The organism is Hydrogenophaga sp. OTU3427 (assembly GCF_038440225.1).
Taxonomy (GTDB): domain Bacteria; phylum Pseudomonadota; class Gammaproteobacteria; order Burkholderiales; family Burkholderiaceae_C; genus Hydrogenophaga.
This window is the reverse complement of the sequence record NZ_JASATI010000036.1, coordinates 1-49,599: the sequence shown is the minus strand read 5'-3', so window position 1 is coordinate 49,599 and position 49,599 is coordinate 1. Positions and strand designations below refer to the sequence as shown.

At 68.3% G+C, this 49,599-nt stretch carries 50 protein-coding genes; 15 read left to right on the top strand and 35 right to left on the bottom strand.

The window, feature by feature from the left end; translation table 11 throughout:
- From AAHB17_RS18320 to AAHB17_RS18295, 6 genes are all read right to left on the bottom strand, one after another.
- On the bottom strand, nt 1–299 hold a 299-nt coding region (locus AAHB17_RS18320; protein WP_342132194.1), incomplete at its 3' end, for a hypothetical protein.
- 32 nt (nt 300–331) lie between these two features.
- Nucleotides 332–1,477 carry a formate dehydrogenase subunit gamma gene (locus AAHB17_RS18315; protein WP_342132193.1) on the bottom strand — a complete coding sequence of 382 codons (1,146 nt, stop codon included), beginning with the start codon at nt 1,475–1,477 and terminating at the stop codon, nt 332–334.
- An 11-nt stretch (nt 1,478–1,488) separates the two neighbouring features.
- Entirely contained in the window at nt 1,489–1,728 is a 240-nt protein-coding gene (locus AAHB17_RS18310) for a hypothetical protein (RefSeq protein ID WP_342132192.1), read from the bottom strand.
- Complete coding sequence (gene fdh3B / locus AAHB17_RS18305) at nt 1,725–2,342, bottom strand: formate dehydrogenase FDH3 subunit beta (RefSeq protein ID WP_342132191.1); 618 nt, start codon at nt 2,340–2,342, stop codon at nt 1,725–1,727. The genes AAHB17_RS18310 and fdh3B overlap by 4 nt, the downstream gene beginning before the upstream one ends.
- An 18-nt stretch (nt 2,343–2,360) precedes the next feature.
- On the bottom strand, nt 2,361–5,321 hold the full coding sequence (locus tag AAHB17_RS18300; RefSeq protein ID WP_342132188.1) for a formate dehydrogenase subunit alpha: 2,961 nt from the start codon (nt 5,319–5,321) through the stop codon (nt 2,361–2,363).
- Nucleotides 5,322–5,346: 25 nt separating this feature from the next.
- Complete coding sequence (locus tag AAHB17_RS18295) at nt 5,347–5,565, bottom strand: formate dehydrogenase (RefSeq protein ID WP_342132187.1); 219 nt, start codon at nt 5,563–5,565, stop codon at nt 5,347–5,349.
- Nucleotides 5,566–5,986: 421 nt separating this feature from the next.
- Here AAHB17_RS18295 and AAHB17_RS18290 point away from each other — a divergent pair, with 421 nt between their 5' ends.
- Both AAHB17_RS18290 and AAHB17_RS18285 read left to right on the top strand, forming a co-directional pair.
- A complete protein-coding gene (locus AAHB17_RS18290; protein ID WP_342132186.1) occupies nt 5,987–7,366 on the top strand; it encodes a sigma-54-dependent transcriptional regulator in 1,380 nt (459 codons plus the stop codon).
- Between the two features lie 106 nt (nt 7,367–7,472).
- The gene (locus AAHB17_RS18285; RefSeq protein ID WP_342132184.1) at nt 7,473–9,527 is read left to right on the top strand and encodes a sensor histidine kinase; all 2,055 of its coding nucleotides are present in this window, start codon (nt 7,473–7,475) and stop codon (nt 9,525–9,527) included.
- Nucleotides 9,528–9,538: 11 nt separating this feature from the next.
- On the opposite strand, the gene AAHB17_RS18280 is transcribed toward AAHB17_RS18285, so the two are convergent.
- Genes AAHB17_RS18280 through apbC form a run of 6 tightly spaced genes read right to left on the bottom strand, consistent with a single transcriptional unit; the run spans nt 9,539 to nt 14,725 of the window.
- Nucleotides 9,539–9,772, bottom strand: coding sequence for a DUF2789 domain-containing protein (locus AAHB17_RS18280; RefSeq protein ID WP_342132183.1), 234 nt, complete (start codon nt 9,770–9,772; stop codon nt 9,539–9,541).
- Between the two features lie 15 nt (nt 9,773–9,787).
- Nucleotides 9,788–10,405 (bottom strand): TorD/DmsD family molecular chaperone, encoded by a 618-nt coding sequence (locus AAHB17_RS18275; protein ID WP_342132182.1) that lies wholly within the window; start codon nt 10,403–10,405, stop codon nt 9,788–9,790.
- Nucleotides 10,406–10,413: 8 nt separating this feature from the next.
- Nucleotides 10,414–12,531: a 4Fe-4S dicluster domain-containing protein gene (locus AAHB17_RS18270; RefSeq protein WP_342132181.1), complete on the bottom strand. Its 2,118-nt coding sequence runs from the start codon at nt 12,529–12,531 to the stop codon at nt 10,414–10,416.
- Nucleotides 12,528–13,055 carry a DUF3306 domain-containing protein gene (locus AAHB17_RS18265; RefSeq protein WP_342132179.1) on the bottom strand — a complete coding sequence of 176 codons (528 nt, stop codon included), beginning with the start codon at nt 13,053–13,055 and terminating at the stop codon, nt 12,528–12,530. The genes AAHB17_RS18270 and AAHB17_RS18265 overlap by 4 nt, the downstream gene beginning before the upstream one ends.
- On the bottom strand, nt 13,048–13,629 hold the full coding sequence (locus tag AAHB17_RS18260; RefSeq protein ID WP_342132178.1) for a DUF3305 domain-containing protein: 582 nt from the start codon (nt 13,627–13,629) through the stop codon (nt 13,048–13,050). The genes AAHB17_RS18265 and AAHB17_RS18260 overlap by 8 nt, the downstream gene beginning before the upstream one ends.
- A 4-nt stretch (nt 13,630–13,633) precedes the next feature.
- Nucleotides 13,634–14,725, bottom strand: a complete 1,092-nt coding sequence (gene apbC / locus AAHB17_RS18255; protein ID WP_342132177.1) for an iron-sulfur cluster carrier protein ApbC — start codon at nt 14,723–14,725, stop codon at nt 13,634–13,636.
- 162 nt (nt 14,726–14,887) lie between these two features.
- On the opposite strand from apbC, the gene metG reads away from it, so the two are divergent.
- Complete coding sequence (gene metG / locus AAHB17_RS18250; RefSeq protein ID WP_342132176.1) at nt 14,888–16,942, top strand: methionine--tRNA ligase; 2,055 nt, start codon at nt 14,888–14,890, stop codon at nt 16,940–16,942.
- Here metG and AAHB17_RS18245 read toward each other — a convergent pair.
- A complete protein-coding gene (locus AAHB17_RS18245) occupies nt 16,899–17,852 on the bottom strand; it encodes a DMT family transporter (protein WP_342132175.1) in 954 nt (317 codons plus the stop codon). The genes metG and AAHB17_RS18245 overlap by 44 nt on opposite strands.
- Nucleotides 17,853–17,946: 94 nt before the next feature.
- On the opposite strand from AAHB17_RS18245, the gene AAHB17_RS18240 reads away from it, so the two are divergent.
- Nucleotides 17,947–18,930, top strand: coding sequence for a LysR substrate-binding domain-containing protein (locus tag AAHB17_RS18240; protein WP_446719619.1), 984 nt, complete (start codon nt 17,947–17,949; stop codon nt 18,928–18,930).
- On the opposite strand, the gene bamE is transcribed toward AAHB17_RS18240, so the two are convergent.
- Nucleotides 18,848–19,360: an outer membrane protein assembly factor BamE domain-containing protein gene (gene bamE / locus AAHB17_RS18235; RefSeq protein ID WP_342132174.1), complete on the bottom strand. Its 513-nt coding sequence runs from the start codon at nt 19,358–19,360 to the stop codon at nt 18,848–18,850. The two genes, AAHB17_RS18240 and bamE, sit on opposite strands and share 83 nt — an antisense overlap.
- A 117-nt stretch (nt 19,361–19,477) precedes the next feature.
- Here bamE and AAHB17_RS18230 point away from each other — a divergent pair, with 117 nt between their 5' ends.
- The 4 genes from AAHB17_RS18230 (at nt 19,478) to nadB (ending at nt 23,880) form a co-directional block, all read left to right on the top strand.
- Complete coding sequence (locus tag AAHB17_RS18230; protein ID WP_342132172.1) at nt 19,478–21,139, top strand: SulP family inorganic anion transporter; 1,662 nt, start codon at nt 19,478–19,480, stop codon at nt 21,137–21,139.
- Nucleotides 21,140–21,175: 36 nt separating this feature from the next.
- A complete protein-coding gene (locus AAHB17_RS18225; protein WP_342132170.1) occupies nt 21,176–21,388 on the top strand; it encodes a DUF3460 family protein in 213 nt (70 codons plus the stop codon).
- 92 nt (nt 21,389–21,480) lie between these two features.
- On the top strand, nt 21,481–22,278 hold the full coding sequence (locus AAHB17_RS18220; RefSeq protein WP_342132197.1) for a segregation and condensation protein A: 798 nt from the start codon (nt 21,481–21,483) through the stop codon (nt 22,276–22,278).
- Nucleotides 22,279–22,290: 12 nt separating this feature from the next.
- Nucleotides 22,291–23,880: an L-aspartate oxidase gene (nadB, locus tag AAHB17_RS18215; protein ID WP_342132168.1), complete on the top strand. Its 1,590-nt coding sequence runs from the start codon at nt 22,291–22,293 to the stop codon at nt 23,878–23,880.
- Between the two features lie 117 nt (nt 23,881–23,997).
- Here the strand turns inward: nadB and nadA are convergent, their stop codons facing one another.
- Nucleotides 23,998–25,110: a quinolinate synthase NadA gene (gene nadA / locus AAHB17_RS18210; RefSeq protein ID WP_342132166.1), complete on the bottom strand. Its 1,113-nt coding sequence runs from the start codon at nt 25,108–25,110 to the stop codon at nt 23,998–24,000.
- A gap of 269 nt (nt 25,111–25,379) precedes the next feature.
- Between nadA and panB the strand changes: the two genes are divergently transcribed.
- Both panB and panC read left to right on the top strand, forming a co-directional pair.
- Nucleotides 25,380–26,252, top strand: a complete 873-nt coding sequence (gene panB, locus AAHB17_RS18205) for a 3-methyl-2-oxobutanoate hydroxymethyltransferase (protein ID WP_342132165.1) — start codon at nt 25,380–25,382, stop codon at nt 26,250–26,252.
- Nucleotides 26,253–26,259: 7 nt separating this feature from the next.
- Nucleotides 26,260–27,108, top strand: a complete 849-nt coding sequence (panC, locus tag AAHB17_RS18200) for a pantoate--beta-alanine ligase (protein ID WP_342132162.1) — start codon at nt 26,260–26,262, stop codon at nt 27,106–27,108.
- Nucleotides 27,109–27,240: 132 nt separating this feature from the next.
- On the opposite strand, the gene AAHB17_RS18195 is transcribed toward panC, so the two are convergent.
- The 4 genes from AAHB17_RS18195 to AAHB17_RS18180 form a co-directional block, all read right to left on the bottom strand.
- The gene (locus AAHB17_RS18195; protein WP_342132160.1) at nt 27,241–28,269 is read right to left on the bottom strand and encodes an NAD(P)H-dependent glycerol-3-phosphate dehydrogenase; all 1,029 of its coding nucleotides are present in this window, start codon (nt 28,267–28,269) and stop codon (nt 27,241–27,243) included.
- A gap of 11 nt (nt 28,270–28,280) precedes the next feature.
- Nucleotides 28,281–28,718: a protein-export chaperone SecB gene (secB, locus tag AAHB17_RS18190; protein WP_342132158.1), complete on the bottom strand. Its 438-nt coding sequence runs from the start codon at nt 28,716–28,718 to the stop codon at nt 28,281–28,283.
- Nucleotides 28,719–28,831: 113 nt separating this feature from the next.
- A complete protein-coding gene (gene grxC / locus AAHB17_RS18185; protein WP_342132156.1) occupies nt 28,832–29,089 on the bottom strand; it encodes a glutaredoxin 3 in 258 nt (85 codons plus the stop codon).
- A 41-nt stretch (nt 29,090–29,130) separates the two neighbouring features.
- Entirely contained in the window at nt 29,131–29,541 is a 411-nt protein-coding gene (locus AAHB17_RS18180; RefSeq protein WP_342132154.1) for a rhodanese-like domain-containing protein, read from the bottom strand.
- A 98-nt stretch (nt 29,542–29,639) separates the two neighbouring features.
- On the opposite strand from AAHB17_RS18180, the gene gpmA reads away from it, so the two are divergent.
- From gpmA to AAHB17_RS18165, 3 genes are all read left to right on the top strand, one after another.
- On the top strand, nt 29,640–30,383 hold the full coding sequence (gene gpmA, locus AAHB17_RS18175; RefSeq protein ID WP_342132152.1) for a 2,3-diphosphoglycerate-dependent phosphoglycerate mutase: 744 nt from the start codon (nt 29,640–29,642) through the stop codon (nt 30,381–30,383).
- Between the two features lie 79 nt (nt 30,384–30,462).
- Complete coding sequence (locus AAHB17_RS18170; protein ID WP_342132150.1) at nt 30,463–31,929, top strand: S41 family peptidase; 1,467 nt, start codon at nt 30,463–30,465, stop codon at nt 31,927–31,929.
- A 46-nt stretch (nt 31,930–31,975) separates the two neighbouring features.
- A complete protein-coding gene (locus AAHB17_RS18165; protein WP_342132148.1) occupies nt 31,976–32,731 on the top strand; it encodes a HesA/MoeB/ThiF family protein in 756 nt (251 codons plus the stop codon).
- Here the strand turns inward: AAHB17_RS18165 and AAHB17_RS18160 are convergent, their stop codons facing one another.
- Nucleotides 32,732–33,250, bottom strand: coding sequence for a thermonuclease family protein (locus tag AAHB17_RS18160; RefSeq protein WP_342132146.1), 519 nt, complete (start codon nt 33,248–33,250; stop codon nt 32,732–32,734).
- A 152-nt stretch (nt 33,251–33,402) separates the two neighbouring features.
- Between AAHB17_RS18160 and AAHB17_RS18155 the strand changes: the two genes are divergently transcribed.
- On the top strand, nt 33,403–33,981 hold the full coding sequence (locus AAHB17_RS18155; RefSeq protein ID WP_342132144.1) for an NnrU family protein: 579 nt from the start codon (nt 33,403–33,405) through the stop codon (nt 33,979–33,981).
- Between the two features lie 11 nt (nt 33,982–33,992).
- On the opposite strand, the gene AAHB17_RS18150 is transcribed toward AAHB17_RS18155, so the two are convergent.
- The 10 genes from AAHB17_RS18150 to nudB form a co-directional block, all read right to left on the bottom strand.
- On the bottom strand, nt 33,993–34,478 hold the full coding sequence (locus AAHB17_RS18150) for a 6,7-dimethyl-8-ribityllumazine synthase (RefSeq protein WP_342132142.1): 486 nt from the start codon (nt 34,476–34,478) through the stop codon (nt 33,993–33,995).
- 31 nt (nt 34,479–34,509) lie between these two features.
- Complete coding sequence (locus AAHB17_RS18145) at nt 34,510–35,334, bottom strand: DUF429 domain-containing protein (protein WP_342132140.1); 825 nt, start codon at nt 35,332–35,334, stop codon at nt 34,510–34,512.
- 54 nt (nt 35,335–35,388) lie between these two features.
- Nucleotides 35,389–36,270: an EamA family transporter gene (locus AAHB17_RS18140; RefSeq protein ID WP_342132138.1), complete on the bottom strand. Its 882-nt coding sequence runs from the start codon at nt 36,268–36,270 to the stop codon at nt 35,389–35,391.
- A 65-nt stretch (nt 36,271–36,335) separates the two neighbouring features.
- The gene (locus AAHB17_RS18135; RefSeq protein WP_342132136.1) at nt 36,336–36,761 is read right to left on the bottom strand and encodes a BLUF domain-containing protein; all 426 of its coding nucleotides are present in this window, start codon (nt 36,759–36,761) and stop codon (nt 36,336–36,338) included.
- 1 nt (nt 36,762) lies between these two features.
- Nucleotides 36,763–37,482, bottom strand: a complete 720-nt coding sequence (gene folE / locus AAHB17_RS18130; RefSeq protein WP_446719618.1) for a GTP cyclohydrolase I — start codon at nt 37,480–37,482, stop codon at nt 36,763–36,765.
- A gap of 68 nt (nt 37,483–37,550) precedes the next feature.
- Nucleotides 37,551–39,290, bottom strand: a complete 1,740-nt coding sequence (locus tag AAHB17_RS18125; protein WP_342132132.1) for an ATP-dependent DNA ligase — start codon at nt 39,288–39,290, stop codon at nt 37,551–37,553.
- Nucleotides 39,287–40,303 carry a ligase-associated DNA damage response exonuclease gene (locus AAHB17_RS18120; RefSeq protein WP_342132130.1) on the bottom strand — a complete coding sequence of 339 codons (1,017 nt, stop codon included), beginning with the start codon at nt 40,301–40,303 and terminating at the stop codon, nt 39,287–39,289. Before AAHB17_RS18120 ends, AAHB17_RS18125 begins: the two co-directional genes overlap by 4 nt.
- A 128-nt stretch (nt 40,304–40,431) precedes the next feature.
- Nucleotides 40,432–41,694 (bottom strand): cardiolipin synthase ClsB, encoded by a 1,263-nt coding sequence (gene clsB, locus AAHB17_RS18115; RefSeq protein ID WP_342132128.1) that lies wholly within the window; start codon nt 41,692–41,694, stop codon nt 40,432–40,434.
- Between the two features lie 7 nt (nt 41,695–41,701).
- On the bottom strand, nt 41,702–42,430 hold the full coding sequence (locus AAHB17_RS18110) for an endonuclease/exonuclease/phosphatase family protein (RefSeq protein ID WP_342132126.1): 729 nt from the start codon (nt 42,428–42,430) through the stop codon (nt 41,702–41,704).
- A gap of 24 nt (nt 42,431–42,454) precedes the next feature.
- The gene (gene nudB, locus AAHB17_RS18105; protein WP_342132124.1) at nt 42,455–42,928 is read right to left on the bottom strand and encodes a dihydroneopterin triphosphate diphosphatase; all 474 of its coding nucleotides are present in this window, start codon (nt 42,926–42,928) and stop codon (nt 42,455–42,457) included.
- Nucleotides 42,929–43,038: 110 nt separating this feature from the next.
- On the opposite strand from nudB, the gene AAHB17_RS18100 reads away from it, so the two are divergent.
- Nucleotides 43,039–44,199: a GGDEF domain-containing protein gene (locus tag AAHB17_RS18100; protein ID WP_342132122.1), complete on the top strand. Its 1,161-nt coding sequence runs from the start codon at nt 43,039–43,041 to the stop codon at nt 44,197–44,199.
- Between the two features lie 114 nt (nt 44,200–44,313).
- Here the strand turns inward: AAHB17_RS18100 and aspS are convergent, their stop codons facing one another.
- The 5 genes from aspS to AAHB17_RS18075 all read right to left on the bottom strand — a co-directional run bounded on the left by aspS (nt 44,314) and on the right by AAHB17_RS18075 (nt 49,426).
- Entirely contained in the window at nt 44,314–46,113 is a 1,800-nt protein-coding gene (gene aspS / locus AAHB17_RS18095) for an aspartate--tRNA ligase (RefSeq protein WP_342132121.1), read from the bottom strand.
- A gap of 53 nt (nt 46,114–46,166) precedes the next feature.
- Entirely contained in the window at nt 46,167–46,811 is a 645-nt protein-coding gene (locus AAHB17_RS18090) for a DUF502 domain-containing protein (protein WP_342132195.1), read from the bottom strand.
- A gap of 36 nt (nt 46,812–46,847) precedes the next feature.
- The gene (locus tag AAHB17_RS18085) at nt 46,848–47,165 is read right to left on the bottom strand and encodes an FmdB family zinc ribbon protein (protein WP_342132119.1); all 318 of its coding nucleotides are present in this window, start codon (nt 47,163–47,165) and stop codon (nt 46,848–46,850) included.
- Nucleotides 47,166–47,309: 144 nt separating this feature from the next.
- Nucleotides 47,310–48,863, bottom strand: coding sequence for a ubiquinone biosynthesis regulatory protein kinase UbiB (gene ubiB, locus AAHB17_RS18080; RefSeq protein ID WP_342132117.1), 1,554 nt, complete (start codon nt 48,861–48,863; stop codon nt 47,310–47,312).
- On the bottom strand, nt 48,860–49,426 hold the full coding sequence (locus AAHB17_RS18075; protein ID WP_342132115.1) for a hypothetical protein: 567 nt from the start codon (nt 49,424–49,426) through the stop codon (nt 48,860–48,862). Before AAHB17_RS18075 ends, ubiB begins: the two co-directional genes overlap by 4 nt.
- Nucleotides 49,427–49,599 lie beyond the last annotated feature (173 nt).

Genomic DNA, 49,599 nt, shown 5'->3' with positions numbered 1-49,599 from the left:
TGGGCGGGGGGGGCGGGGCCCCCGGGGGGCGCGCCCCCGACGGGGCCGGGGTCCACACAGGCCGGGGCCTTGTCGGACGGTTTGGTGGCCTTGGCGCCCGCCGTCTTGACGTAGTGTGCCACCGCCACGTCCATGGACTTGCAGAGCTTGTAGTTGTCCACCTTGGTGGCATGGGCCGCGCGGGCCTTGGCCTCTTCGGCCTTGGCCTTGGCTTCGTCGTTCAGGGGCGCCGGTGCAGGCAGCTTGGCCAGGGCCCCCAAGGACACCGCGAGCAGGCCCAGCATCAGAATGTTTTTCATGTGTGTCTCCGTATAACGCGCTGGCCTGGCGCTCAGGCCTTGACCGGCTGGGCTGTCGCGCCGGACGCCTGGGCGCTGCGCTGCGCCGGGATCTTGCCGGCCTGAATGTCGTCGTACCAGAGTTGATGGTGTTCCTTGGCCCAGGTCTCGTCCACGTAGCCGGTCTTCATGGCCTGGTAGGCGCCGCTCATGCCCACGGTGCCCATGTAGATGTGGCCCATGAACATGGCCATCATCACCACCGCGGCGGCGGCGTGGACCATGTGGGCGATCTGCATGTTGGCGCGCAGGTAGTCGAAGCCAGGCACCAGCTTGTCCAGCACCAGACCCGAAGCCACGACGATCAGGCCGAACAGGAACACACCGCCCCAGAACAAGACCTTCTCGCCCGCGTTGAAGCGGTACGAGGGCACCTCTTCGCCGCCGAACAGGCCACCACCCTTGAGCAGCCAGGTGATGTCGTCCTTGGAAGGCAGGTTGTCGCGCACGAAGGTCAGGATGACCACCACCAGGGACACCGCGAACAGCGGCCCGGTGAAGTTGTGCAGGTTCTTCAGTGCGTAGGTCAGCCAGCCGAACAGGTGGGTGCCGATGACGGGCAACAGGAAGAACTTGCCGAAGGCCATGACGATGCCGGACACCGCCAGGCACACGAAGGCGATGGCGTTGGTCCAGTGCGCCGCCCGCTCGAAGGCGGTGAAACGCTCGATCTGGCGGCCGGTCTCGGCGCCGTGCAGCTGCAACGTGCCCTTGCGCCAGTAGAACAAGCCGATGGCCAGCGCCACGATCAGCAGCAGCGAGCCGCCATAGGGGATGAGCCAGTGGTTGCGCACCTGGCGCCAGGCTTCACCGGCATTGGTCAGGCGCGAGCCGGGGTACTGCACAAAGGGCTGGATCAGCGTGCCGTACTCCGCATAGGGAAAATTGGTCACACCGGTGCTGCCCTGCCCCACGGCGCGCCACATGGGCGCGTTGTTGCCGGGTTGCACCTTGGCGCGTTCCCCGTTGGTCTGCTGGGCGTAGTTCGGGTCGGTCGCCGCATCGGGGGCCACCTGGAAGATGTTGGCGCTCTGCACGCCTGCCACGGCCGGCGCGGCCTGCTGGGCCCAGGCACCGGCCGAGGCCAAGCCCAGGGTCAGCGCGGCCAGCCAGCCCAACCATCTGCTTGTCCGGTTCATGCGGCGCTCCTTCAGTTGGCGGTGCGGCTGTAGTCGTTCTGGCCGTACTGGCTCCGGGACTTGAGCTGCTGTTCCCAGCTGCTCTTGTCGCCGGCCTTCCAGCCCTTGTTGGCGTACTGGCTGTTGCCCACGCCCGCATACGGCGGCTGGTCACTCTTGACGCCGCCCATGCCTTGCGGCTTCTCGCCACAGGCGCCCAGGGCCAGCAACGTGGCCAAACCCATGGCCAGGGTGATGTGGCGCGCGCTCATGACTTGGCTCCGTTGGTCTGTGCGCCTGGCTTGCTGCCGTAGGCCGTGCCCCAGCCCCAGACCTCGGCGCCCTTGCCACGCTGCAGCACGCGGGTGCGGAAGATGTCGGCCACCACATCGCCGTCGCCGGCCAGCAAGGCCTTGGTCGAGCACATCTCGGCACAGGCGGGCAGCTTGCCTTCGGCCAGGCGGTTGCGACCGTATTTCTCGAACTCGCTCTGGCTGCCATGTTCCTCGGGGCCACCGGCGCAGAAGGTGCACTTGTCCATCTTGCCGCGCACACCGAAGGTGCCTTGCGACGGGAACTGCGGCGCGCCGAACGGGCAGGCGTAGGAGCAGTAGCCGCAGCCGATGCAGACGTCCTTGTCGTGCAGCACCACACCTTCGTCGGTGCGGTAGAAGCAGTTCACCGGGCAGACCGCCATGCAGGGCGCGTCGGAACAGTGCATGCAGGCCACCGAGATGGACTTCTCACCGGGCACACCGTCGTTGAGCGTGACCACGCGACGGCGGTTCACGCCCCAGGGCACCTCGTGTTCGTTCTTGCAGGCGGTGACGCAGCCGTTGCATTCGATGCAGCGCTCGGCGTCACAGATGAATTTCATTCGTGCCATGTCTGTGTCTCCTTGCGCTTACGCTTTTTCAACGTTGCAGATCGTCGTCTTGGTTTCTTGCATCATCGTCACGATGTCGTAACCGTAGGTGGTGGCGGTGTTGATGGCCTCACCACGCACCACCGGCATGGCGCCGTCGGGGTAGTAGGCCTTCATGTCCTGGCCCTGCCAGCGGCCCGAGAAGTGGAAGGGCAGGAACACGGTGTCTGGGCCCACACGTTCGGTCACCAGGGCCTGCACGTTCAGGCGTGCGCCGGTGGGCGTGCTGACCCACACGCGTTCGCCGTTGCGGATGCCCCGTGCGACGGCGGCGGCCGGGTTCAGTTCAACGAACATCTCCTGCTGCAGTTCGGCCAGCCAGGGATTGGAGCGGGTTTCCTCGCCACCGCCCTCGTACTCGACCAGGCGGCCCGAGGTCATGATGAGCGGGAATTTCTCGTAGAGCTTGTTCTCCACGTTCTTCGCCTGCAGCGACTTGTAGAGGATGGGCAGACGCCAGCGGTTCTTCTGGTCGTCGTGGCTGGGGTACTTGGCCACCAGATCGGGGCGGGTGCCATAGATGGGCTCGCGGTGCTGCGGGATGGCATCGGGGAAGTTCCACACGACGGCACGTGCCTTGGCGTTGCCAAACGGATGGCAGCCGTGGTTCTTCATGAACACCCGGATCTGGCCGCCCGAGGGATCGGTCTTCCAGTTCTTGCCTTCGGCGGCCTTCTGCTCCGCCTCGGTGAGTTCGTCCCACCAGCCGAGTTTCTTGAGCAGCACGTGGTCCAGCTCCGGGTAGCCGGTGGTGATGTCGGCGCCCTTGGAATACGAACCGTCGGCGGCCAGCAGGCTGACGCCTTCGCGCTCGACGCCGAAGTTGGCGCGGAAGTTGCCGCCGCCGTCCATCACATGCCGGGAAGTGTCGTACAGGTTGGCCGTGCCCGGGTGCTTGAGTTCGGGCGTGCCGTAGCAGGGCCAGGGCAGGCCGAAGTAGTCGCCGGTCATGTCGTAGCCGGTTTCCTTGTCGACCACGGTGCCCTTGCATTTGAGCGTCTTGACGTCGAAGGCCTGCATGTTGCGCATGTGGGCCTTGAGACGCTCCGGGCTCTGGCCGGTGTAGCCGATGGTCCAGACGCACTTGTTGATCTCGCGCAGGATGTCTTCGGGCACGGGCTCGTCCATGCCCTTGACCTTCTGCATCTTGTAGTTCTTGACCAGCTCCTTGTCGAAGCCCAGCTTCTGCGCGAACTGGTACATGATCATGTGGTCGGTGCGGCTTTCCCACAGCGGCTCGATGACCTTCTCGCGCCACTGCAGCGACCGGTTGGACGCGGTGCACGAGCCGCTGGTCTCGAACTGCGTGGCCGCCGGCAGCAGGTAGACCGCGCGCTTGGGGTTGAGGTCCTCGGGCTTGCCCGGCATGGCCGCCATGGCGGCCGTGGCCGAGGGGTAGGGATCGACCACCACCAGCAGGTCCAGCTTGTCCATGGCCCGCTTCATCTCCAGACCGCGCGTCTGGGAGTTGGGCGCGTGGCCCCAGAAGAACACGCCGCGCAGGTTGCTGTTCTGGTCGATGGCCTCGTTGTTCTCCAACACACCGTCGATCCAGCGCGAGACCGTGAGGCCCGGCTTGGTCATGTTGCCTTCGGTGTAGCGGCCCTTGATCCAGTCGAAGTCCACGCCCCAGGTGGCGGCGAAATGTTTCCACGAGCCTTCGGCCAGGCCGTAGTAGCCGGGCAGCGAGTCGGGGTTGGGGCCCACGTCGGTGGCGCCCTGCACGTTGTCGTGGCCGCGGAAGATGTTGGTGCCGCCGCCGCTCTTGCCCACGTTGCCCAGGGCCAGCTGCAGGATGCACGAGGCGCGCACCATGGCGTTGCCGATGGTGTGCTGGGTCTGTCCCATGCACCAGACGATGGTGCCCGGGTTGTTGTCGTGCAGCATCTTGGCGACCTTGAACATCTGGTCTTCCTTGACGCCGCAGGCCTCTTCCACCTTGTCGGGCGACCACTTGGCCAGCACATCGGCCTTGACCGCGTCCATGCCGTAGACACGGTCGTTGATGTACTGCTTGTCTTCCCAGCCGTTCTTGAAGATGTGGTACAGCAGGCCGAAGAGGAAGGGGATGTCGGTGCCGGAGCGGATGCGCACGTACTCGTCGGCCTTGGCCGCGGTGCGGGTGAAGCGCGGGTCGACCACGATCATCTTGCAGCCGGTTTCCTTGGCGTGCAGCATGTGCAGCATGGAGACCGGGTGCGCCTCGGCGGCGTTGGAGCCGATGTACAGCGCGACCTTGCTGTTCTGCATGTCGTTGTACGAGTTGGTCATCGCACCGTAGCCCCAGGTGTTGGCCACACCGGCCACCGTGGTGCTGTGGCAGATGCGCGCCTGGTGGTCGCAGTTGTTGCTCCCCCAGAAGCTGACGAACTTGCGCAGCAGGTAGGCCTGTTCGTTGTTGTGCTTGGAGGAACCGACGAAGTAGACCGAGTCGGCGCCGCTGGCGTCGCGCAGTTCCTTCATGCGCGCGGTGATCTCGTCCAGGGCCTGGTCCCAGCTGATGCGCTGGTACTTGCCGTTGACCAGCTTCATGGGATGGCGCAGGCGGTATTCACCGTGGCCGTGTTCGCGCAACGCGGCGCCCTTCGCGCAGTGGGCGCCCAGGTTGATGGGCGAATCGAACACCGCCTCCTGGCGCACCCAGACACCGTTTTCCACCACCGCGTCGGTGGCGCAGCCGACCGAGCAGTGGGTACAGACGGTGCGTTTCACCTCGATCTTGCCGGTGCCGTCGATGGAGCCACCGGTGGCCGCCTGGGCCTTCTTCACCAGGGACAGCTGGGTGGCGGCCAGGCCCACGCCCAGGCCCAGGCCGGAGCGGCGCAGGAAAGCGCGGCGGTCCACCGTGGGCAGGGCGTGCTGCAGGCCACGGCGCAGGCTGTGCACGAAGGCGCTCGGGTATGCGCCCGCGCCGCCGGAAGATTTTTTGGTCAGCAACATGGTCTTGTTCTCCTTGCCCGCACCGTCAGACGCGGGTGGTCTTGTAGTACTGCTTGACGTGTTCGGTCAAGCTGTAGCCGCCGCCGCGTTCGGGCTTGGGCAAGGCGGGCGCGGCCTGCGCCTCGGGCTCGGGGATGGCGGGCAACAGGGTGGCCGTTGCGGCCACGGCACCCAGCGTGCCGGCACCGGCGAACAGGGAGCGGCGGTTGAGCGAACGGGGTTGGACCGGGTCGGGTTTTCGCATGCGTGTCTCCTGGGTGAGCGCGAACCACCACGCGCGACAACACGTGTGGCTTTTGTTCATAACACCCACGACTTTAGTCCGGCCGAGCCCACTGTGCACAAGGGTTCATACCCGGTACCCGCCCGCGCGGCACACCGGCCACTGTCGCGGCGAGCCGGTCGTGTTGGCGCGTCGCCCCAAAAGCAAAACCCGGGCCAGACCATCGCGACCTTGAACCTCCACGCTGGGCAGCCACCCTTTCACCGCACGGGCCGCTGGAGGGCGCTGGGCGGTTCGCATGTTCAGCGAACCGCCGCGCCAGCTTGTCGCTGCTGCCGCGACAATTTGTCGCAACCCCGGCCAAGGAGGGCGCCCGCCAGACTGTGGGGATTTCACCAATAGCCGAGTGTTTCACACGGATACATCCGTAGAATCCAGCGCCGTGGCAACCCCTCCCAACCCCCTCGGCGTCGACAAATCACCCGAAGGCTGGCCCAACTGGTCCATCCTGATCGTGGACGACGAGCAGGGCATGCGCAACTTCCTGGTCAAGACCCTGGTGCCGCGCTGCCACTTCGTGATGAGCGCTGGCAGCGCAGAAGAAGGCGCCGACCTGCTGCGCGAACAACACTTCGACCTGATCGTGCTGGACATCTCGCTGCCTGGCAAAAACGGGGTCGCCTGGCTCAAGGAATTGCGCGAACAAGGCTTCTCGGGCGAGGTCATCCTGATCACCGCCTTTGCCGACCTGGACACCGCCATCGAGGCGCTGCGCGCTGGCGCCTCGGACTTCATCCTCAAGCCCTTCCGCGTGCCGCAAATCCTCAACGCGGTCAAACACAGCCACGAGCGCGCCCGGCTGCTGCGCGAGAATTTCGTGCTCAAGCGCGACAAGCTGGCGCCCCGCAGCGGGCCCTCGTCGCTGGTGGGCGAGTCCACCGACATGCGCCACCTGCGCGACGCCATCGACCGCCTGGCGCTCGTCAACAGCACGGTCCTGCTGCAAGGCGAATCGGGCACCGGCAAGGAGCGCGTGGCCCGCGAACTGCACGCCCGCAGCCCACGGGCCAGCGGCCCTTTTGTCCCGCTCAACTGCGCCGCCGTCTCGCCCGAGCTGATCGAGAGCGAGCTGTTCGGCCACGCCAAGGGCGCCTTCACCGGCGCCACCCGCTCGCGCGATGGCCTGTTCTATTACGCCCAGGGCGGCACGTTGTTCTTCGACGAGGTGGCCGAGCTGCCGCTGTCCATCCAGGCCACGCTGCTGCGCGCCATCGAGGACCTGCGCATCCGCCCGGTGGGCAGCCAGCAGCTGGTGCCGGTGGACGTGCGCATCGTCGCCGCCACCAACCGCCGCCTGGCCGACGAGGTGGCCGCCGGCCGCTTCCGCGCCGACCTCTACTACCGCCTGCAGGTGGTCGACCTGAGCCTGCCACCGCTGCGCGCGCACAAACACGACATCCCCACCCTGGTGGCCCACTTCATGGGCGAGCTCTGCCCACTGCTGGGCCTGGAGCCCATCGCCATCAGCGAGGACGAGCTGCGTTTCCTGCAGCAGTACGACTGGCCGGGCAATGTGCGCGAGCTGCGCAACCTGATCGAACGCTCGCTGATCCTGGGCCAGCTCAACGTCTCGGCGCTCTACCCGCAGCTGCCCAGCGCCCCCGCCGCCGACGCGCCGGTGACCGACCTGCAGACGCTGGAAAAGCGCCACATCCTGAGCGTGCTGGAGTCGGTGCAGGGCGACAAAACCAAAGCCGCGCAGCTGCTCGGCGTCTCGCGCCGCACGCTGGAGCGCCGCGTCGCCGAGTGGCAAGGCGCATGACGCCCCCCCGTCGCTTGCCCGCTTCGCGTGGCCGCATCCCCCCTCAAGGGGGCAACACCAGCCGTCCGGCAGAGCCGGCCCGGCGGCGTTCGCTCGGGGCATTCAGGTGCTGAAGTGGCAGGACTCCTGGCGCTGGCTGGCCGCGTCCATCCGCCACAAGCTGCTGGCCATGGCCCTGCTGCCGCTGGCGGTGGTGTTTCCGCTGCTGGTGCTGGCGCTGATGCTGTGGAGCAACATCGCCTACGACCGCCTGCTGATCACCAAGGTGCGGGCCGACCTGGCGGTGGCCCAGGGCTATTTCGAACAGGTGCTGGGCGAGGTCGGATCGGGCACGCTGGGCGTGGCGGCCTCGCACGCGCTGGTGCGTGCGTTGCAGCGGCATCAGCCGCCCGAGGAGCTGCTGGCGCAGGAGCGCCACCGGCTGCGGCTGGACTTCCTGAGCTTCTACCCCAGCGGCACATCCACACTGCCCCCCGCCCTGGCCGCCACGGTGCCCAGCGGGCGGCTGCGGCCGGAACAGGCCCGCCTGGTGCTGCTGCCGGCCGACACCTTGCGCACCATCGCGCCGGCCCTCGGTGAACGCCTGCGCATCCCGCTGGTGCCCACGCGCAACGCCAGCCCCACCAGGCGCACCGTGGAAGACCGCGCCATGGTCGTCCTGTCCACCCTGCCGGTGCGCGATGGCGAGGGCCACCTGCTCGGCGTGCTCAGCGGCGGCCTGCTGCTGAACCAGAACCTGGACTTCATCGACCACATCAACCGCATCGTCTACCCCGAGGGCTCGCTGCCCTTCGGCAGCCAGGGCACGGCCACGCTGTTCCTGGACGACGTGCGCATCACCACCAACGTGCGCCTGTTCCAGGACCAGCGCGCCGTCGGCACGCGGGTGTCGCAGGCGGTGCGCGACGCGGTGCTGGGCCAGGGCCAGACCTGGCTGGACCGCGCCTTCGTGGTCAACGACTGGTACGTGAGCGCCTACCAGCCCCTGCTGGACGCCGACGAGCAGCGCATCGGCATGTTGTACGTGGGCTACCTGGAACAGCCCTTCCGCTGGGTCCGCTATGGCATGGTGGCCGTGATGGGCCTGATCTTCCTGGTGGTGATGGCGGCAGCGGCCGTGTTCTCGGTGCGCTGGGCGCGCAGCATCTTCAAACCGGTGGAGCAGATGAACCAGACCATGCGCCGGGTGGAGTCGGGCGAGTCCGGCGCGCGCGTGGGCGCGGTGGCCGCGCGCGATGAACTGGGGGCGCTGGCGGGCCACCTCGACGAGCTGCTGGACACCATAGACGACAAGACCCGCGCCCTGCAGGACTGGGCCGATGAACTGGACCACAAGGTGGCCGAGCGCACCCGCGAACTGGCGGCCAGCAACGCCTCGCTGCGCCAGGCGCAGCAGCAGTTGGTCAAGAGCGAGAAACTCGCGGCCATCGGCCAGCTCACCGCCAGCATCGCGCACGAGATCAACAACCCGATCGCGGTGATGCAGGGCAACCTGGACCTGATGCGCGAAACACTGGGGCCACATGCCGAGCCGGTGCGCGCCGAAATCCAGCTGCTGGACGAACAGGTGGAGCGCATGCGCCTCATCGTCACCCAGCTGCTGCAATACGCCCGGCCCACCGAATACGCCGGCTACGTGGATGCGCTGGACCCGCAGCGCACCATCGAGGCCTGCCTGGTGCTGGTGGCGCACCTGCTGCACCAGCGCCGCATCACGGTGTCGCGCGCCTTCGGCGCCACCCAGCGCGTGGGCTTCAATCCGCAGGAGCTGCAGCAGGTGGTGATCAACCTCATGATCAACGCCATCCAGGCCATGCCCGAGGGCGGCGAACTGCAACTGGGCACCAGCGACTGGCTGGACGAACGCGGCCAGCCGCAAGGCGCCGTGATCACCGTGCTGGACAGCGGCCCGGGCCTGAGCGAGGCCGTGCGCGAACGCCTGTTCAGCCCCTTCTTCACCACCAAGAACGACGGCAACGGCCTGGGACTGTGGATCAGCCTGGGCCTGGTGGAACGGTATGGTGGCAAGCTCGAAGCCGGCAACCGCACGGATGCCCGGGGCGCCGAATTCCGCATCCGCCTGCTGACCGAACCCGTGGCGCCGGCCGCCGCGCAGGCCCCCACCCACGACGGGCGCCCAGGCAGCCTACCGCCGCCGTGATCAACGGCCCCTCAGGCGCGCAGCGCGCCGTTGAGCTGGTCGATCACCTCGGCCCAGTCGGCATCGACCAGGATCTGCTCGCGCAGCAGCGTGGCCTGCGCCGGCGTCCAGAACGTCGCATCGGCCAGCAGCACACCATCGGGCAAGGGTGAGTGGCGGGCGAGGAAGGCGGCGATGCCGGGCGGATCGCACGCCAGGCCCAACTGGGCAAACAGGTCGCTGAAGCGGTGGTGAAAATCGTCCATTGTGTCCTCCGTGGCTCAAGCCATCATGTCGAAACCCTGGGTCTCCACGCTCATGAAGGCCCGCGTGAACACCGCCAGCGCGGCATAAAAACGCGCCTGGGGGTGGGTTTCGAGCGTGTCGCACAAGGCCATCACCCAGGGCTGCAGGTGGGCCGCAAAAAACGCCTGCTGGCGAGTCAGATTGGACACCGCCACATCGTCGCCCGCAATCAGGAAACGCATGACCTCGCAGAGGTAGGCGATGTGGTCCTCGGTCTCGGGCATGGCTTCGTCGCGCGTCAGGCCCAGCGCGGCCAGATCGCCGCGCAGTGCGGCCAGGGGCTTCTCGTTCAGGAAGCCGCTCAGGTGGTGCGAGCCGAACAGTTGCACCTCGGGCTTGCCCAGGCCACCGAACAGGGCCTCGTACTCGTCGGTGATGGCCTGTGCCGGCAGCTCGCGCGCCCGGGCCACGAGCTGGCGCCAGCTCTCCTCCAGAAAGGCGCCGCTGGCCGGGGCCTCGGTCACGGCCACCTTGAGCTGGGCCAGCAGCTCGGCCGAGGGCGGCGCGTAAAAGAGCGCGGCCAGCAGGCCATAGACCTCGGCGCGGGCGGTTTCCTCGTCCAGTGCGCTGCTCTGGGGAATGGGGTCGTTCATGGCGAGACTCACAGGTCGGTGATCCGGGATTCGTTGGTGGCCGTGTGCAGGTCGATCACGCGGCAGTCGCCACACATCTTGAGGCGCTCCAGCGCCGCGCCCTGGAACATGCTGTGGCCGGCCAGGCGGCCCAGCATGGCCTCCACGCCCTTGAGCGTGCCGAAGGGCTTGCCGCAGCGGATGCAGCCGTAGGGTTGGGCCTCGTTGAGCACACGCGGGGCCTTGCGGGCCTCGGTGGGCAGCAGGCGCGCCTGCAGCTGCAGCGCGCCTTCGGGACAGGTCTTCACACACAGGCCACACTGCACGCAGTTCTTCTCGGTGAAGCGCAGCTGCGGGCGGTCGGGGTTGTCCAACAGGGCGCTGGCCGGGCAGGCGCTGACACAGCTCAGGCACAAGGTGCACTTGTCGGCGTCCACCAGCACCTGGCCCAGCGGCGCACCGGCGGCGGGCAGGGCAATGGGCACTTCGCTGCGTTGCGGCGCGTGCGCCATCAGGTGGTCCAGCGCCAACTCCAGGGTGGCGCGTTTGTCGGCCTGCACCGCGAACGCGGCGGGCGCGGGCACGGTGGCCGCGGGGGCGGCGCGCAGCTCGGCGTCGAGCGTGGCCAGGTCGCGCGCGTCGCGGGCGTGCAGCAGTCGGAAGTGTTCACCGCTGTAGCCCAGGCCGTTGAGCAGGGTGTTGCCGAGGGCCATCTGCTCGCCCAGGGCACGCAGGTAATCGGGCGCTTCTTCGCCGGTGGCCAGCACCCACACCTGGCTGGCGCCCCAGGACTTGGCGGCCAGCCAGACCTCCAGGCCCAGGCTGGCGGTGTGCCAGCCGGACAGCGGCAGCACGCGCGCGGGCACGCCGTTGACGGTCTTGTCCAACGCGGCGGCACGGCCCAGGTCGTTGACCAGGGCGGCTCCGGCTTCCTGGCTGTGGATGAGCACCGCCGCGTTCTTGCCACCGGCCTTGGCGTAGGCCGTCACCAGGGTGCGCAGGCGGCGGCCCTGGTCGGGCGCCGACGGGTAGTGGTAGCTCAGCGCGCCCGTGGGGCAGACGGTGGTGCAGGCACCACAGCCCACACACAGGTAGGGGTTGACCTCGATCTGGTTGCGTTGGGTGTCGCTGTCCAGCCGCGATTCGATGGCCGACGCCGAGCAGATGTCGACACAGGCGTTGCAACCCAACTGCTCGTTGCGGCCGTGGGCGCAGAGCTTGGCCTTGTACTGGAAGAACTTGGGCTTGTCGAACTCGCCCACCAGCTCGCGCAGCTTGAGCAGCGCCGCCAGCTGGGCGCCCAGGTCGGTCTGGGCGGGCAGATGGAAATAGCCCTGGGGGGGCGCGTGCTGGGTGAAGGCCGGCGCCTCGCGCAGGTCCAGCACCAGATCGAAACGCTCACTGTGCTCCGTGGCGTCGCGCCCAAAGTGGATGGCGCCGGGGGCCTCGCACACCTTCACGCAGTCGCGGTGCGACTTGCAGGCATTGAGATCGATCTGGTAGTCCAGGCCAATCGCGCCTTCGGGGCAGGCGGCCACACAGGCGTTGCAGCGGGTGCAGAGGTCCAGATCGATGGGGTTGTCGGTGGCCCAGGACACATCGAAGGCGCCCAGCCAGCCCGTCACCCGTTGCAACCGCCCGGCGACGACCGGGTAGCGGCGCTCCTGCATACCGGCACCGCCGGTGGCGAACAGGCTCACCTGCAAGGTGCCGGTCAACTGGGCGGCCAGGCTTTCCGCGCGCTCCAGCGGGCCGATCACCAGCACCCGGCCCGCGCTTTTGTACGTGGCGGTGGGGACCGGCTCGGGTTCGGGCAGGCGGGCGGCGGCCAGCAGCGCGGCCATCTTGGCCGTGGCCTGCCGGGATTCGCGGCCCCAGCCGCCGGTCTCGCGGATGTTGACGAAGTGGATGGGGCGAACGTCCAGCGAGGGGCTGCCCTCGGTCTGTTCGGCCAGCTCGGCGAACAGGCGGCTTTCCTGGGTGCAGGCGATGACCAGGTCGTCGCCACTGCGGGCTGCCTGCTGGAAGGCCGGGGCCTCGCGCCGGCACAGGGTGCTGTGTTCGGTCAGTGTCTCGCCCAGGGCACGGCCCAGGGCGGGCACGTCCAGCGGCATGGTTCGGTTGCAGTTGCAGATCAGCGTGGTCATGCGGTGGGCTCTGGGGGTGACGGGCGCGCGGGCGCAACCTCGGTCGGCGGGATCGGCGCGGCGGGGAGCGCTTCTGGGGATGCTTCTGTGGACGGTTCAACAGGCGCCTCTTCGGGCGCATCGAACACCTTCATGAACTGGGCGCTCGTGAGCTTGCGGGCCAGCTCCAGCGGCAGCGGATCGGGCTTGGAATAGTCATCGATGTAGATGTCCAGACCGTCCATCACATTGAAATGGGGGTCGCTGAACAGGGTCTTCATGGCGGCGTTGCGCACCTGCGGGTCGACCGCGCGGGCCACGAAAGGCTTGAAGTCAGAGGCCGGGGTCAGCCGGGCCGCGTCTTCCAGCGTGGGCAGGGCCGGCTCGGGCGCGGCCACCGGTTGAGGCGGCGCGGGTGTGGCGACCACCACAGGCGCGGCGGCAGGCAGCGCCGCGGCCACCGGCGGCTCCGGCAGGGGCTCGCCATGTTTGGCCAGCACCTTGCGGCGCGACCAGCGGCCCAGAAAGCCCTGATCTTCAGCCATGCCCACCCCCACCACCGCGCTGTTTGGTGGTGCTGATGCTGGCCGGGTTGCCAAAGCGGTCGGTCAGCGGTCGGAAGCTCTCGGGGCGCTTGCGGCGTTTGGCCTCAGGTTGGTAGTGCTCGGCAACAAACGCGCGCAGCCATTCCACCATGGCCGCGGGCGCGGGCACCTGGTCGACGCGCTCCTGCGCATCCAGCCAGCGCCCGGCGTCGGTGTAGCTCAAGGTGACGATCTGCGGCGCCGGCAGAGCCTCTGGGGCGCCGCTTTCGTCGGGGCGCCACATCACCCAGACGGCCGGGCGTTCGGTGGAGAGGTTGAGGAACAGGCCTTCGGCGTCGTCGCGGAACAACTCCAGCGGCAGCCCGGGAAACACCCAGTGCTGCGCGCCCTCGGCGGACTGCGCCTGGGTGTCCTCGATGCGCTGGGCCTCGGTCACGTCGTCGGGCAGGCCCAGTTCGGCCTGTGCCACCACGTCGGCCAGCACCCAGCGCCAGGGCAGCCAGCGGGCCTGGGGGCCGGACACCGCTTCGCGCCGCATGACCACGGCCACGGTGAGGCGCGGGCGATCGGTCATGGCCTCAGGTGTCTTTCGACACCTTGATGGTGGGGAACTTGCTGGAAAAGTCCTTGGCCTTGGAGGCGATCTTGATCGCCACCTGGCGCGCCACGCTCTTGTAGAGACCGGCGATCTCGCCGTCGGGATCGGCGATCACGGTCGGTCGGCCGCTGTCGGCCTGCACGCGGATCTGCATGTTCAGCGGCAGCGCGCCCAGGTAGTCCATGCCGTATTCGGCGGCCATCTTCTTGCCGCCGTCGGCGCCGAAGATGTGCTCCACGTGGCCGCAGTTGCTGCAGACGTGGACCGCCATGTTCTCGACGACGCCGAGGATGGGCACACCCACCTTCTCGAACATCTTGATGCCCTTGCGGGCGTCGAGCAGGGCGATGTCCTGCGGCGTGGTGACGATGACGGCGCCGGTCATGGGCACACGCTGGCTCAGGGTGAGCTGGATGTCGCCGGTGCCGGGCGGCATGTCGACGATCAGGTAGTCCAGGTCCTTCCAGTTGGTCTGGCGCAGCAGCTGCTCCAGCGCCTGCGTGGCCATGGGGCCGCGCCAGATCATGGCCTCGTCCTTGTCGATCAGGAAACCGATGGAAATGACCTGCACGCCGTAGTTTTCCAGCGGCTCCATGGTCTGGCCGTCCACGCTCTCGGGTCGACCTTCAATGCCCATCATCATGGGCTGGCTCGGGCCGTAGATATCGGCGTCGAGGATGCCCACCGTCGCGCCTTCGGCCGCCAGGGCCAGGGCCAGGTTGACGGCCGTGGTGCTCTTGCCCACGCCACCCTTGCCCGAGGCCACGGCAATGATGTTTTTGACATTGGGCAGCAGCTGCACGCCGCGCTGCACCGCGTGGGTGGTGATCTTGGTGGCGACGTTGACCGACACGTTCTCGACCCCGGCCACACCCTTGGCCGCGGCGATCAGCGCCTTGCGAAAGCCCGGGATCTGGCTCTTGGCCGGATAGCCGAGTTCGACGTCAAAGGACACGTCGCCGTCCTGCACCTGCAGGTTCTTGATCGACTTGGACGAGACGAAATCCTTGCCGGTGTTGGGGTCCTGGACGGCTTCGAGGGCCTGCAGGATCTGCTGCGTTGTGATCGCCATGAAATACGTCTGTCTCTGGTTGTCGGAGCGCAGAGTCTAACCAAGCCCGCCCGACCCCGTTGCCTGTCCGGCTTTCGGCCATCCACGCCGTCGCGGCCGCCCCGACGCGGGCACCCACCTACAATTCAAGGCTTTCCGCGACCCCTGACCGAGCCCGAGACCATGACGCCCCGCCGCCTGTTCGTCACCACCGCCCTGCCCTACGCCAACGGGCATTTCCACATCGGCCACATCATGGAATACATCCAGGCCGACATCTGGGTGCGTTTCCAGCGCATGTTGGGGCACGAGGTGCACTTTGTCTGCGCCGACGACGCGCACGGTGCGCCCATCATGATCGCGGCCGAAAAGGCGGGCAAGACGCCGCAGCAGTTCGTGGCCGACATCGCGGCCGGCCGCAAGCCCTACCTGGACGGCTTCCACATCGCCTTCGACAACTGGCACAGCACCGACGGCCCCGAGAACCACGTGCTGGCGCAGGACATCTACCGCGCGCTCAAGGCCAATGGCCTGATCGAGACCCGTGTCATCGAGCAGTTCTTCGACCCGCAGAAGAACATGTTCCTGCCCGACCGCTTCATCAAGGGCGAATGCCCCAAGTGCGGCGCCAAGGACCAGTACGGCGACAACTGCGAGGTCTGCTCCGCCGTCTATTCCCCCACGGAACTGAAGAATCCCTACTCCGCGCTGTCGGGCGCCGAGCCGGTGCTCAAGAGCTCGGAACACTTCTTCTTCAAGCTGTCCGACCCGCGCTGCCTGGACTTCCTGAAAAGCTGGACCACGAGCGGCGCCGTGCAGCCCGAGGTGCTGAACAAGATCCGCGAGTGGATCGAACCCGGCGAGGACGGCAAGCCCCGCATGGGCGACTGGGACATCAGCCGGGACGCGCCCTACTTCGGCATCGAGATCCCCGACGCGCCGGGCAAGTACTTCTACGTCTGGCTGGATGCCCCGGTGGGCTACCTGGCCTCGCTGAAGAACCACTTCGACAAGACCGGCCGCGACTTCGACACCTTCCTGGCCGACCCGTCCGTGGAGCAGTTCCACTTCATCGGCAAGGACATCATCACCTTCCACACCCTGTTCTGGCCGGCCATGCTGCACTTCAGCGGCCGCAAGGTGCCCAACGCGGTGTATGTGCACGGCTTCCTGACCGTGAACAACGGCGAGAAGATGAGCAAGAGCCGCGGCACCGGCCTGGACCCGCTCAAGTACCTGGGCCTGGGCATGAACCCCGAGTGGTTGCGCTACTACCTGGCGGCCAAGCTCAACGGCCGCAACGAGGACATCGACTTCAACCCCGAGGACTTCATGGCCCGGGTCAACAGCGACCTGGTCGGCAAGTTCATCAACATCGCCTCGCGTGCCGCCGGCTTCCTGACCAAACGCTTCAACGGCCAGCTGGGCGCCGCCAGCGCCGACGGCCAGGCCCTGCTGGCGCGCCTGCAGGAACAGCGCATCGACATCGCCGCCCTGTTCGAGGCCCGCGACACCGCCCGCGCCCTGCGCGAAGTGATGCTGCTGGCCGACCGGGTGAACGAATACGTGGACGCCAACAAGCCCTGGGAACTGGCCAAACAGGACGGCCAGGACGCCCGCCTGCAGGACGTGTGCAGCACCTGCATCCAGGCCTTCCGCCTGCTGTCCATCTACCTCAAGCCGGTGCTGCCTTCACTGGCGGCCCAGGTCGAGGCCTTCCTGCAGGTGGCCCCGCTGGCCTTTGCCGACGCCGAACGCCTGCTGGACGCCGGCCACAGCATCGGCGCCTACCAGCACCTGATGCAGCGCGTGGATGTGAAGCAGCTGGATGCGCTGTTTGAGGCGCCGGCCGCGCCCGAGCCTGAGAAAACCATCCCGGGCGGCGAGCCGCTGGCCGAGACCATCTCCATCGACGACTTCGCCAAGGTCGACCTGCGCATCGCCCAGATCGTGAACTGCGAAGCGGTGGAGGGCTCGACCAAGCTGCTGCGCCTGACGCTGGACGTGGGCGAAGGCCGCACGCGCAACGTCTTCAGCGGCATCGCCAGCGCCTACCAGCCCGCCGACCTGATCGGCAAACTCACGGTGATGGTGGCCAACCTGGCGCCGCGCAAGATGAAGTTCGGTGTCAGCGAAGGCATGGTGCTGGCCGCCAGCCACGCCGACGAGCAGGCCGAGCCCGGCATCTACGTGCTCAACCCCTGGCCGGGCGCCCAGCCGGGCATGCGGGTGCACTGAGCGGCGGTGGCCGGGTCGCCCACCCTGCCGACGCCACCATCAACGCGCCGCCCAGCCAGCCCCAGGGCCCCAGCGTCTCGCCCATCACCAGCACACCCGCCAGGGCACCGAACAGCGGCTCGCTGCCCATCAGCAGCGCCACCCGGCTGGGGCTGGTGCGCGAGGCCGCGTGGTTCTGAACCCAGAACGCCAGCAGGGTGCACAGCAGCACCAGGAAAGCCATCGCGCCCCAGAACGCGGGCGCGGCCGGCAGCGCCCCCATCAGCCTGCCCTGCGTGCACCAGAGCACCGCGCCCAGTCCCAGGCTCATGCTGCCGGTCTGCAAGGCGGTCAAGGTCAGGGCCGGCAGGGCCTGGTGGCGGCCCAGGCGCCGCGTCAGGCAGACCATGAAACCCCGCAGGCCGGCGGCCAGCAGCATCAGGCCGTCTCCCTGCCACGACGCGCCTCCGGTCGCGCCGGCACGCGACAACAGCGCGGCGCCCAGCACCGACAGGCCGGCGGCGGTCAGCAGGCGGCGCGAGGGCGGCTGGCCCAGCAGCCACCACTCAAAGAAGGGCGTGACCACCACACACAGGCTGATCAGGAAGGCCGCGTTCGAGGCCGTGGTGAGCGACACGCCATAGGTCTCGCACAGGAAGATGGCCAGCAGGTTGGCGCCCAGCACCCCGCCCGCGGTCAGCGCGGCCCGCCCGTCGGCATGGCGCAGCGCGCCCAGGCTGGGCAGCAGCAGCACAAAGGTGAGGCCAAAGCGCAGCAGCAGGAACTCCAGCACCGGCAGGTGCTGGGTGGCGAGCTTGGCGGCGGTGTAGCTGCCGCCCCAGAGGGCGGCCACGGTCAGCAGCATCAGCTCGACCGGCGGTGTCCAGACGTGGCGGGCGGTGCTGGGCTGGACGGAGAGGGAGGGGGTCATGCGGGGCTTTCGGGCGCGGTGAAGAAGGGCCATGGATTCTTCGATGGCGGGCGCCCCGCGACTAGACTTGCCGGTGGAACAGGAGCTGTGCACCGTGGGAACGAATGACTTTTTGAGCGTGCTTCACGAGCTGGTCGCCTTTGTGCGGGTGGCGGAGTCGGGCAGTTTTTCGGCCGCCGCCGCTCAGCTGGGACAGACGCCTTCGGCGGTGAGCCGGCAGGTGTCGCGGCTGGAACAGGCGCTCGGTGTGCAGCTGCTGCGACGCAGCACCCGCCACCTGAGCCTGACCGAGGCCGGCGTGGAAGCCTTCGCCCGTGGCCACGAGATGGTGGCCGCCGCCCAGGCCACCCTGCAGGTGGCACAGGACCACATGCGCGAACCCAAGGGCCAGGTCCGCATCAGCGCCCCCAAGGCCTATGCCCGGCACGTGCTGCATCCCTGCCTGCTGCGTTTCCTGGAACAGCACCCCGCCGTGGATGTGCAGCTCATCGTGTCGGACCACCACGTCGACCCGCTGCGCGACAACGTGGACCTGGTGGTCCGCCTGACCAACGACCCGCCGCCAGGCCTGGTGGTGCGCACACTGAAACACGTCGAACAATGGCTGGTCGCCAGCCCCGCCTACCTGGCCGGGCGCGGCCCCGTCCAGCACCCGCGGGACCTGATGGCGCACAGCTGCCTGTACCTGGGTGAACAGGCGCGCGACAACCGCTGGCGGTTCACGCGCGGCGACGAGGCGGTGGAGGTGATCGCCAGCGGCCGCTACACGGCCAACCACAGCGAAATCCGGCTGGACGCCGCACGCGCCGGCCTGGGCGTGGGCTGCCTGCCGGATTTCATGGCCCGGGGCGCCCTGGACGCCGGCGAGGTGCGGCGGGTCCTGCCCGACTGGCGTTTCGATGCCCACTACCAGGGGGATGCCTGCCTGATGTTCGCGCCCTCACGCCACACCGTGCCCAAGGTGCGCGTGCTGATCGACCACCTGGTGGCGGCGCTCAGCGGCCCGCCTGGTCCAGCGCCGGATCGCGCACCGACACTGTCGACACCACACGCAGGTCGCGATCGAACACCACGGTGAACACCTTGCGGTCCTGTTCGGAGGCGCCGTCGCGGTAGCGCCAGTCGTAGTGGGTTTCGCGCTTGAGCTCGTAGGGCGTGATCTTCATCGGCTTGCCCAGGCGCTTGCGCACCTCTTCCATCATCATGCCGGGCGTGATCTGGGCGAAGTTCTGCGGCGTGAGCAATTGGCGCAGGGCCGACATCTTGCCGTCGGCGCCGATGGTGATCTGGTAGTTGACGTCGCCCGCGGGCTGGCGGTTGTACTCGTACACCTGTGCGCCATCGGGGCCGTCCCACACGGCTTCCGGCGGACCAAAACGCTCGCGCACGTCGGCCTCGGTGGACAGGCCTTCCTCGAGTTCGGCGATGCGCTGCTGGTCGCACGCGGACAACAGCAGCACCACGGCCGTGACAGCGGCCGCAAGGGTGGTTCGGATCGGTGTCTTCATGGCTTCCCTGCACAAGTCCTCTTTTGCCGCCCAGTGTAAGCCCCGGCCACACGGACAAGACACAGGGTACCCAATGGCCATAGGCCGACGCTGCATCAAAAGGTAACATGGACGCCCATGTCACTCCAAGGTCTGCCCCCACTCGCACCGTTCCGGCCGCGTCTGCTGGCCGACCTCAAGGGCTACAACCGCGAACGCTTCATCCGCGACCTGGGGGCCGGCGCCACGGTGGGCATCGTGGCCCTGCCCCTGGCCATGGCCTTTGCCATCGCCAGCGGCCTCAAGCCCGAGGCCGGCCTGTGGACGGCCATCATCGCCGGCTTCCTGATCTCGGCCCTGGGTGGCTCCTCGGTGCAGATCGGCGGGCCGGCGGGCGCCTTCATCGTCATCGTCTACGGCATCGTCGAGCGCTACGGCGTGGCCAACCTGCTGATCGCCACCGCCAGCGCCGGTGTGCTGCTGTTCCTGCTGGGCCTGTTCAGGCTGGGCACGCTGGTGCGTTATGTGCCGGTGAGCGTGGTGATCGGCTTCACCAACGGCATCGCGGTGCTGGTCGCACTGTCGCAGCTGCGCGACTGGCTGGGCCTGGACATCGCCAGGATGCCGGCCGATTTCTTCAGCCAGATCGCCGTCATCTCGCGCCACCTGCACAACATCAACGGCCACGCGCTGCTGCTGGGCGCGCTCTGCGTGGCAGGTCTGTTCGTGTGGCCACGGCTGTGGGCGGCCGATTCGCGCTTTCGCCGCCAGCTCGACCAGATCGACACCGTCAGCGCGCTGCGCGCCACCTCGCGCCTGCCGGCCCCGGTGGTGGCGCTGGTCTCGCTGTCGCTGCTGGCCTGGGGCTTTGGCCTGCCGGTGGCCACCATCGGCTCGCGTTTCGGCGGCATCCCGCAGGGCCTGCCGGTCTTCGAGCTGCCCGATTTTTCCTGGGAAACGGTGCGCCTGCTGGTCACGCCCACACTGACCATCGCGCTGCTGGGCGCCATCGAATCCCTGCTGTGCGCCCGCGTGGCCGACCAGATCGGCGACCGGCCCAAACACGACCCCAACCAGGAACTGATGGCCCAGGGCATCGCCAACACCATCGTGCCCTTCTTCGGCGGCATGCCGGCCACCGGCACCATCGCCCGCACGGTCACCAACATCCGCGCCGGCGCCACCTCGCCGGTGGCCGGCATGGTGCACGCCCTCACCCTGGCCGCCGTGGTGCTGATCGCCGGGCCGCTGGCCATGCACATCCCGCTGTCGGTGCTGGCCGGCGTGCTGCTGTTCGTGGCCTGGAACATGGGTGAATGGCGCGAGTTCGGCCGCCTGCGCCACTTCAGCAACCACTATCGGCTGATGATGCTGTCGACCTTTTTTGTCACCATCGTCTTCGACCTGACCGTGGCCGTGGAGCTGGGCCTGGTGCTGGCCTGCGTGCTGTTCGTGCGCCGCCAGAGCGCGCTGTTCCGCGCCGAGGAAGTGGGCCGCACGCCGCAGCAGATCACCTACAAACTCTACGGTTCGCTGTTTTTCGGCGCCGTGGCCAAGGTCGACCCCTTGCTGGCCGCCGCCGAAGGCGCCGCCCCCGGCCAGGGCGTGATGCTGGACGCCAGCCACCTGATCTCGCTGGACACCACCGGCCTGGACACGCTGGAGCAGCTGCACAAGGTGCTGGAGCGCAAGGGCAGCCCCCTGGGCATGGAGGGAGTCCAGGAGCAGCCGCGCTCGCTGATCGAGCGTTCGGGCTTTGCCCAGCGCCTGCACACCTTCAGCCCGGTTCAGGCCCGGTAAAATCCGGGGTTTTCGTCTGACCGAACGGTTCTGGCCATGTCCATCTTCGCCCGCCCCCACTACACCTCCGACGCGACCCAGTTCATCGACTCGCTCAAGGCCGCCAAGCCGGCACTGGAAGCCGAGCAGCGCGAAGGCCGCGCCCTGCTGTGGGACAAGCAGGTGGATCGCGACCTGCAGGCCCAGGCCCGGGCGGGCAACGTGGCGCAAAAGCCCTACGTCTACCAGACCAACGCCGACCCGCGCTGAGCGCCATGAGCCAAGGCGGTTCGCCCGGCGCGGACGTGGCGTCCCTGGACAGCCTGACCCAGGCCCTGGCCGGCGCCACCGCCGCCGCGGACATGCCGGAAGTGGTCGACCAGGTGGCGCTGGCGCGCCTGTACGGCGAGCCGCTGTTCAAGCTCCCGCAAGACCTCTACATCCCGCCCGATGCGCTGCAGGTCTTCCTGGAAGCCTTCGAGGGCCCGCTGGACCTGCTGCTCTACCTGATCCGCAAGCAGAACTTCAACATCCTCGACATCCCCATGGCGGCGCTCACGCGCCAGTACCTGGCCTACGTCGACGAGATCCGCGCCAACAACCTGGAACTCGCGGCCGAGTACCTGCTGATGGCGGCCATGCTGATCGAGATCAAGTCGCGCATGCTGCTGCCGCCCAAGAAGACGGCCGAGGGTGAAGAGGCCGAGGACCCTCGCGCCGAGCTGGTGCGCCGCCTGCTGGAATACGAGCAGATGAAGCTGGCCGCCCAGGCCCTGGCCGATGCGCCGCAGTACGGGCGCGACTTCCTGCGCGCCGAGGTCTACGTGGAGCAGGCCCTGGTGCCGCGCTTCCCCGATGTGGACGTGAGCGAGTTGCAACAGGCCTGGCGCGACATCCTGCAGCGCGCCAAGCTCGTGCAGCACCACCGCATCAGCCGCGAGGAGCTCTCGGTGCGCGAGCACATGAGCCTGGTGCTGCGGCAGCTGCAAGGCCGCAAATTCGTCGAATTCGGCGATCTGTTCGACCCCGAAAAGGGCGTGCCAGTGCTGGTGGTGACCTTCATCGCCATGCTCGAACTCGCCAAGGAAACCCTGATCGAGCTGACCCAGGCCGAGGCCTTTGCGCCCATCTACGTGCGCCTGGCCTACACCCCCACCTGATTGTTTTCTCCCATGAGCACCGAACACCACGACGTCGTCATCGTGGGCAGTGGCCTGGCCGGCCTGTCGACCGCGCTGCTGCTGCCCCCCACCCAGCGCGTGCTGGTGCTGACCAAACGCGGCATCACCGATGGCGCCAGCGGCTGGGCCCAGGGCGGCATCGCCGCCGTGCTGGCCGAGGGTGACAGCTTCGAGGCCCATGTGCAGGACACCTTCGTGGCCGGCGCCGGCCTGTGCGACGAAGGCGCCACCCGCGCCACCGTGGAAGGCGCGCCCGAGGCCATCGCCTGGCTGCAATCGCTGGGCGTGCCCTTCTCCACCGAGGACGGGCAGCTGCACCTGACGCGCGAAGGCGGCCACGGCGCGCGGCGCATCGTGCACGCGGCCGACGCCACCGGCGCCGCCGTGCAGGCCACGCTGATCGAGCGCCTGCGCCAGGCGCCCCACATCACGGTGCGCGAACAGCACACCCTGGTGGACCTCATCACCAGCGACAAACACGCGCCCGGCGACGGCGGCGAACGCCGCTGCCTGGGCGTGTACGCCCTGGACGAAACCACCGGCCGGGTGCGCGCCTACACCGCCCACCACACCGTGCTGGCCACCGGCGGCGCCGGCAAGGTCTACCTCTACACCACCAACCCCGACACCGCCACCGGCGACGGCATCGCCGCGGCCTGGCGGGCCGGCTGCAGGGTGGCCAACATGGAATTCATCCAGTTCCACCCAACCTGCCTGTACCACCCGCACGCCAAGAGCTTCCTGATCAGCGAAGCGGTGCGGGGCGAAGGCGGCCGGCTCCTGCTGCCGGCCTCGCACGGCAGCACCCGCTTCATGCCGGCCTACGACGAACGGGCCGAGCTGGCGCCGCGCGACGTGGTGGCGCGCGCCATCGACGCCGAAATGAAAAAACACGGGCTGGACTGCGTCTACCTGGACATCTCGCACCAGCCCCCCGCCTTCCTGCACGAACATTTCCCCAACATCCTGGCGCGCTGCGCCGAGCTGGGCATCGACATCACCCGCGAGCCCATCCCGGTGGTGCCGGCCGCGCACTACACCTGCGGCGGCGTGGTCACCGACCTGGCCGGCCGTGCCGATCTGCCGGGGCTCTACGTGGTGGGTGAAACCGCCAACACCGGCCTGCACGGCGCCAACCGCCTGGCCAGCAATTCGCTGGTGGAATGCATGGTGTTTGCACGCGCCGCCGTCCAGTCCATGGCCGAGGCGCCGACCGCGGTGCCGGTGGCCGTGCGCGCATGGGACGAAAGCCGCGTGACCGACGCCGACGAGCAGGTGGTGATCTCGCACAACTGGGACGAGCTGCGCCGCTTCATGTGGGACTACGTGGGCATCGTGCGCACCAACAAGCGCCTGGAGCGCGCGGCCCACCGCATTGCGCTGCTGCAGTCCGAAATCGACGCCTTCTACGCCAGCTTCCGCGTCACCCGCGACCTGCTGGAACTGCGCAACCTGGTGCAGGTGGCCGACCTGATCGTGCGCTGCGCCCAGTCACGCCACGAAAGCCGGGGCATCCACTTCAGCCGGGACCACCCGGGCCTGCTGCCCAAGGCCTTGCCCTCGGTCCTACAGCCAGACTGAATGGGCGCCCCCCGCGCCGCCTTCGGCGTCACCCCCCAGGGGGCGATGCCAGCCGACGGGCAGAGCCCGATCGGCGGCATCCCCGGTTAAACCCTTTCGTGCGCCGAGGCGGCCTGTTCAGGCCGCGCCGATGTTGGGCACCAAGGCGCCGGCATCGTGCCCGCCTTTGAGCGCGGCCGTGAAGGCCAGCATGCGGTCGATGGGCAGGCGGGCGCGGGCGGCGATGGCGGGGTCGACATGGATCTCGTTGAGGCCCTGCTCCAGCACCTTGAGCACACCTTCCAGGCCGTTCATCGCCATCCACGGGCAGTGTGCGCAGCTCTTGCAGGTGGCGCTGTTGCCGGCGGTGGGCGCTTCGATGAAGGTCTTGCCGGGGTTGAGCGTGCGCAGCTTGTGCATCATGCCGTTGTCGGTGGCGACGATGAACTCGCGCGCATCCATCTCTTTCGCGGCCTTGAGGATGGCGCTGGTCGAGCCCACGGCGTCGGCCAGGGCGATCACGTCGGCCGGGCTTTCGGGGTGCACCAGCACCTTGGCACCCGGGTGTTCGGCCTTCAGCGCCGCCAGCTCGCCGGCCTTGAACTCGTCGTGCACGATGCACGAGCCCTTCCACATCACCATGTCGGCGCCGGTCTGGCGCTGGATGTAGTCGCCCAGGTGCTTGTCGGGCGCCCACAGGATCTTGTGGCCCTTGGCGTGCAGGGCCGAGACGATTTCCAGCGCGCAGCTGGAGGTCACCAGCCAGTCGGCGCGGGCCTTCACGGCGGCGCTGGTGTTGGCATAGACCACCACCGTGCGGTCGGGGTGGGCGTCGCAGAAGGCGCTGAATTCGTCGATGGGACAGCCCAGGTCCAGGGAGCAGTTGGCCTCCAGCTCGGGCATCAGGATGGTCTTCTCGGGGCTCAGGATCTTGGCGGTCTCGCCCATGAAGCGCACGCCCGAGACGATCAAGGTGGTGGCGGCGTGGTCGCGGCCAAAACGCGCCATCTCCAGCGAATCGCTGACAAAACCGCCGGTTTCCTCGGCCAGGTCCTGCAGGTCGGGGTGCACGTAGTAGTGCGACACCATGACCGCGTTGCGCGCCTTGAGCAGGCGCCGGATCTTGTCCTTGAGTTCGGCGCGCCGCTTGGGGCCGGGTTCGACGGGCACACGCACCCAGGCGTGTTTCGTCGCGCAGGCCGGCTGCTCGTAGTCCACCTCAATCACGTCGTTCATCACTGCGTCGCTCATCGATCATCCTCGGCCCGGCACGCCCCGCGCACAGCGCGGGCACGCCCGGTCAGCTCATATGGGTTGCAGGCCCCGGTCAACAAGGGGCGGAAAGGTCCGTTCATCGCCTGTTCGGCCCGGCGGTCACCGTGCCACCCCCGTATTGTCCCCCACTCCGCGCCCCCGCCCGTCCGTGGGGCAATCGACGACCAACGGAGGCAGGGATGTGGCGGCGGCTTCGACTAGACTGCCGTCCTTGCGCACTGCAACAAAGCGCCACGGAGCCCCCCATGAGCGAGACAACCAACACCCCTTACGGCACGCTGCCGGCCGCGTCCCCCCTGCCGCCGCGCAAGCCGGTGAGCCTGCCCCGCCTGCAGGAAATGCGCGAGCGCGGCGAGAAGATCACCATGCTGACCGCCTACGACGCCACGTTCGCCGCCGTGGCCGACGCCGCCGGGCTGGAGTGCATCCTGGTCGGTGATTCGCTGGGCATGGTCTGCCAGGGCCTGGCCAGCACCGTGGGCGTGACGCTGGAGACCATGTGCTACCACACCGAAAGTGTGGTGCGGGGCCTGCGCCGGGTGCAAGGCACGGCCTGGGTCATCGGCGACCTGCCTTTTGGCAGCTACCAGGAGTCGCGCGAGCAGGCCCTGCGCAGCGCCACCGCGCTGATGCAGGCGGGGGCCCACATGGTCAAGCTCGAAGGCGGAGGCTGGACCACCGAGACCGTGCGTTTCCTGGTCGAACGCGGCATTCCCGTCTGCGCCCACCTGGGCCTGACGCCGCAGACCGTGCACGCCCTGGGCGGCTACCGGGTGCAGGGCCGCGGTGACTTGGCGGCCGAGCAGCTGCGGCGCGAATCGCTGGCGCTGCAAGACGCTGGCGCGGCCATGCTGGTGTTGGAGATGGTGCCGGCGGCCCTGGCCACCGAAGTCACCCAGTCGCTGGCCCGCTGCGCCACCATCGGCATTGGCGCCGGCAAGGGCACGGCCGGGCAGGTGCTGGTGATGCACGACATGCTGGGCATCAACCTGCGCAAGAACCCCAAGTTCGTGCGCAACTTCATGCAGGGCCAGGACAGCGTGCGCGCCGCCATGGCCGCCTATGTGGCCGCCGTCAAGGACGGCAGCTTTCCCGACGATTCGCTCCACGCCTGGTGACCCCAAGATGCACATTGTTCACACCATCCCCGAATTGCGCGCCGCCCTGGCCGCCTACAACGCACCCGCCTTCGTGCCCACCATGGGCAACCTGCACGACGGCCACATCGCCCTGGTGCAGCAGGCCAAGGGCCTGGGCGACGTGACGGTGGCCAGCATCTTCGTCAACCGCCTGCAGTTCGCGCCCCACGAGGACTTCGACACCTACCCGCGCACGCTCGTGGCCGACAGCGAGAAGCTCGCCGCCGTGGGCTGCGACATCGTGTTCGCGCCATCCGAAAAAGACCTTTACCCCGAGCCGCAGGGCTACAAGGTGCACCCGCCGACCGAACTGGCCGACATCCTCGAAGGCCATTTCCGGCCCGGCTTCTTCGTCGGCGTCTGCACCGTGGTGCTCAAGCTGTTCCAGTGTGTGCTGGCCCAGGGCACGGGCCCGCGCACGGCGGTGTTCGGCAAAAAGGACTACCAGCAGCTGATGGTGATACGCAACATGGTGCGCCAGCTGGCCCTGCCGATCGAGATCGTGGGCGGCGAGACCCGTCGCGCCGACGATGGCCTGGCCCTGAGTTCGCGCAACGGCTACCTTTCGGCCGAAGAGCGCGCCCAGGCGGTGCAGTTGTCGCAGGCGCTGCGCGCGCTGGCCGGGCAGGCATTGGCTGGCGGCGACCTGGCCGCGCTCGAAGCCCAGGCCGTGCAGGCGCTCGACGCGCACGGCTGGCAGACCGACTACCTGACCGTGCGCCGCCGTGGCGACCTGCAGGCACCCACGGCCGAGCAGCGGCAAGCGGGTGAACTGGTGGTGCTGGGCGCCTCACGCCTGGGCAAGACGCGGCTGATCGACAACTTCGAGTTCTAAACAACCACCCCGTCGCTTGCCCGCTGCGCGTGGCCGCATCCCCCTCCAGGGGCGACACCAGCCGTCTGGCAAAGCCAGCCCGGCGGTGTCCTTGAAAAAGTCACGTCAAGCGAAAGGGCGCTTGGTAAACAGTCAACCCGCCTGCAGTTCGGCCGCCGGATCGCGTCCCATCAGGCGGGCCACGGCCTCGTCGGGCCGCAGGCTGCCATCGAGCAAGGCCACCACGGCCTCGGCGATGGGCATGTCCACGCCCAGGTGGCGGGCACGCGAGACCACCGTGCGGGCGCAATAGACGCCCTCGGCCACGTGACCCAGCGAATCGACCGCCTGCTGCAGCGTCTGGCCCTGGGCCAGCAGCAGGCCGACCTTGCGGTTGCGGCTCAGGTCGCCGGTGGCGGTCAGCACCAGATCGCCCAGGCCGGACAGCCCCATGAAGGTCTCGGCCCGGGCACCCAGGGCCAAGCCCAGTCGGGTGATTTCGGCCAGGCCACGGGTGATCAGCGCGGCCCGGGCGTTCAGGCCCAGCTGCAGGCCATCACACAGGCCGGTGGCGATGGCCAGCACGTTTTTCACGGCGCCGCCCACCTCCACGCCCACCATGTCGTCGTTGGCGTAGACCCGCAGCGTGGCGCCGTGAAAACCATTCACCATCGCCTCGCGCACCTCGGCGTGGGCCGAAGCGGCCACCAGGGCGGTGGGCTGGCCACGGGCCACTTCCTGCGCGAAACTGGGGCCGCTGAGCACGCCGCAGCGCGCCGTGGGCAGGTGTTGCGGCGCCAGCTGGCTCCAGATTTCGTGCCCCAGCAGCCCTTGCTGGCCGGCTTGCGCGGCCTCGAAGCCCTTGCACAACCAGACCACCGGCACGCTCACGCCTTGCAGCGCCAGCAGGGTGCTGCGCAGGCCCGCCATGGGGGTGCCCACCACCACCAGATCCTGCGCCTGGGCGAGGGCCGTCAGCGGCTGTTCGCCGGCGTGGGCCAGCCGCAGGCTGTCGGGCAGGGGCAGACCGGGCAGGTAGCGCCGGTTCACACGCAGCCGCGCCATCTCGGCCGCCTGGTCCGCGTCACGCGACCACAGGGTGACGCGGCGCGTGCCGGCACGGGCGGCGCTGATGGCCAGGGCCGTGCCCCAGGCACCCGCGCCAATGACCAGCATCTGCATGGGCAAGCGGTTTACTGGGTCAGGCCCTGCTGTTGCTGCTGCTCGTACATGGCCTGGAAGTTGATCTCGGCCAGGTGCACGGCAGGGAAGCCGGCGCGGTTGATGATGTCCGCCACGTTGCCGCGCAGGTAGGGGTAGACCATTTGTGGGCAGGCGATGCCCAGGATGGCGCCCATCTGGTCTTCGGGGATGTTGCGCGCCTCGAAGATGCCGGCCTGCTTGGCTTCGACCAGGAACACGGTGCGCTCGCCGATCTTGGTGTGCACGGTGGCGGTCACGGACACTTCGTACACGCCATCGGCCACCGGCTCGGCCGCCACGCCCAGCTGGATGTCCACCGACGGCTGCTCCGATTCGAGCAGGATGGCGGGCGAATTGGGCTGCTCCAGCGACGCTTCCTTCAGGTAGACGCGTTGGATCTGGAAGATGGGGTTCTGCTCGTCGGCCATGGTGTTCTTTCGGAAAAACGGAATGCGGGTGTGAAACGAAACAAGGCCCGCGGCGGGAATGGCGTTCCCGCAACGGGCCCTCGGAACGGGATTATCTCAGGAGTCCGTGGGCGTCAAGCCGCCAGCATGGGCACCAGTTCACCCCGGCCATCGAGCGCGATCAGGTCGTCGCAGCCCCCCACATGGGTGTCGCCGATGAAGATCTGCGGCACCGTGCGCCGGCCGGTCACCTCCATCATGTGGGCGCGCTGGACGGGGTCGGTGTCGATGCGGATTTCCTCGATGGCCTCCACACCGCGCTGCTTGAGCAGGGCCTTGGCCCGGATGCAGTAGGGGCAAACGGCGGTGGTGTACATCTTGACGGCGGTCATGCGTGTGTCCTCGAAATCGAAAGCTGCAAAAGCCCGGATTCTCAGGCTTTCTCGACCGGCAGGCTGGCCGCGCGCCAGGCAGCCGTACCGCCGGCGAGGGAATGGGCGTTCTCAAAGCCGAGCTTCTTGGCCACCGCCACCGCACGCTTGGAGCGGATGCCGCTGGCGCAAGCCAGGATCACGGGCGTGGCCTTGTTCTTCACGACGCTGGCCAGCTTGCCTTCGAGGTCGGGCAGGGGCACGTTCTTGGCGCCAGCCACGTGGCCGGCGGCAAACTCTTCCGCGCTGCAGACGTCGATGACCACCGCTTTTTCACGGTTCATCATCATCACGGCATCGGCCGGATTGACGGTGCCGGCACTCGACCCCCCCGCCAGCACGGGCCACAGCAGCAGGCCGCCCGACGCCAGCGCCACCGAAATCAACATCCAGTTGTCCATCAGAAACTTCACGTCAAACCTTTCTTGAGAAGCCGGGATTTTAGAATGTCGGGTGGTGCCGCTGCGGCGGCGCGTTTTTTGCCCTTTTCCGAACCCAGCCCTCATCCGACATGTACAAGCTCGTCCTGATCCGCCACGGTGAATCCACCTGGAACCTCGAAAACCGCTTCACCGGCTGGACCGACGTCGACCTGACGCCCACCGGCGTCTCCCAGGCCATGTCGGCCGGCAAGCTGCTCAAGGCCGAGGGCTGGGATTTCGACATCGCCTTCACCAGCGTGCTCAAGCGGGCCATCCACACCCTGTGGTACACGCTGGACGAGATGGACCGCACCTGGCTGCCGGTGGTCAAGGACTGGCGGCTGAACGAACGCCACTACGGCGGCCTGCAGGGCCTGAACAAGGCCGACATGGCCAAGCAGTACGGCGACGAGCAGGTGCTGGTGTGGCGCCGCAGCTACGACACGCCGCCGCCGGCCCTGGAAGCCAGCGACCCGCGCAGCGAACGCGGCGACCGCCGTTACGCTGCCCTGTCGCCCGAGCAGATCCCGCTGACCGAGTGCCTCAAGGACACCGTGGCCCGCGTGATGCCCTTCTGGAACGAGGTGCTGGCCCCCACCATCCAGAGCGGCCAGCGGGTGGTGATCGCCGCCCACGGCAACAGCATCCGCGCGCTGGTGAAGTACCTGGACAACATCGGCGACAACGACATCGTTGGCGTCAACATCCCCAACGGCATCCCCCTGGTCTACGAACTCGATGCCCAGCTCAAGCCCATCAGGAGCTACTACCTGGGCGACGCCGAGGCCGCCGCCCGCGCCGCGGCGGCCGTGGCCAACCAAGGCAAGGCATAACGAGGTCTTTGCGGAACCGAAACCTCGGCGTGAACTCTGAGGTGTATATTGCCTTGACTATTCTTGAAGGTGTGTTGACATGGGCCAGAAACTGAAGATTGCCGGCTGGATCGCGCTGGGCGCGATGGCGGGTGCACTGACCACGGTGCAAGTTCAGGCCGTCGCGCGGGGCACGCTGGCCCCGCTGCCGCTGGAAGAGCTGCAGCAGCTCGCCGCCGTTTTCGGCATGGTCAAGACCGACTATGTGGAGCCGGTGGACGAGAAAAAGCTGATCTCGGACGCCATCTCGGGCATGGTCGCCAGCCTGGACCCCCACTCGCAATACTTCGACAAGAAGTCCTTCAAGGAATTCCGCGAGGGCACCAGCGGCCGCTTTGTCGGCGTGGGCATCGAGATCAGCATGGAAGACGGCTTGGTCAAGGTGGTCTCGCCCATCGAAGGCTCGCCCGCCTTCCGCGCCGGCCTCAAGCCCAACGACCTGATCACCAAGATCGACGACGCCATGGTCAAGGGCATGACCATCAACGACGCCGTCAAGCGCATGCGCGGCGAACCCAGCACCAAGGTGCAGCTGACCATCTTCCGCAAGGACGAGAACCGCAGCTTCCCTGTCACCATCACGCGCGAGGAAATCAAGACCCAGAGCGTGAAGTCCAAGGTGGTGGAGCCCGGCTATGCCTGGATGCGGGTGTCGCAGTTCCAGGAGCGCACCGTCGACGACTTCGCCCGCAAGCTCGAGGAGATCGCCAAGGAATCGCCCCAGCTCAAGGGCCTGGTGCTGGACCTGCGCAACGACCCGGGCGGCCTGCTCGACGCGGCCGTGGCCATCTCGGCCGCCTTCCTGCCCGAGAACGTGAACGTGGTGTCCACCAACGGCCAGCTCGACGAGAGCAAGTTCGTCTACAAGGCCGCGCCCCAGTTCTACCTGCGCCGGGGCGGCAACGACCCGATCAAACGCCTGCACGACAACACCAAGGGCCTGTTCAAGACCGTGCCGCTGGTGGTGCTGGTCAACGAAGGTTCTGCCTCCGCCAGCGAAATCGTGGCCGGCGCGCTGCAGGACCACAAGCGTGGCGTGATCATGGGCAGCCAGACCTTCGGCAAGGGTTCGGTGCAGACCGTGCGCCCGCTGGGGCCGGACACCGCGCTCAAGCTCACCACGGCGCGCTACTACACGCCATCGGGCCGCTCCATCCAGGCCAAGGGCATCGTGCCCGACGTGCTGGTGGACGAGACCGAGGAAGGCAACCTGTTCGCCGCCCTGCGCACGCGCGAAGCCGACCTCACGTCCCACCTGGGCAACGGCCAGGACAAGAACGTGGACAAGCCCGATGCCGCGACCTTGAAGGCGCGCGAGGAAGCCCGCGAACGCGCCCGCGTGCGCCTGGAAGAGGAAACCCGCAAGAACCCCAACCAGCGCCTGATGCCCGAATACGGTTCGGACAAGGACTTCCAGCTGCAGCAGGCGATCAACCGCCTCAAGGGCGCGCCGGTGCTGGCCAGCAAGACCCAGACCGAACGCCCGGAAGAGAAGAAGGACAACTGAGGTCACGCGTTCAACCCCCGACCGCCCTGCTGCGATCCGGCACGCCGTGAACGACGACCAGCTGCTGCGCTACTCGCGCCACATCCTGCTCGACGACCTGGGCATCGAGGGCCAGACCCGCTTGCTGGCATCGCACGCGCTGGTCATCGGTGCAGGTGGGCTGGGTTCGCCGGTGGCCCTGTACCTCGCCAGCGCCGGCGTGGGCCGGATCACGCTGGTCGACCACGACACGGTGGACGCCACCAATCTGCAGCGCCAGGTGGCCCACACCCTGGCGCGTGTGGGCAGCCCCAAAGCCGAATCGGCGCGCGAGGCCATGCGCGCGATCAATCCCGACCCCCAGATCCAGGTCGTGCTGCGGCGCGCCGGTGCCGCCCTGCTGGACCAGCTCCTGCCCGACGCCCAGGTGGTGCTGGACTGCACCGACAACTTCGCCACCCGCCATGCCATCAACCGCGCCAGCGTGCGCCACGGCGTGCCGCTGGTATCGGGCGCGGCCATCCGCTTCGACGGCCAGCTCTCGGTCTACGACCCCCGCGACGGCAACAGTCCCTGCTACGCCTGCGTGTTCCCCGAAAGCGACGACCTGGAAGAGGTGCGCTGCGCCACCATGGGCGTGTTCGCGCCCCTGGTCGGCATCATCGGCACCATGCAGGCCGCCGAGGCGCTGAAGATCCTGTCCGGCATCGGCTCCCAACTCGCCGGCCGGCTGCTCATGCTCGATGGTCGGCAGATGGCCTTCACCGACATCCGCATCGGGCGCAGCGCGACCTGCCCGGTGTGTGCCGTCCGCGGCATCTAGCTAGGGACCTGGGTGGGGCGTTGGCCCCAGCCCACACGGGCCGTGGCGCAGGCGAAAAGCACGCGGTTCTTCCGGCTGGCGCTGGGCAAACAGGCCCCGGCGGCCCTGGCGGGCGGCTTTTTCCTCTGGCGCGTAAGGCCCGGGCTGGCGCTGCCAGCGGGCCGACCAGGCATGGCCCTGCGCCACCATCCAGGCCGCCACATCGCCCTCCGAATCGTTGACCCGGGCCAGCCACCGGTCGTAGCTGTCCTTGCGCAGGAGCTTCACCGACACCGTTCGACGTGCCAGGCGGCGCTCCAGCGCATCGCGCGCCTGCGGCCCATGGGACTGGCAGATCTCCGGCGCGTCCATGCCCTGCAGACGCAAACGCAGCGGTGGCCCGTCCGCCGCCCGGACCCACAGGCTGTCGCCGTCGACCACCCGCAGCACACGGGCCTGCAGCGGCTCGACGCGCGGGTCGCCCTGTGCGTGCGCCAGCGGCACCAGCAACAGCCACATCCACCACCAGCCTTGTCTCATGGCGCGCAGCATACGCCGAGCCCGGCCCGTTTGCCCACATTTTCTGTGGACAAGTCTGGGGATGCCCGCCGGGACCGGTGCGCGAACCCGCATGGCACAAGGCGTCCGACGCGGTGGGCAATAATGCGGCACCCACCACCATCCCCTTCACCATGACGCTGCTCATCCTTGGCCTTGTGCTTTTCCTGGGCGTGCATTCGGCGCGCATCTTCGCCCCCGGCTGGCGCGACCGCACCCGGGACCGGCTGGGCGAAGGGGCCTGGAAAGGCCTCTACAGCCTGCTCAGCCTGGTCGGCTTCGCCGCCATCGTCTGGGGCTACGGCCAGGCCCGCCTGGAACCCACCGCGTTGTGGACGCCACCGCCAGGCATGCGCCACGCGGCCAGTCTGCTCACGTTGGGCAGTTTCGTCCTGCTGGCCGCGGCCTACGTGCCACGCAACCTGTTCAAGGCGCGCTGGGGCCACCCCATGCTGCTGGGCACCAAGCTGTGGGCGCTGGCCCATCTGCTGGCCAACGGCAACCTCGCCGACGTGCTGCTGTTCGGCGGTTTCCTGGCCTGGGCGGTGGCGCTGTTCATCGTCAGCCGCCGACGCGACCGCGCCACCGGCGCCACCTACCCGGCCGCCAGCCGCACCGGCACGGCCGTCACCCTGCTGGTGGGGACCGCGGCCTGGGTGGTGTTTGCCTTCTGGGCGCACGGCGTGCTGATCGGTGTGCGGCCCTTTGGCTGACGAGGTCGCCTTCAGCGCGCGTGGGGCACGCTGAGCCGGCGCAGCGCCTCGACCGTGCGCAGGCAGGCCTGTGCCGCCTCCAGGCCCTTGACCGCAAAATGGCGCATGAAGTATTTGCGGTGTTCCGCGTGCTCATGGAAATGGTGCGGCGCCAGCACCGCCAGAATGACCGGCACATCGGTGTCCAGCTGCACGCGCATCAGGGCGTCGATCACGCTGGCGGCCATGAAGTCGTGCCGGTAGGTGCCGTCGTCCACCACCAGAGCGCTGGCCACCACCGCCGCGTACCGTCCCGACAGCGCCAGGCGCTTGACATGCAGCGGCACCTCGAAGGCACCGGGCACGTCGACGACGTCGATCGCATCGGCCGGCACGCCGCAGCGCGCCATCTCCTGCAAAAAGGCGTCGCGCGCCTGCTGCACGATGTCGGCGTGCCAGGCGGCTTCGACCAGCGCGTAGCGCGTGCCGGGTGTGTGAACGGGTTCGTTCTGGCTCATGGTGTCCCCTTTCGAAAATTTCGCCCGGCCTTCAGGCGGTGACGATCCAGCCTTCCAGTGGATCACATTCGGGCAGTCCATGGCACCCATGGCCCGCCGCTTGCTGCTGTTGTGCCCAGCCGGCCTGCAGCAGGCACAACACGGCGTCCAGCCGGTCGCCGCTGGCGTCGTCCACCAGGGTATCGCGCTGGGCATGGCTGAGCTTGAGGCGCAAGCCCAGGCGGGTGCGGCCCTGCTCCAACGCCTCCACCAGGTCCTTGCGCGCGATCAGGCGTTCCGGCGTCTGCTTGGCCTTGTCGTCGCTCTTGTACGAGCGGCTGCCCAGCACTTCGCGGGCCAGCAGGCCGGGATAGGCCTCCAGCGCGACGCGCTTAGGGTCGCCGCCAGACAGGCGAGGCAGGGAGACACCGGCCGCGCGCAGGCGCGGCACACCCGCGTGCAGCATGAAGGCCACCGGAGGGTTGACCCACTTCATGCTCGGGCTGGAACCCGCCGGGCCGTCGGTGGCACGGTGGGCGAACTTCTGCCCCACCGGCCGCGCGGCACAAAAGGCGGCGAAACGGTCGCGAATGTCGGTGCGTGACAAGGCCGCGTAGTGGTCCATGCAGGCGGCCCAGTCGGTGGGCCAGCCCAACTGCTGCACCAGTTCGCGCGGCAGGCCAAACGGCAGGTCGAAGCCGCCCACCCAGTCGCCCGGCTGGGCCAACCAGTCGCCCCAGGCGTCGAGCGTGTCGAAACCGTCGATGCGCGCCAAGGCCACGCGGCCACCGGCCAGGGCACCGTGGGCCACCACGATGGGTTTGCGCCGCGTCGGGGCACTGGAGAAATCGCAGCCGATGAGGGTGGGCGTGCGCATGACAGCCTCAGAAGATGTGGATGAATCGGGCATGAAGGATTCGTTCACACCTTCTCAGCCCAGCGCCAGAGCGATGACACCCCCGGCGATACATGCGGCGCCAAGCAGGCGGGCCAGGCGGTCGCCCTCGCCCAGCAAGTGGCCGCCCAGCAGCGCGGCGAACAACATCGACACCTCGCGTGCCGGCGCCACGTGTGAGAGCGGCGCCTCGCGCATGGCGTAGAGCACCAGCACGTAGGCCACGGGGCTGATGGTGGCCACCACCAGGGCGTGGCGCCACTGCGTGCGCCACAGTCGCAGGGTGGCGGCGCGGTCGCGCAGGGCATTGGGTGCCAGCAGCGCCACGCGAAAGAAGTTGCCCATGTAGTCGACCAGGATGGGCGACATCAGCAGCACCTTGACCGCGTAGCCATCGACCACGGTGTAGGCGGCGATGAACAGGCCCGTGACCACGCCGTAGAACATGCCCTTGTGCACCCGTTGGCGGGCGGCAGGATCGTGGGCGGCGCGCAGCAGGCCAGGTCCGCCGGCGATCAGGAACACGCCCAGCACCACACCCACGACGCCCGCCATACCCAGGGCCGAAATCCGTTCACCCAGAAAGACGATGGCCACCAACGAGGACAGCAGCGGGCCGGTGCCCCGCGCCAGGGGATAGACCACGGTGAGGTCGGCCTTGCGGTAGCCCCGCAGCAGCACCACGTAATAGACCACGTGCAACACGCCGCTGGCGGCCACGAAGGCCCATTCGGTGGCACCCCACCGCGGCACCTCGGCACGGCCCAGCCACCCGCCCAGCGGCGCCCACACCAGCATCATCCAGACGGCGGTGAAGAAGGCGAAGCGCGCATCGCCCCCGGCCTTCTTGGCCACGATGTTCCAGCCGGCGTGGATCAGACCGGCCAGCACGATCAACAGGAAAGCGGTGAGCGACACGGGGATTCAGAACGGCGAAGGCCGCAGCACCGGCGGCGGGCTGCGGCCTCGGAGAAGGAAGAAGGTCAGGCGCGACCGATGATGGAGGCGGTGGCCATCAGCTCTTCGAGCAGCGCCAGCGACACCTTGCCCGACACCGAATACGGGTCGAACTCGGGCTTCTCGGAGTACTTGAGCACGATGGAGGTGTTGAGCTTGCTCAGGTTGACCTGGCCCATGGTCCAGCCCCCGAAGCGCCGTTCGGTGATTTCCTCGTAGTGCAGCAGCACCACGTCGGCATGGCGCGGGTCTTCGATGATGTGGTTGTAGAGCTTGTTCACCGCCTCGCGGCCGCCTTCGATGGCCTGCAGGAACACACCGCCGCCGTAGCACAGGATGCCGGTGATGCCGTGGTGCAGGTTGTGGTTGCGCGAGGCGTGCAGGATGGACTCGATGGCCTCGGCACTGTCCTTGGACACCGAACGGCTCACGTAAAGCAGACGCACCAGCATGTCAGTTCTTTCGAGGGATGAGCGAGAGGAATTCGCGCCGCAGGTTGGGGTCCTTGAGGAACACGCCGCGCATGACCGAGTTGATCATCTTGCTGTCCATGTCCTTCACGCCGCGCCAGGCCATGCAGTAGTGGCTGGCCTCCATCACGATGGCCAGGCCATCGGGTTGGGTTTTTTCCTGGATCAGGTCGGCCAGCTGCACCACGGCTTCTTCCTGGATCTGCGGACGGCCCATGATCCACTCTGCCAGGCGGGCGTACTTGGACAGGCCGATCACGTTGGTGTGTTCGTTGGGCATGACGCCGATCCAGATCTTGCCGATCACCGGGCAGAAGTGGTGGCTGCAGGCGCTGCGCACGGTAATGGGACCAACGATCATCAGCTCGTTGAGGTGCTCGGCGTTGGGGAACTCCGTCACGCTGGGACCCTTGACGTAGCGGCCGTTGAAGACCTCCTTGAGGTACATCTTGGCCACGCGCCGCGCGGTGTCGCCGGTGTTGTGGTCGTTGGCGGTGTCGATCACCATGGCGTCGAGCACGCCCTGCATCTTCACCGTGACCTCTTCGAGCAGCTTGTCCAGCTCGCCGGGCTGGATGAACTCGGCGATGTTGTCGTTGGAGTGAAAACGCTTGCGCGCCGCCTGGATGCGCTCGCGGATCTTGACCGACACGGGGACGCCGACGTCCTCGTCGTGCCGACCGGAATCGTCTGTGGGGTTCATGCTTGGTTCAACTTTCCTCAACATCCGGGCATGCTAACACCGCCCCCCGCCCCGGCAAGGGGCTGAGGTTATTGCCCGGCGACCATGAGCGCGCGCAGGTCCGTCAGGGTGTTGGCCTCGTGCAGCGGCTTGTCGGGGCGCAGGCGCAGCAGACGCGGGAAACGCACCGCCAGCCCGCTCTTGTGGCGCGGGCTGGCGCCGATGCCCTCGAAGCCCAGCTCGAACACCAGCGTGGGCCGCACGCTGCGCACCGGGCCGAACTTCTCCAGCGTGGTCTGGCGGATCACCGCGTCGACCTGGGCGAACTCGGCGTCGGTCAGGCCCGAGTAGGCCTTGGCGAAGGCCACCAGTTGCAGGGCGCCGGGCTGGGCCGGTTCGCGCCGCGCGATGGCCTCGACCACCGCCTGCGCCTCGTCGGCGCTGGCCGGCGGGCGGCTCCAGACGGCGAAGGTGTAGTCGGTGTAGAGCGCCGCGCGCCGCCCGTGGCCAGCCTGGGCATAGATCAGCACCGCGTCCACCACCATGGGGTCCAGCTTCCACTTGCACCACAGGCCGCCGCCGCGGGTGCGGCCGACACCATAACGGGCCTCGCGCTGCTTGAGCATCAGGCCTTCAAAACCACGCTCGCGGGCCAACGCGCGCTCGGCCGCCAGAGCGGGCCAGTCGGGTGCCGACAGCAGCGGCGACAGCCGCAAGCCGGGGCATTCACCCGCCAGTTGCTCCAGGCGGGCGCGGCGCTGCCACTGCGGCCGCTCACGCCAGTCGGTGCCCTCGGCTTCCAGCAGGTCGTAGGCGACAAAACGCACGGGCAGCTCGGCCAGCAGCTTGCGCGACAGGGTCTTGCGGCCGATGCGCTGCTGCAGCCTGGCGAAGGGCGCCGGCCGGTCCGCGGTGGTGTCCCAGGCCAGGATTTCCCCATCGAGCACGGTGCCGTCCGGCCACGCCGCCGCGTCCGCCACCAGCTCGGGATAGCGCTCGGTCACCAGTTCCTCACCCCGTGTCCACACCCAGACCTGGCCAGCGCGCTGGAGCACTTGCCCCCGGATGCCGTCGAACTTCCACTCCACCAGCCAGGCGGCGGGCTCGCCCAGCAGTGGCGCCCACCGGGCCGTGTCGTCGGGCAGGCGAAAAGCGTCGGCCAGCGGCTGGGCGAGAAAAAAGGGATAGGGCTGGCCGCCGTCCCGCGCGGCATCCAAGGCGCTGCCTTCGGGTGCCACCAGGGCCAGGTAACGCGCCGCGGTGGGCACGGCCTGGGCATCGGTGTAGCCCATCATCCGCCGGGCCACCCGCTTGGGGTCCAGTCCCGCGTGTTCGGCCAGGGCGCGTTGCACCAGCAGCTTGCTCACGCCCACACGGAAGCCCCCACCCACCAGCTTGATCAGCAGGAAACGCCCGCTGGCGTCCAGGGCGCAGAACCACTTCCGCAGGGCCAGGTCCACGGCCTCGGAGGACTGGCCACGCAGGGGAAGCAGGTGCTGGGTCACCCAGTCGTTCAGGCCCAGTTCGGCCAAGCGGTGGTCGGCGTCGGGTGCGTCGGGCACCAGCAGGGCGATGGTCTCGGCCAGGTCGCCCACCACCTGGTAGCTGGCCTCGAACAGCCAGTCGTCCAGGCCGGCCAGCTCGCAGGCCATGGCCCGCAGGGCCGCGGTGCGCACCACCTGGCGCGGCTTGCCCCCGGCCAGGAAATACACCACCCAGGCGGCGTCCTCGGGCGGTGCATCGGCGAAGTAGCGGCGCAGCGCCTCCACCTTGGCCTGGGTGGCGGTGCTGGCGTCCAGCTCGCTGTACAGGCGGGCAAACCGTTTCATGCCGGCGCACCCTCGGGCGGATCCTGTTCGTCGCCGTATTCGGTTTCGAAGGCCTCGGCCAGCAGGCCTTGTGCGCCGAGGTGGCGCACCATCACCGGCACGCTGCCATGGGTGACGATGACCCGCTGCGCACCGGTGGCGGCGATGGCCGACATCAGCCCGGGCCAGTCGGCGTGGTCGCTGAGGGCAAAGCCACGGTCGAAGCCGCCACGCCGCCGCCCGCCACGCAGGCGCATCCAGCCGCTGGCGAAGGCGTCGCTGTGGTCACCGAAACGGCGCAGCCACACACCGCCCAGGGCACCCGGCGGACACAGGACCATGGCGCGGGCGGCGCCGGCCTTGTCGAGCTGGGTGGCGGGCGTGGTCTCGGGCAGCACCACACCGGCGGCGCGGTAAGCGCGGTTGATCGGGTCGGCGGCACCGTGGCAGACGATGGGGCCGATGGACGCATCCAGGCCGCTGAGCAGCCGTTGCGCCTTGCCAAAGCTGTAGCAGGCCAGCACGCTGGCACGGCCCTGGCTGGCGTTGCCGGCCCACCAGGCGTTGATGTCAGCGAACACGAGCGCGTCCGGTTGCCAGCGGTAGATGGGCAGGCCGAAGGTGGACTCGGTGATGAACACGTCGCAGCGCACCGGCTCGAAAGGCGCGCAGGTGGGGTCGGCCGCGACCTTGTAGTCGCCGCTGGCCACCCACACGCGGCCGGCGTGCTCCACCCGGACCTGGGCCGAACCCAGCACATGGCCGGCGGGGTGCAGGGAGACACGCACGCCCCGGTGCTCCACCACCTCGCCGTAGGGCAGCGTCTGCAACGTGATGGCGCCCAAGCGTGCCCGCAGGACCCCTTCGGACGCCTGTGTGGCCAGGTAGTGGGCATGGCCGTTGCGCGCGTGGTCTGCGTGGGCGTGGGTGATCACGGCGCGCTCCACCCTGCGCCAGGGGTCGATGTAGAAATCGCCCGGTGGGCAGTACAGGCCCTCGGGGCGCTGAACGATCAGGTCGTTGGGCAAGGCCACGGCTGCGGGCGTTCTGAATCAAGCGCCATCAGGCGCGCCAGGACAGCACCGGGGACACCGTCGGGCTGGCTCCGCCAGACGGCTGGTGTCGCCCCCCGGGGGGTGACGCGAAGCGGCGCGGGGGGACATCAGTACCTGTGGCCGGTGAGAAACAGGCTGGCCCGCATCACCATGAAGGCCAGCCGGTCCAGCGCACGCTGGGGCCATGGGCGCGCCGCCAGCGCCTGCGGCTGCAGGGCACGGCCGTCGTGGGTCACGATGTGGTGCAGCCGTTCGTGCAGCGCCCGCGCGAAGCCTTCGTCGGCGCTGACCACGTTGGCCTCGCGCGCCAGCAGCAGGCTCAAGGGGTCGAGATTGGTCGAGCCCACCGTGGCCCAGCGGCGGTCGACCACGGCCACCTTGGCGTGCAGGGCGCTGGGCACGTACTCGAAGATCTGCACGCCGGCGCTCAGCAGCTGGTGGAACACCGGCCGCGCCGCGTGGTACTGCATGAAGTGTTCGTATTTGCCCTGCAGCAGCAAGCGCACACGCACACCGCGCGACACCGCCATCACCAGCGCACGGCGCAGCTTGCGCCCGGGGATGAAGTAGGCGTTGGCGATCAGCACCTCGTGGTGGGCCTCGCCGATGGCCTTGAGGTAGGCACGCTCGATGTCGTGGCGGTGGCGCAGGTTGTCGCGCAGCACCAAGGCGGCGCTGCCGGCGTGGGCCATGCCTCTGGATGGCCCTGGTCGGGGGGTGTCGCCCAGGTCGAACAAGGCCGAAAAATCCCCCACCGGTGTGCCGGTGCGCAACGCGTCCCAGGCGGCGCGGAATTCGCGCTGGCGCGCCTTGCGCACCGCCTGCAGACGCCACCACAGGCGCTCCATGGTTTCGGCCATGTCGGCCACCAGCGGGCCACTGACCTGCAGCGAAAAGTCCAGCCGGGGCAGGCTCAGCCGCCCGAGCGCCACGTCGTTGAGGTCATCGATGATGTTGATGCCGCCACAAAAACCCACCCGGCCGTCCACCACGCACAGCTTGCGGTGCAGGCGGCGCCAGCTGCTGGGCAGGGCCATGCCGAAGCGGCCCAGCGGCGCGTACACCCGCCAATACACCCCGGCCTCGCTGAAACGCTGCCGCCAGGCCTCGGGGATGTGGGGCGTGCCGATGCCGTCCACCACCAGGCGCACATGCACGCCACGCCGGGCCGCGCGCACCAGGGCCTCGGCCACCTGCAAGGAGCTGCCAGCGAAGTCAAAGATGTAGGTTTCCAGGTGGACCGACTGGGCAGCGGCGTCCATGGCCGCGACCAGCGCCGGGAAAAACGCCTCGCCGCCCTGCAGCAGCTGCAACCGGTGGCCAGGCTGCGGTCGGGCCGGACGCCAGTCGTCGTTGGGCAACACGGCCATGGTGCGTTCAGAAGGCCAGTTCCGCGATCAGCGGCAGGTGGTCGGACATGCGCGCCCAGGCCCGCCCATGGGGCACCTGGGCCGAGACCGGGTGCAGCCCACGCACGTAGATGCGGTCCAGATGCAGCAGCGGCAGGCGCGAGGGATAGGTCGGCAGGCGTATGCCTTCGAAAGTGCGCAGGTCGAGATCGGCCATGGGCGCCAGCAGCCGGGCGCTCCAGTCGTTGAAGTCGCCGGCCACGACCAGCGGCGCGTTCGCCGGCACCTCGCGCGCGATGAACTGGCCCAGGCGCTGCACCTGGCGTTCGCGGCTGGCGTGGATCAGCCCCAGGTGGACCACCACCACGTGCACGGTGCGCGCGCCCACCTGCACCTCGGCGTGCAGCAGGCCGCGCTGCTCGAAGCGGTGGTCGGACACGTCCTGGTGGCCGGTGGCCAGCACCGGCCAGCGCGACAGCAGCGCGTTGCCGTGTTCGCCGTGGCGGGTGAAGGCGTTGGTGCGGTAGATGGCCTCGTAGCCCTCGGGCGACAGGTAGTCGGCCTGCGCCTGCTCGGGCCAGTGGGCAAACCGCTTCTTGAGCTTGTGGTGGTGGCTGCGCACCTCCTGCAGGCAGACGATGTCGGCGTCGAGCTGCTCGACCGCATGGCCCAGGTTGTGGATTTCGAGCCGGCGCGCCGGCCCCAGGCCTTGCACGCCCTTGTGGATGTTGTAGGTGGCGACTCGGAATCGGTCCATCACGCGATCATGCCACCGGATACCTTAGATGGACCGCGCGCCACCCAGGCGCGGCAGCCACAGGATGGCCTCGGCGTTGGACGGCGAAAAACAGCGTTCGGCCGCATCCGCCCAGGGCCACCAGGCCTGCGCCGTGTGTTCGCGCGGACTCAGGCGCACCGGCAGCGGTGCCGGCACACACAGGCCGAAGAGGCGCTCGGTGTTGTGCGTGACACCGGGCGCGTAGCGGTGGCGCCAATGCGGGTAGATCTCGTAGACGTTTTCCAGCGCCCAGTCGCGCAGGTGGTGGCCGGGCGCCCGCGCGTCCAGACCCGTTTCCTCGCGCACCTCGCGCGCGGCGGTGGCGGCCCAGGTTTCCTGGGCAAAGTCCTTGGCACCCGTGACCGACTGCCAGAAACCCGGCGCGTCGGCGCGCTCGATCAGCAGCACCTGCAGATCGGGCGTGTGGATCACCACCAGCACCGATTGCGGGATCTTGAAGGGGCGTATGTCGGTCATCGGGTGGTGGTGCGGCACGGGGACAGTGTGGCAAGAAAGTCGAAACGAACCGCAGCGCGAGGGGCTCGAGCACGTTTCAAACTGCGCATAAGTGTTAAATTTTGCGTCCAATGCCGGATCTTCACTACCCCACGGTCAGCCTGATCGTCGCCATTGTCAATGGCGTGGCGATCCTGGTGATGGCGGCCCTGTGGTACATCAACCGCGATGTGCCCGGCCCCGGCGTGTGGACCCTGGCCGCCATCAGCAGCGGCCTGGGTTTTGTCGCGGTGATCCTGCGCCCGCAGCTGGGCAGCGCTTTTTCACCGGTCAACAACACCCTCCTGGTGGGTGCGGCGCTGCTGCACGTGGAAGGGCTGCTGCGCTTCAAGCAACTGGGCCGGCCCCAGTGGCGCTGGCTCTGGTCGGTCGCCGTGCTGGTGGTGGCCGCGGTGATCGCCACCATGCACCGGGACAACGCACAGGCCCGCTACATGCTGCAGGACCCCTTGATCATGACGGTGCTGCTGACCACCGCCGGCCTGCTGCTGTGGCGCAACGAGGGCCGCTGGCGGGTGATCTACGGCGTCTGCGCCGCCTTCGTGGCCATGGCCGCCCTGGCCTTTGTGCTGCGCTGGTCCATCGTCATGCGGGCACCGCCGGGCAGCGACATGTTGCAGCACCCGGTGATGGGCATTGTTTTCCTGCTGCTGCTCACGCACAACCTGGCCTGGATCTGCGGCATGAGCCTGGCGGTCAACCTGCGGGTGCAGGAACGGCTGCAGAAGATGGCGCTCAACGACCCCCTGACCGGCCTGGCCAACCGCCGCCAGCTGGACGCCTTCGCGAGCCAGGCCTTGCGCCGGGCCGAGCGGCGGGGCGAACACATGGCCGTTGTCGTGCTGGACCTGGACGGGTTCAAGGCGCTGAACGACCGCCACGGCCACGCGGCCGGCGACGGTGTGCTGCGCGAGGTGGCCAAGCGGGCCCAGAACGCCACCCGCAGCACCGACCTGGTGGCGCGCCTGGGCGGCGACGAATTCGTGGTGATGCTGGAGGGCGAGAGCCGAGAGGCCCTGGATCAGGCGGTGAACCGGCTGAAGCGGGAACTGCGCCGGACGCCCCTGTTCGACGGACCGCCCACGCCGGTGGGTTTCAGCATGGGCGTGGCGACCTTCCCTGAAGACGGCGCCCACCTGGTGGCCCTGCTGCGCGAGGCCGACGCCCGCATGTACGGGCAAAAGCGGGAACACGCCAGCACACGCTCCATGGACATCGTGCCAGGGGACTGACCGGGGGTTGTGATCGCTCGGTGACGGTCGACACCGAGCGGATCGGGGTGGCCGGTGCCCTGTTCCGCTCATGTCCTCCGAGCGAGGACATGGGGCGGGGGCACGCGAAAAGACTCAGGCCTTCGCCGCGTCCAGGTTGCGCAGCTTGATGTGCAGTTCGCGCAGCTGCTTTTCGTCCACCGGCGACGGCGCTTGCGTGAGCAGGCACTGGGCGCGCTGGGTCTTGGGGAAGGCGATCACGTCGCGGATGGACTCGGCACCGGTCATCAGGGTGATGATGCGGTCCAGGCCGAAGGCCAGGCCACCGTGCGGGGGCGCGCCGTACTGCAGGGCGTCGAGCAGGAAGCCGAACTTGAGCTGCGCGTCCTCGGGCGAGATCTTCAGCGCGTCGAACACCTTCTGCTGCACGTCGGCGCGGTGGATACGCACCGAGCCGCCGCCGATTTCCCAGCCGTTCAGGACCATGTCGTAACCCTTGGCGATGCACTTCTCGGGCGCCGTCACCATCCAGTCCTCGTGGCCGTCCTTGGGCGCGGTGAAGGGGTGGTGCACCGCGGTCCAGCGGTCTTCTTCCTCGTCGTGCTCGAACATGGGGAAGTCGACCACCCACATCGGCGCCCAGCGCTGCTCGAAGAAGCCCTTCTTCTTGCCCAGCTCGCTGTGGCCGATCTTGATGCGCAGCGCGCCGATGGCGTCGTTGACCACCTTGGCCTTGTCGGCGCCGAAGAACAGGATGTCGCCGTCCTGCGCGTTGGTGCGCTTGAGGATCTCGGCCACGGCGGCGTCGTGCAGGTTCTTGACGATGGGCGACTGCAGGCCGTCACGGCCCTTGGCCACTTCGTTGACCTTGATCCAGGCCAGGCCCTTGGCGCCGTAGATCTTGACGAACTCGGTGTAGGCGTCGATCTCGCTGCGGCTCATCTCGGCGCCGCCCGGCACACACAGGGCGACCACGCGGCCGTTCTTCATCTGGGCCGGCGCGCTGAAGACCTTGAAGTCCACGTCGGCCATGACGTCGGTGAGTTCGGTGAATTCGAGCTTGACGCGCAGGTCGGGCTTGTCGGAGCCGTAGCGGTGCATGGCCTCGCTGTAGGCCATCACCGGGAACTCGCCCAGGTCGATGTCCAGCACGTTCTGGAACACCGTCTTGATCATGCCCTGGAACATGTCACGGATCTCCTGCTCGGTGAGGAAGGAGGTCTCGATATCGATCTGGGTGAACTCGGGCTGGCGGTCGGCGCGCAGGTCCTCGTCGCGGAAGCACTTGGTGATCTGGTAGTAGCGGTCGAAGCCGGCCACCATCAGCAGCTGCTTGAACAGCTGGGGCGACTGCGGCAGCGCGAAGAACTGGCCGTCGTGCACGCGGCTGGGCACCAGGTAGTCGCGCGCGCCTTCGGGCGTGCTCTTGGTGAGCATGGGCGTCTCGATGTCGACGAAGCCGTTGCTGTCGAGGAACTTGCGCACCTCCATGGCCACCTTGTAGCGCAGCATCAGGTTGCGCTGCATGTAGGGGCGGCGCAGGTCCAGCACGCGGTGCGTGAGGCGGGTGGTCTCCGACAGGTTGTCGTCGTCCAGCAGGAAGGGCGGCGTGACCGAGGGGTTGAGCACGTTCAGCTCGTGGCACAGGATCTCGATCTTGCCGCTCTTGAGGCTGTCGTTGGCCGTGCCTTCGGGGCGCGCGCGCACCAGGCCGGTGATCTGCACGCAGAACTCGTTGCGCAGGCCTTCGGCGGTCTTGAACATCTCGGCGCGGTCGGGGTCGCACACCACCTGCACATAGCCTTCGCGGTCGCGCAGGTCGACAAAGATCACCCCGCCGTGGTCACGGCGGCGGTTGACCCAGCCGCACAGGGTCACGGTCTGGCCCATCAGGGCTTCGGTCACCAGACCGCAATAGTGGGTACGCATCGCCATGGCTTGTTTCTCTCTCTTCTCTCGGGGTTCGTCGGTTATCTTGAAAGCGGTCTTCAGGCGTCGGGCAGGACCGCCGCAGGTTTGAGCTTGGGGCTCTTTGGGCTGCCGGGCACGATCACGCCCATGGAAATCACATAGGTCAGGGCCTCGTCCACGCTCATCGCCAGCTCCACACATTGGCTGCGCGGCACCATCACGAAGTAGCCGCCGGTGGGGTTGGGCGTGGTGGGCACGTAGACGCTGAGGCAGTCGTCGGGCAGCTCCTTGGCCACCTCGCCGGCGGGGCTGCCGGTGAGAAAGGCGATGGTCCACATGCCCTCCCGCGGCCACTGCACCAGGATGGCCTTGCGAAAGGCGTTGCCTTTTTCGGAGAACAGGGTGTCGGACACCTGTTTGACACCCGAATAGATGGAGCGCACCACCGGGATGCGGTGCAGCATGGCGTGCCACCAGTGCACCAGCTTGTTGCCGATGATGTTGGACGCCAGCGCGCCGATGCTCAGCAGCACCGCCAGCGCAAACAGCACGCCCAGGCCGGGGATGTGCATGCCCAGCCACTGGTCGGGCTGCCACGAGGCGGGCAACACGCGCAGGGTCTGGTCCAGCGTGGAGACCACCCAGTCCAACACCCAGAGGGTGATGATGAGCGGCACCAGCACCAGCAGGCCGGCAAACAGCCATTTGCGCAGAGCAGCAATCATGGGTGGGGGTTCCAGGTCGGAGGCAAGGGGGTGTCAGTGGCAGGCGCAGGACGTGCCGCAGCCGCCGGCCGAGGCGCCGCCGCTGTCGGCCACCGCCGGCGCGGGCGCTGCCGCCGCATCGGACGTGGCAGCAGTACCCGCGGCCGCAGGGGCGCTCGCGCCACCCGAACCACCACGGAAATCGGTGGCGTACCAGCCCGAACCCTTGAGCTGGAAGCCAGCGGCCGTGAGCTGTTTGGAGAAGGACTCGGCGCCGCAGGACGGGCACACGGTCAGTGGCGCATCGGCCATTTTTTGCAACACGTCCTTGGCGTGACCGCAGGACGCACACTTGTAAGCGTAGATGGGCATGGCTTGGACCTGGTGAAAAACCGCAACATGGCCCGAACGGGAGCAGACACCCCTCGGTCAGGCCGATGAACAAAACCCGTCATTATAAATTGGGGCATGGCCCCAGGGCTTCAAGGGGCCACCATCAGCCCAGCCGTGCCGACCTCACCAGAGCTTGACGCGCACCAGCAGCTGCATGGCCAGCAGGCCCAGCAGGAAGCCCAGGCCGCCGTAGAGGATGGCCTGCAACAAGCGGTTGGTGCGACGCTGCTCGTCCATCAGGGCCTTGACCTCGCGCCGCAACTCGTCGGGCCGCTGCTGCAGGTAGTCGTGCAGCAGGCGCGGCAAGGCGGGCAGCAGCTTGGCGTACTGGGGCGCCTCCTCCTTGAGCTGGCGCAGCAGTCGCTGCGGCCCCACCTGGTCGAGCATCCACTTCTCCAGAAAGGGCTTGGCGGTGCTCCACAGGTCCAGCTCGGGGTCCAGCTCGCGGCCCAGGCCCTCGATGTTGAGCAGGGTCTTCTGCAGCAGCACCAGCTGCGGCTGGATCTCGACGTTGAAGCGGCGCGAAGTCTGGAACAGGCGCATCAGCACCATGCCAAGGGAAATCTCCTTCAGCGGCCGGTCGAAATAGGGTTCGCAGACGGTGCGGATGGCGGCCTCCAGCTCGTCCACCCGGGTGTCCCGCGGCACCCAGCCGCTTTCGATGTGCAGTTGGGCCACGCGCTTGTAGTCGCGGCGAAAAAAAGCCGAGAAGTTCTGCGCCAGGTACTCCTTGTCGAACTCGGTCAGGGTGCCGACGATGCCGAAGTCCAGCGAAATGTAGCGGCCGAAGCTGGCCGGGTCCACGCTGACCTGGATGTTGCCCGGGTGCATGTCGGCGTGGAAAAAGCCGTCGCGGAACACCTGGGTGAAGAAGATGGTGACGCCATCGCGCGCCAGGCGCGGGATGTCCACGCCACGCGCGCGCAGCTCGTCCACACGGCTGATGGGCACGCCCTTCATGCGCTCCATCACCATCACCTCGGGGTGGCAGTAGTCCCAGAACATCTCGGGGATCAGCACCAGGCCCAGCTCCGACATGTTGCGGCGCAGCTGGGCGGCGTTGGCGGCTTCGCGCACCAGGTCCAGCTCGTCGTGCAGGTACTTGTCGAACTCGGCCACCACCTCGCGCGGCTTCAGCCGCTTGCCATCGGCCGACAGACGCTCGACCCAGCCCGCCATGACCCGCATCAGGCCCAGGTCCTTCTCGATCACCGGCAGCATGTTGGGCCGCAGCACCTTGACCGCCACCTCGCGGCCGTCGTTCAGCGTCGCGAAGTGCACCTGGGCGATGGACGCGCTGGCCACGGGGACATGCTCGAAGGTGGCGAACACCTGGTCCACCCGGCGTCCGAAGGCGCGCTCGACAGTGGCCACGGCCACGGCGCTCGGGAAGGGCGGCACGCGGTCCTGCAGCGCGGCCAGTTCGTCGGCGATGTCGGGCGGCAGCAGGTCACGCCGGGTGGACAGCACCTGGCCAAACTTGACGAATATGGGGCCCAGGCGCTCCAGCGCCTCGCGCAAGCGCTGGCCTCGCGGCACGCTCAGGTCGCGGCCGATCGACACCCAGCGGGTGAGCAGGCGCAGGAAGGGGTGCTGGAAGCTGGACAGGACCAGTTCGTCCAGCCCATGGCGCAACACCACCCAGACGATGAAGGCGCCGCGGAAAAACCGCCTCATGGCGCGGCCTTGGGCGCGTCACCCGCGCCCGGTGCCGCCGGCATCACCCGCGCCACGAAACCGCGCACGGCCTCGGCCAGCGAACGTGCCTGCCCCACCAGGGTGTGGGCGGCGGCGTCCCCCAGGAATCGCGACAGGTCTTCCTCCATGTCCCAGCGCAGGTTGTCGGCCAACCAGGCCACTTCGGCGGCCAGTTGCACGTCGCCCTGTATGGACACCTCGGGTTTCTGGCCGCTCAGCACCGACTGAGCGATGAGCAGCGGCGACGTCTGCACCAGGGTGATGGTGAGGTCCGGTTCGGCGGCCACCGGGCTGCGTTCCAGCAGACCGGCGGGCGTGGCCGCCAGGCGCAAGTCGAAGCTGCCCCAGCGCACCAGCATGGCCTTGCCACACTGGTGCTTGAGGCGCTCCTGCGCCTGCGGTTCCTGCATCAGCACGTGGTTGGCGAACAGCACCACGCGGTTCTGCAGCTCGGCCACCAGCCAGTCGGGCAGCTGCACCGACGCGGCCAGCGACTGCAGGAAATCAAAGGGGGGAAAAGAAATCGGGGACGCCTGTTTCATGGTCCCCGATTCTGACGGATAAAGCCCACGCGTCAGCCGGCGCGGGTGTATTGACCGGGAACACCGCAGAGCCGGCTTTGCCGGTCTGCTGGTGTTGCCCCCTTGAGGGGGTGCCGGGCCGCCCGCGCCGCGCGGGGGGGGGGGGCCGAAAAAAGAGGAGGTGCCGCCCCCCC

Excerpts from the sequence above, each read along its gene's own strand:
- AAHB17_RS18245 (WP_342132175.1), bottom strand. The coding sequence starts at position 17,852 with ATGACCCCCTCCCTCTCCGTCCAGCCCAGCACCGCCCGCCACGTCTGG.
- metG (WP_342132176.1), top strand. The coding sequence starts at position 14,888 with ATGACGCCCCGCCGCCTGTTCGTCACCACCGCCCTGCCCTACGCCAAC.
- AAHB17_RS18310 (WP_342132192.1), bottom strand. The coding sequence starts at position 1,728 with ATGAGCGCGCGCCACATCACCCTGGCCATGGGTTTGGCCACGTTGCTG.
- panC (WP_342132162.1), top strand. The coding sequence starts at position 26,260 with ATGCACATTGTTCACACCATCCCCGAATTGCGCGCCGCCCTGGCCGCC.
- AAHB17_RS18270 (WP_342132181.1), bottom strand. The coding sequence starts at position 12,531 with ATGACCACGCTGATCTGCAACTGCAACCGAACCATGCCGCTGGACGTG.
- gpmA (WP_342132152.1), top strand. The coding sequence starts at position 29,640 with ATGTACAAGCTCGTCCTGATCCGCCACGGTGAATCCACCTGGAACCTC.
- ubiB (WP_342132117.1), bottom strand. The coding sequence starts at position 48,863 with ATGAGGCGGTTTTTCCGCGGCGCCTTCATCGTCTGGGTGGTGTTGCGC.
- AAHB17_RS18300 (WP_342132188.1), bottom strand. The coding sequence starts at position 5,321 with ATGTTGCTGACCAAAAAATCTTCCGGCGGCGCGGGCGCATACCCGAGC.
- nadA (WP_342132166.1), bottom strand. The coding sequence starts at position 25,110 with ATGAGCGACGCAGTGATGAACGACGTGATTGAGGTGGACTACGAGCAG.
- bamE (WP_342132174.1), bottom strand. The coding sequence starts at position 19,360 with ATGAAGACACCGATCCGAACCACCCTTGCGGCCGCTGTCACGGCCGTG.
- secB (WP_342132158.1), bottom strand. The coding sequence starts at position 28,718 with ATGGCCGACGAGCAGAACCCCATCTTCCAGATCCAACGCGTCTACCTG.
- AAHB17_RS18260 (WP_342132178.1), bottom strand. The coding sequence starts at position 13,629 with ATGACCGATCGCCCGCGCCTCACCGTGGCCGTGGTCATGCGGCGCGAA.
- AAHB17_RS18160 (WP_342132146.1), bottom strand. The coding sequence starts at position 33,250 with ATGAGACAAGGCTGGTGGTGGATGTGGCTGTTGCTGGTGCCGCTGGCG.
- clsB (WP_342132128.1), bottom strand. The coding sequence starts at position 41,694 with ATGGCCGTGTTGCCCAACGACGACTGGCGTCCGGCCCGACCGCAGCCT.
- nudB (WP_342132124.1), bottom strand. The coding sequence starts at position 42,928 with ATGACCGACATACGCCCCTTCAAGATCCCGCAATCGGTGCTGGTGGTG.
- AAHB17_RS18125 (WP_342132132.1), bottom strand. The coding sequence starts at position 39,290 with ATGAAACGGTTTGCCCGCCTGTACAGCGAGCTGGACGCCAGCACCGCC.
- nadB (WP_342132168.1), top strand. The coding sequence starts at position 22,291 with ATGAGCACCGAACACCACGACGTCGTCATCGTGGGCAGTGGCCTGGCC.
- AAHB17_RS18100 (WP_342132122.1), top strand. The coding sequence starts at position 43,039 with ATGCCGGATCTTCACTACCCCACGGTCAGCCTGATCGTCGCCATTGTC.
- AAHB17_RS18075 (WP_342132115.1), bottom strand. The coding sequence starts at position 49,426 with ATGAAACAGGCGTCCCCGATTTCTTTTCCCCCCTTTGATTTCCTGCAG.
- apbC (WP_342132177.1), bottom strand. The coding sequence starts at position 14,725 with ATGGCGATCACAACGCAGCAGATCCTGCAGGCCCTCGAAGCCGTCCAG.
- AAHB17_RS18275 (WP_342132182.1), bottom strand. The coding sequence starts at position 10,405 with ATGAACGACCCCATTCCCCAGAGCAGCGCACTGGACGAGGAAACCGCC.
- AAHB17_RS18150 (WP_342132142.1), bottom strand. The coding sequence starts at position 34,478 with ATGAGCCAGAACGAACCCGTTCACACACCCGGCACGCGCTACGCGCTG.
- AAHB17_RS18295 (WP_342132187.1), bottom strand. The coding sequence starts at position 5,565 with ATGCGAAAACCCGACCCGGTCCAACCCCGTTCGCTCAACCGCCGCTCC.
- AAHB17_RS18265 (WP_342132179.1), bottom strand. The coding sequence starts at position 13,055 with ATGGCTGAAGATCAGGGCTTTCTGGGCCGCTGGTCGCGCCGCAAGGTG.
- AAHB17_RS18230 (WP_342132172.1), top strand. The coding sequence starts at position 19,478 with ATGTCACTCCAAGGTCTGCCCCCACTCGCACCGTTCCGGCCGCGTCTG.
- aspS (WP_342132121.1), bottom strand. The coding sequence starts at position 46,113 with ATGGCGATGCGTACCCACTATTGCGGTCTGGTGACCGAAGCCCTGATG.
- AAHB17_RS18155 (WP_342132144.1), top strand. The coding sequence starts at position 33,403 with ATGACGCTGCTCATCCTTGGCCTTGTGCTTTTCCTGGGCGTGCATTCG.
- AAHB17_RS18110 (WP_342132126.1), bottom strand. The coding sequence starts at position 42,430 with ATGGACCGATTCCGAGTCGCCACCTACAACATCCACAAGGGCGTGCAA.
- folE (WP_446719618.1), bottom strand. The coding sequence starts at position 37,482 with ATGAACCCCACAGACGATTCCGGTCGGCACGACGAGGACGTCGGCGTC.
- grxC (WP_342132156.1), bottom strand. The coding sequence starts at position 29,089 with ATGACCGCCGTCAAGATGTACACCACCGCCGTTTGCCCCTACTGCATC.
- panB (WP_342132165.1), top strand. The coding sequence starts at position 25,380 with ATGAGCGAGACAACCAACACCCCTTACGGCACGCTGCCGGCCGCGTCC.
- AAHB17_RS18195 (WP_342132160.1), bottom strand. The coding sequence starts at position 28,269 with ATGCAGATGCTGGTCATTGGCGCGGGTGCCTGGGGCACGGCCCTGGCC.
- AAHB17_RS18135 (WP_342132136.1), bottom strand. The coding sequence starts at position 36,761 with ATGCTGGTGCGTCTGCTTTACGTGAGCCGTTCGGTGTCCAAGGACAGT.
- AAHB17_RS18225 (WP_342132170.1), top strand. The coding sequence starts at position 21,176 with ATGTCCATCTTCGCCCGCCCCCACTACACCTCCGACGCGACCCAGTTC.
- AAHB17_RS18170 (WP_342132150.1), top strand. The coding sequence starts at position 30,463 with ATGGGCCAGAAACTGAAGATTGCCGGCTGGATCGCGCTGGGCGCGATG.
- AAHB17_RS18315 (WP_342132193.1), bottom strand. The coding sequence starts at position 1,477 with ATGAACCGGACAAGCAGATGGTTGGGCTGGCTGGCCGCGCTGACCCTG.
- AAHB17_RS18220 (WP_342132197.1), top strand. The coding sequence starts at position 21,481 with ATGCCGGAAGTGGTCGACCAGGTGGCGCTGGCGCGCCTGTACGGCGAG.
- AAHB17_RS18085 (WP_342132119.1), bottom strand. The coding sequence starts at position 47,165 with ATGCCCATCTACGCTTACAAGTGTGCGTCCTGCGGTCACGCCAAGGAC.
- AAHB17_RS18280 (WP_342132183.1), bottom strand. The coding sequence starts at position 9,772 with ATGGACGATTTTCACCACCGCTTCAGCGACCTGTTTGCCCAGTTGGGC.
- fdh3B (WP_342132191.1), bottom strand. The coding sequence starts at position 2,342 with ATGGCACGAATGAAATTCATCTGTGACGCCGAGCGCTGCATCGAATGC.
- AAHB17_RS18145 (WP_342132140.1), bottom strand. The coding sequence starts at position 35,334 with ATGCGCACGCCCACCCTCATCGGCTGCGATTTCTCCAGTGCCCCGACG.